The sequence below is a fragment of the Pseudomonas sp. 22085 genome (assembly GCF_052045815.1).
Lineage (GTDB): Bacteria > Pseudomonadota > Gammaproteobacteria > Pseudomonadales > Pseudomonadaceae > Aquipseudomonas > Aquipseudomonas glycinae.
On record NZ_JBQEQA010000008.1, the window covers coordinates 228,804 to 277,071 of the forward strand.

A 48,268-nucleotide genomic window follows, 5' to 3' on the forward strand; every position below is an offset into this window, starting at 1 on the left:
CCTTCCTGGAAAAACCGCCCCTGAGCCTGTGGCTGGACGCCGGCGCCCTGCGGGTTTTCGGCGTCTCGCCCTGGGCGGTGCGACTGGCGTCGGCGGTGGCCGGGTTGCTCAGCGTGATGCTGCTGTACGCCATGTTGCGCCGCTTCGAACGCCCGAAGGCCATCGCCTGGACGGCGGGGATTCTGCTGGCGACCATGGCCAGTTACTGGAGCAACGTGCGCGGGGTCGGCGAGGATGCGTTGCTCGCACTCGGCGTAACCACGGCACTGTTGGCGTTCTTTCAGGCGCAGCGAGCATCGACACCCGGCAATTCGTTGCTGTTTGTAGTCGGGATCGCCGTCGCTACGTTGAGCAAAGGCGTGCTCGGGCTGGCGATGCCGGGCGTGGTGATCTTTGCTTTTCTGCTGGCCGACAACCTGATGGACAAGCGCTTCAAACTGACGGACTGGCTGCGTCCGGGTTTGCTGACCCTTGTCGGCCTGATCCCGCTGATGATCTGGCTCGCTGTGCTGTATCAGCGCGGCGGCGTCCAGGCGGTCAGCGAAGTGTTGCTGACCAACAGCGTAGGACGTTTCAGCGGATCGTTCGTCGAAGCCGGGCACTACGAGCCGTTTTACTACTACCTCGCCAAGCTGCCGCAGGCGTTCCTGCCCTGGAACATTCTGGTGTACCTGGGCCTGTGGCATTTTCGCAAGGAACTGAAGGCCAACCGTTACCTGCTGTTTTTCAGCCTGTGGATCATCGCGCAATTCATCCTGCTGACCCTGGCCTCGAGCAAACGCACGGTGTACCTGATGTCGATGACACCCGCAGCGGCAGTGATTGCAGCGGAATATGCGGGCGTGCTGTTCGACAAGTTGAAGGATCACAAGAATGGTTTTGTCGGACGAATCGCCCGTCATCGTCAGACACTGGCGGCGGGGATACTGACGGTTGTCATCACCAGCTATTTAGGCGCCGCGCAATGGGCACTGCCGAACGCCGATAAACACATGTCGTTCCTGCCGCTGACCGAACACATCCAGTCGCTGCAGGCGAGCGGCAATCAGGTCGCGTTGTTTCAAGCCAACGAACGGGTCGGCGGCGCCAGCGTGTTCTACACCCAAAGCGTCCTGAAAGGCCTGGACACCGAAGCGCAGCTACGGGACTTTCTCAGTGCATCGCCCTCGCACATCGCCGTGATGTCGGGAGACAGCGAACCCGCCGCGCCGCTGAAAGTCCACAAGACCATGATGGTCGGGCGCCAGGCGTATTACTTCGTCGGCTATTGATGCCACCACAGCACAAACGAAAAACCCGCCGGTGATGGCGGGGTTTTCATTTCAGTGGCGAGGACTCAGAGAGAAACCTCAGGCTGCGCGCCGAACACCTTCCGCTCACGCTTGCTCAACACCGGCAATTCCAGACGAGCCCGCCCGTAGAACGCCAGCGCCGTCAGCAAACACGCCAGCCACACGAAGATCCCGGCCCAAAACGTGTGGGACATGTAGTGCCAGCCCTGTAAGACTCGCGTAGTGCCGTAGACAAAACCGAGCAGCAGCGAGCCCCACAACAACGCGCTGGAGAAACGCCACTGATAACGACGCGCCACGAAATACAGCGCCAGCATGGTGAAACCACCGGAAGCATGACCGCCCGGCCAGCAACGCCCTTCACCCGCTTCGTGGAACAGCTGGAAATTGTTGTACCACTCGATGTGCGGCATCTTTCCGCCGTACAGCGTGGTTTCGATCGGGCAGTAAACGCTGGTGTGCGCCTTGAGGAAATGGATCACCCCGGTGCAGACCGCGAACGCCACCACCACAAACAGAAAATCCCTACGGTGCGCGGCGGCAAATCGCAGCACCGGGGCGACTTTACTGCGCTCGAGAAACCCGCCCAGACGCGGATGTCTTTGCGGTTTCACCAGTGGCCAGACAAACGACAATATCGCGCCGATCAAGGCGATTTCCGCCGTCCAGTTCGGAATGATCCGCGCCCACTTGTGGGTCAGTTTTTCAAAGAAGTGAATCTTGTCGAGCGGAAAGGTATGGGTCAGTGGATCGAACAGCAGATTGCTGAAGGCGATGTCGATGTCGGTCATGTCGAACATCAGAAAAACCACGGCCGCGCAGAGCAGCGGGATGCCGAAGTTGTAAGCGTAAAAGCGTGATTTCATCGGGTGGTCACCGTGCGCCAGTCGGAGGCTTCAATGAAGCCGAGCATCTGTGGGGCCGCCGGGCTGGCGGCGGATACAAACAGCGACGCGCCGTACCCGAGGGTCGAGGCCGGCACCTTGAGGTCTTTTTCCAGCTGCGCCATGCATTCGCTGTGGGTCACCAGAATCAGGTTGCGTCCCGGGACTTTGTGCGCGAGCGCGTCCTGCAGCATCCGGCCTTTGCAACTGATCAGCCAGTCTTCGCCGGTCGCCGCCTTGTTGAACATGTAGCCGGCGGTCTGCACGGTGCGCATCATCGGGCTGTTGTAGACGTCGGCCTTGTCCAGACCCAACTGCTCGAACTGCGCGCCGACGCTCACCGCGACACTGCGCGAGCGATCCGTAATGCCATCGTGGCCGCTCAGGCAGGCCGCTTTCGAGTGGTCACAGCGCTCGACGTGGCGCACCAGCACGATGATGTCGCCTTTGTTCCAGCCCTCCTTCAGCGCCTGCGCCCCGGCCACATTGCCGTGGGCAAGGTCTGGTACCGCCGCCGGGGCGAGCAGCCATAGCGTCAGTGGAATCACCAGCGCCGACGCCGCCAAGACCACCCAGGTGTTTCGAAAACGTGCCAGACCGCTCAGATCAATCGAGCGCTTGACGCCGAACAGACTCAGTCGCAATTCCACAAAAAGCCGCCATCACTTGTCATTCGATGCGGCGAGGTTAGAGAGCACGGCGTGGGCAGCCAGTGAAACCCATGTGAAAAAAGTCTTGGAGGCGCTTGTTACAAATTCCGTAGGACAAAATCTTTTCAGCTCTCGGATTTGCGGCCGATACAGTCCTGCTTACACCCTTGCTGGCGCAAAAAAACAACAATCTTCCAGCCTGACCGACGATCAAGACGCACAACGTTTTTCTGGAGGATTTTTGATGAATAGCTGGTTCGGCAACATCAGCGTGAACCTGAAACTGGGGCTCGGATTCGGCCTGGTCCTGGCCCTGACCTGCATCCTGGCACTCACTGGCTGGACCAGCCTGGGCGGCCTGATTGACCGCAGCAACTGGATGAGCGACATCACCCAGCTCAACGCTGGCCTGACCAAACTGCGCGTGGTGCGCCTGCAATACATGCTGACCAACGGCGACGAAACCGCCGCGCAGAACGTGCAGACCACCCTCGACGGGTTCGCCGCCCAACAGCAGAAGCTGATCAGCAGCTTCAAGAGCCCGGAAAACGTCAAACTGCTCAAGGAGCAGGCGGCGACCATCGCCGAATACCAGACGTCCCTGAACAAAATGCGTAACGCGTACCGCACCGGCAACACGGCGCGCGACTCGATGGCCACCAGTGCCGCGACGGCTTACGGCCTGATCGAAGCGCTGAGCAACCGCGTTCAGCAAATGCCGCTGAGCGATGAGCGTTTCGAGCAGTTCCAGGCCGTCACCGCCGCCAAGGAAGCGTTCATCCTGGCGCGCTACGAAGTGCGTGGCTACACCGCCACCGCCAACGCCGAGACCGAGCAGAAAGCCGTCGGCCAACTGGACGTGGCCATCGCCAGCCTCAAGCCACTGAACGTGCATTTCGCCAGCTCGCAACAGGACGCCCTGCGTCAGCTGGAAACCGCACTGACCAACTACCGCAGCGCCTTGCAGGCCTTCAAGAACGCCAACACCGATGCGGTGCAGGCGCGCAAGGAAATGACCGATCAGGGCAACCTGATCGTATCCCTGAGCGAGCAGCTGTATCAGATCCAGCTCGATCGCCGTGACGCAGAAAGCGCCCAGGCCCGCACCCTGCAACTGATCAGCACCCTGCTGGCGTTGCTGGTCGGCATCATCGCGGCCTTCATCATCACCCGTCAGATCACCCGTCCGCTGCAGGAAACCATGGCCGTGGTCGACCGCATCGCCAGCGGCGACCTGAGCCACAACGTTGTGGTTACCCGCCGCGACGAACTCGGCGTGTTGCAACAAGGCATCGCGCGCATGGGCGTGACCCTGCGCGACCTGATCAGCGGCATCCGCGACGGCGTCACCCAGATCGCCAGCGCCGCCGAAGAACTGTCGGCCGTGACCGAACAGACCAGCGCCGGCGTGAACAGCCAGAAGGTCGAGACCGATCAGGTCGCCACCGCCATGCACGAAATGACTGCCACCGTGCAGGAAGTCGCGCGCAACGCCGAAGAAGCCTCGCAAGCCGCAGCCGCCGCTGACGGCGAAGCCCGTGAAGGCGACAAAGTGGTGAACGAAGCCATCGCCCAGATCGAGCGTCTGGCCAGCGAAGTGGTGCGCTCCACCGAAGCCATGAGCGTGCTGCAACAGGAAAGCGACAAGATCGGCAGCGTCATGGACGTGATCAAGGCCGTGGCCGAACAGACCAACCTGCTGGCCCTCAACGCCGCCATCGAAGCCGCCCGTGCCGGTGAGGCTGGTCGCGGTTTTGCCGTGGTCGCCGACGAAGTCCGTGGTCTGGCCCAGCGCACGCAGAAATCCACCGAGGAAATCGAAGGCCTGGTGGCCGGTCTGCAGAACGGCACGCAGCAAGTGGCCGCTGTGATGAACAACAGCCGCGCGCTGACCGACAGCAGCGTCGCCCTGACCCGCAAGGCTGGCGACTCGCTGGAAAACATCACCCGCACGGTGTCGAACATCCAGTCGATGAACCAGCAGATCGCCGCAGCCGCCGAACAGCAAAGCGCCGTGGCCGAGGAAATCAGCCGCAGCATCATCAACGTCCGCGACGTGTCGGAACAGACCGCAGCGGCGAGTGATGAGACGGCCAAGTCCAGCGTTGAACTGGCGCGGTTGGGTGGGCAGTTGCAGCAGATGGTGAGCCATTTCCGCGTGTAAACCCTGCACACGAAAGCCGATGTACAAAGAAGGGCAGCTGAAAAGCTGCCCTTCTTTTTTTGCCCGGAAATTGCGGGATTTTTTGAGCGGTGTTTATCAACCGCTGAGGTTTTCTGAACGTGATGGCAGATCAAGTTCGACGCCACCCATGGCGCCGAATCGATTGCGTATCCGAGTACCTAATCCGCCGGCTCGATCAACCTTAGCCAACGCGCTCTCCAGAATCTGCCGCGCTTCGTCTTCCATGGAATGGCCGTTTTGGGCGGCGGCGATACGCAATTGCTCTGTCATCTGCTCATCGAGTCGAATAGTGATGCTGGCCATAAGGCTTCCCCTGCATCTTTGAAATGAGTGATCGCAGACTAACAAACCAGTTCGAAGATCTCTGCATGGTCCCAAGGCCAGCCATTTACTTTATTCGCGGATTCAAATTACCTTTCAGAGCGCTCATCCGCCCCCGGCGGCCTCGATCAAGAGGATTCGGTCATGCAATCGCTCGGCTTCACCTCCGTCCCACCGCTGCTCAAGTACCTGCGCCATGCCGAACATCTGGGCCTGGCCATCGAGCCCGCGTTGGCGGCGGCCGGGTTGCAGGCGCAGCAGTTGAGCGACAACAGTCTGCGCTTGCCGGGGGAAACCCATGAGCGGTTGCTCGATTACTTTTGCGAACACTCGGGCGATCCGCTGTTCGGCCTCAACGCGGCGAATTTCGTGCTGCCCAACTCGTGGAGCGTGCTGGGTTACATCACCATGAACTGCGCGACATTGGGCGATGCCATGAGCCGCATCATGCCGTTCGAAAAACTGGTGGGCGACATGGGCGTCAGCCGCGCCGAGGTGCAAGAAAACCACGTACACCTGATCTGGAGCTGTCGCTTTGAGCGCCCGCGGATTCGCCGGCATCTGGTGGAAAACGTGCTTGGCTCCTGGCTGCAATACGCGCGCTGGATCGCCGATACCCGACTGTCGCCGGCCGCCGTGTGGCTGGAACACTCACTGCCGGCGGGCACGACGCTGGCGCAGTACGAACAGTTTTTTGAATGCCCGGTGCTGTTCGATCAGCCTTATTCCGCGCTGATCGTGCCGCTGCCGTATTTGCAGTTGCCGTTGCGCCAGGCCGATGCGCATTTGCTGCGCACCCTGGAGGAACACGCACAAAGTCTGATGGCGACGCTGGAGGATGCGTCGCTGGAGCAGCGGGTCAAAAGCATCCTGCGCCAGTTGCTCAAGGAAGGCCTGCCGCGCAAGGAACAAGTGGCCGAACATCTCGCCGTGTCGGTACGCACGCTGCAACGTCAGTTGCATCAGGCCGGCACGTCGTATCAGCAGATTCTCGATGAACTGCGCCAGGAACTGGCCGAGCATTACCTGCTCAACAGCACCCTGCCGATTCAGGACATTGCCCAGTATCTGGGCTTCAGCGAATCACGCTCCTTTCACCGCGCCTTCAAGAGCCGACGCGGGATGCCGCCCGGTGAGTTTCGGCAGACTCACCGGGTCTCGAACGACGGCTAGAGGCTGATCGCGTTGGTGAACACCAGACGATTGCCGAACGGATCGGCGATGGTCATGTCCTGGCTGCCCCACGGCATGGCCTGAATCTGTGGATGCGAGAACTTGTACTCCTTGGCCAGCAACTGCTGCTGAAATGCTTCCAGCTCATCGGTCTCGATCCGCAGGGCCGAACCCGGGGTTGCATCGCCGTGGTGTTCGGACAGATGCAGCACACACTCGCCGCGCGACACTTGCAGGTACAACGGGAAACCGGGTTCGAAACGATGCTGCCAGTCGATCTTGAAGCCGAGGAAGTCGACGTAGAACTCCACGGCTTTGGCTTCATCGAAAATCCGCAGGATCGGGGTGGTTTTGCCGAAGCTCATGGGTTGCTCCCTGACTGATTGGCCCCAGAGTGTAGCCGGGGTGGATGTCAGCAATTCGGCTTGGTGATGGCTTTCTTTAATTGCAATGTGCCATCACCGTGACGCAGTCAGCAAAATTCAACGAAAGCCTTCGCGCAGATCGCCCTGGCGCGCCAGGAACCGCCCTGCTGTTTGCCCGTTGGCCTGGCCGTCGCGATAACTCAACACACCATTGATCCACACCCCGTCGATGCCTTGCGCGGCACGTTGCGGGTCGTTGAAATCCGCCACGTCACGCACGGTCGCCGGGTCGAACAACACCAGATCCGCCCAGTGTCCTTCACGAATCTCGCCCCTTTCCTTCAAGCCGAAACGCGCCGCCGACAGACCGGTCATCTTGTGCACGGCGGTGTGCAGCGGAAACAGGCCGACATCACGACTGAAATGGCCGAGCACCCGTGGGAAAGCGCCCCACAGACGCGGATGGGGGAACGGGTCTTCCGGCAGGCCATCGGAACCGACCATCGACAGCGGATGAGCGAGGATCCGGCGCACGTCGTTCTCGTCCATCCCGTAATACACCGCGCCCGCCGGTTGCAGGCGTTTGGCGGCGTCGAGCAACGACAGATTCCATTCGGTGGCGATGTCCATCAGATCGCGACCACCCATTTCCGGATGCGGCGTCGACCAGGTGATGGTGATGCGGTGGGCGTCGGTGACCTGCTTCAGATCCAGGGTCGAAGAACTCGCCGCATACGGATAGCAATCGCAACCGACCGGGTGAGTTTTCGCCGCCACCTCCAGCGAGGCGAGCAACTGCGGACTACGGCCCCAGTTACCGGCACCGGCGCATTTGAGATGGGAAATGATTACCGGCGATTGAGCATGGCGGCCGATGCGGAAGGCCTCGTCCATTGCTTCCAGCACCGGTTCGAATTCACTGCGCAGGTGGGTGGTGTACACCGCGCCGAATGCTTTCAGTTCTTCAGTCAGTTGCATGACTTCGTCGGTGGATGCCGAGAACGCGCTCGCATACGCCAGACCTGTGGATAAACCGAGGGCGCCCGCCTCCAGGCTTTCACGCAACTGCTCGCGCATCGCGCTGATTTCAGCGTCGGTCGCGGTGCGGAACAGATCATCGAGGTGATTGCTGCGCAGCGCCGTGTGCCCGACCAGCGCCGCCACGTTCAGTGTGGTATTGGCCGCTTCGACCGCCGCCCGATAATCGCGAAAACGTGGATAGACGAACGCTGCCGCCGAGCCGAGCAGGTTCATCGGATCCGGCGGATCGCCGCGCAAGCTGACCGGCGCCGCACTGATCCCGCAGTTGCCGACAATCACCGTGGTCACGCCTTGGCTGAGCTTTGGCAGCATCTGCGGCTGACGGATCACCACGGTGTCGTCGTGGGTGTGCACGTCGATGAAACCCGGCGCCAGCACACGGCCAGCGGCGTCGATTTCCTCGCTGGCACTGACATCTTGCAAGTCGCCGATGCGCGCGATGCGGCCATCGAGGATCGCCACGTCGGCGGTGTAACCGGGGCGGTTGCTGCCGTCGATGACCAGAGCGTTGCGAATCAGGGTGTCGTACAGCATGTCAGTCTCCCAGCGGCAGGTGATCGTCGCCGCCACGGTATTCGTCGAGGGCGAGTTTGATCCGCCGCAGACGTTCTTGATTGTCTTCAGGATTGGCCAGCGCAAGCTCGGTTGCCAGCACGTCGATGGCGAGCAGCATGCCGTAGCGCGCCGCCGTCGGTTTGTAGATGAACGAGGTCTCGGCGCCTTGCAGCGGCAGGACGATATCGGCCAGTTCCGCCAGCGGCGAGTCGGCGCGAGTAATGGCGAGAATCCGTGCGCCGTAGTTGCGCGCCAACGCTACGGTCTCCAGCAACTCCGGAGTGATGCCAGTCAGCGAACAGACGATCACTACCTGCTCGGCGCTGAGGCTAGCGGCGGTGACGCGCATCATCACCGCGTCGTGGCACACCGCAATCGGGTAGCCGAGACGCACCAACCGCACCTGCAACTCATCGCTGCACAGGGTCGAGCATCCGCCGATGCCGAAGGCGTGGATCATCCGCGCCTGGCCCAACAGTTTCACCGCATCGGCGAAGCGTGATTCGTCGAACGCCGCCAGATGCTGGCGCAGAGTGGTTTCGATATCGCCGACGATCTGCCCGTAAAACGCCGACTGCTCGGGCGTGCCCGCCGGGTCGAGGAAACGGCTGCCGACGCCGCTGGCCTGGGCCAGTTGCAGGCGCAGATCGCGCAGGTCGCGGCAACCGACGGTGCGGGCGAAACGCGATAGGGTGGCGGTGCTGACTTCGGCCCGCTGCGCCAGGTCTTCGAGGCTGGCGGAGGCGGCAAATCCTACGTCGTCGAGCATCAGACGGGCGATGCGTCCTTCACCGGCGCTGAAGGAATCCTGACGGGCGCGGATCTGATAAAGGATGTCCATGACGGATAACTCCGACTACAGCAGGTAGGAAAGACCGACGGTCAGGGCGAAAGCGACAATCGAGATCAGGGTTTCCAGCACCGTCCAGGTCTTGAACGTCTGGGCCACGGTCATGTTGAAGTATTCCTTGATCAACCAGAAGCCGCCGTCGTTGACGTGGGAAAAGATAACCGAGCCCGCGCCGGTCGCCAGCACCAGCAGTTCCGGGTGGGGATAACCCAGACCGATGGCCACTGGTGCCACCACACCGGAAGCCGTGGTCATCGCCACGGTCGCCGAACCGGTGGCGATGCGCATCAGCGCGGCGAACAGCCAGCCCATGATCAGCGGCGACAGGTGAAATTCATGAGCGAGGCCGACGATCTGATCGGTGACGCCGGCGTCCACCAGAATCCGGTTCAGACCGCCACCGGCGCCCACCAGCAGGGTGATGCTGGCGGTCGGTGCCAGGCATTCGTTGGTGAATTTGAGGATCGATTCGCGGTTGAAACCCTGGGCAATACCGAGCGTCCAGAAACTCAACAGCGTCGCCAGCAACAGCGCGATCACCGAGTTGCCGATGAACAACAGGAACTGATTGAAGCCGCTGCCCGGCGTGGAAATCAGGTTGGCCCAACCGCCGATCAGCATCAGCACCACCGGCAACAGAATGGTCGCCATGGTGATGCCGAAACCCGGCAGGCTGTCGCGGGGTTCGCGTTCGAGGAATTGTTTTTCCAGCGGGTTATCCGCCGGCAACTGAATGCGCGGCACGATGAATCTGGCGTACAGGGGGCCGGCAATGATCGCCGTCGGAATGCCGATGGCAATCGCATACAGCAAGGTCTGCCCGACCGACGCCTGATAAGCCTGCACCGCCAGCATCGCCGCCGGGTGCGGCGGCACCAGCGCATGCACCACCGACAGCCCGGCGACCATCGGCAAACCGACCATCAGGATCGACACGCCCACCCGCCGCGCCACGGTAAAGGCAATCGGCACCAGCAACACGAAACCGACTTCAAAAAACAGCGGCAGCCCCACCAGAAACGCAATGCACACCATCGCCCAGTGCGCGTTCTTCTCGCCAAAGCGCTCGATCAGCGTGCGCGCCATCTGCTCGGCGCCGCCGGACTCGGCCATCATCTTGCCGAGCATCGTCCCCAGCGCCACCACCAGCGCAATGTGCCCCAGCGTCTTGCCCACCCCGGCCTCATACGCCCCCACCACGCCCGACGGCGGCATCCCTGCCACCAGCGCCAGGCCGATGGAAATCAGGGTAATGACAATGAACGGATTGAGCCGGTAACGGGCGATCAGAACGATCAGGGCGATGATGGCAACGGCGGCGTACACCAGCAGCCAATAGCCGAAGGACGGTGTCATGCGGTACTCCTCGAAAGGGTCACGTTCGAATGGGTTGTGAAACTCATAAATCATTTCGAGATCGAGTTTTCAAACCCAGTGAAAGTAATTTTCGTGGAGGGATAAGGGTTGTCGTTTTTGGATATGCCTTGTCGCGAATAATGAAAATTCACCGGTGTTATTTACATGTACCGGAAACACAAATACCTGTGGGAGCTGGCTTGCCAGCTCCCACAGGTTCAGTGGTGTTCACACTAGCAGTGCGGAACTCACACCATTTCGTTACGAATCCATTCAACCACCGACGTGCGCTTCGGCGCCCAGCCCAGCCGTTCGCGGGCGTGTTTGCCGCGGACGCGGCTGTTGGAGCCGAGGCCGTAGTTGGCCATTTCGTAGCCCCACTCGGCTTCGGCATCTTTCAGTGGCCAGTCTTGTGGCTGGCCCAGATTCAGGGCTTCGGCCATGGCGGTGGTCATGTCGATGAACGACGCCTCGCCGCTTTCGACGAAGTAGAAGGTGCCCGGAACGTTTTTGGTCAGGGCCAGCAGGTATAGCGCCACGACATCTTCGATGTGCACGTTGGACCAGATGTTCTGACCGGTGCCGACATGACGCACTACGCCGCTTTGGCGTGCCTGTTTCAGCAGACGCGGCAACTGCACGCTGTCGCGGTTGACGCCCAGGCTGTGGCCGTAGATCAGGGTGTTGCAGATGACGGCCGAGTTCACGCCGTCCTGCGCCGCGGCGAGGATCAGGTTGTCGATGGCCACGCGTGCGGCCTTGTCGACGGTCGGCTCCGGCAGATTGTCTTCGAAGTAGATGACGTCGCTGGATTTGCCGCCGGACGCATCGCCGACGATGCTCGAACCGCTGGTGTGCAGGAATACTTTGTTCGAGCCGCGCAGGGCATCGAGCAAGGCTTCGACCGCGCCGCGATGGTCGCTGCTGGCGGCGTTGATCACGGCGTCGGCGGCGCGGGCCTGTTCGGCCAGCAGCGCTTGGTCGTCGAGGGTGCCGATGACCGGGGTGATGCCCAGTGCTTTCAGCTCATTGGCCTGTTCCGCGCTGCGTACAAGACCGGTGACGGTGTGGCCGGCCTGGACCAGGCCGGTGGCGATGGAGCCGCCGATAAAACCGGCAGCGCCGGTGACGAATACGTTCATGGAGAAACTCCCTGCGTGAGTAAGTGATGCAACGAGTATCGACCGGCAAGCCCGGTGGAAAAACCCGCCCCCAACCAAATCACTGTTGCGCAGGGATCACGAATCAGCCTTTGAAATCGGCGCTGGCGTAAGCCGCCAGTTTGCTCTGGATGAAGTCCAGGAAGCACTGGATGCGCAGCGCCAATTGCGAGTTGCGGTAGTACACCGCGTTGATCGGCTGGCGATAACCGCTGTTGAATTCCGCCAGCAACACCTTGAGGCGCCCGGCACGAATGTCGTCGATGGTCATGAAATGCGAAAGGCAGGCGATGCCCTGGCCTTCCAGCGCCAGATGGCGAACCGTCTCGCCGCTGGAGGCGCTGATCGCCGGAGTGATCGGCCAACGGTCGCCGTGCACGTAACGCAGCGGCCACTGGTTGAGGCCTTCGTTCTGGGTGAAGCCGAGCAATGTGTGTTCGCTGAGATCGGCCACCTGGAGCGGTGCGCCATGTTTTTCCAGATACGCAGGGCTGGCGACGATCAAGAGCGGACTGCAACCCAGCGAGCGGGCATGCAACGTCGAATCGGCGAGGGTGCCGATGCGGATGGCGACGTCGGTGCTTTGTTCCAGCAGGTCAATGATCAGGTCATTGCTGTTGAGTTCGAGCTGGATATCCGGGTACAGCCGACGGAATTCGTCGATGTACGGCACGACGGCGTGAAGCATGAACGGCGACGCGGCGTTGATCCGCAGCCGTCCTGATGGCGTCTGCTGGCGCGAAGACAGGCGTTCTTCGAGTTGATCCATCTGGTCGAGGATCAGCTTGGCCTGTTCGAAGAAATACTTGCCCTCCTCGGTCAGGTCCATGCGCCGAGTGGTGCGGTTGATCAGCGTGGTGTCGAGCTTGGCTTCCAGCCGCGAAAGCGTGCGACTGACCGCCGACGGCGTTTGCCCGACCTGCTCGGCGGCGGCGGATATCGAACCGCATTCGATCACGCAGACGAAAATCTGCAACTCATCGGATCTGGCTTTCACGGGTGTCCTCGAATCGAAAGGCCTGCTGCGCAAGCTCAGGCCTTCGATAGTAGCCGAGCGTCAGGCCTTGAGGCCAAACACCTCGGTCAGATGCTGCTCGTAGCGCGCCACATCCGCTTCGATGTTCGGGCGTTTCATCACGTCCACACAAAGGAATGTCGGCAGGCCGGTCATGCCGAGGAACTGATTGGCCTTGTGGAACGGGAAGTAAACAGCGTCGACGCCTTTGGCTTCGAAGAAGTCGGTCGGGTCATCGAACGCCTGCTGCGGTGCGTTCCAGGTCAGCGACAGCATGTACTGCTTGCCCTGGATCAGACCGCCGCTGCCGTACTTCTGCGAAGAATCCGAACGGGTGCGACCGTCGCTGGCGTAGAGGCTGCCGTGGCCTTCGGTGAAGACTTCATCGATGTACTTTTTCACGGTCCACGGTGCGCCCATCCACCAACCCGGCATCTGATAAATGATCACGTCGGCCCAGAGGAATTTCGCGACCTCTTCGGCGACGTCGTAACCCTCGTCGATGAAGGTGGTCTTGACGTCGACACCGCCACGATCCAGCACGCTCAGCGCAGCTTCGTGCAGGGTGGTGTTGTAGCGACCGTCGGAGTGGGCGAATTTTTTACCGCCATTGAGCAACAGCACTTTTTTCATGGGAGAGCCTCGATCGGATTCCGATGCGCAGCGCAGAGCGCTGGATGGAGAAGGGGAAAAATTGAATGGCGGCAGATTAGCGATCCGCCTCGCGCGGAATAAGCACCGGTTACGCAAAATTCATTTGAGTAAAACGCACGAATCGAATGCCGATTGTTGCCGTAGGATTGGCCGCCATCTGAATCTGAGGAGTTTTTTGCGATGAGCGAACGCCAGGGTTTCATCCTGCACGCCAAGACCCGCCCGGAAAAAGCCGAGGCTTTCGAAGCGTTTTTCCGCGCCTACGTCGAACCGAGCCGCGCCGAACCCGGCTGCATCGAGTACCACATGCTGCGCGACAAGGAAGACCCGACCCTGTTCATCTTCTACGAGATCTGGGAAAGCCAGGCGCATCTGGACGTGCACTCGAACCTGCCGCACGTGCAGCAGTTTCTGGCCCAGCGCATGGAATACCTGGAGCGGGATTTCGATATCCGCCCGATTGAAATGCTCAGCGCATCATCCGCTAGCCGCTGATCAGCAGATGGGCGCCGAGCGCGCCCAGACCGATGAAGAACACCCGCCTGAACAGCACGGCGCTGATGCGCTGTCGCAGCCATTGCCCGAGCCACATGCCGAGCACTGCCGGGATCAGCGCCAGCAGTGAGGCGCTCAGTTCTCCGCCGCCGAGCGACCCGCGCCAGAGCAACCCAGCGGCCAGCGCCAGAGTCGACACGGTGAAGGACAGGCCCAGCGCCTGCACCAGTTCATCGCGGCTCAAACCCAGGGCCTGCATGTACGGGACAGCGGGAATCACGAACACACCGGTGGCCGATGTGATGACGCCGGTGATCACGCCACAGAGCGGGCCGAGCCATGGTTCATGGCGGCGACTGACACTCAGCGTCGGCAGGAACAATCCGCTCAACGCATAGAGCAACAGCGCCGCGCCGAGCCCGCGCACCACCCAATGCCCGCCCGCCATGCCGATCCACAAAGTGCCGACCGCCGTGCCGAAGAAGATCGCCAACAGCATCGGCCACAGTCGTTTCACCAGCCCCTGCAAATGCCCGCCGAACGCCAGTTGCCAGACGTTGGTAAAGGTCGCTGGAATGATCAACAACGCCGCAGCCTGCGACGGCGCCATAGCCAGACCGAGCAAACCCATGGCGACAGTGGGCAGGCCGAGGCCGATCACGCCCTTGATCATGCCAGCGACGACAAACGTCGCGATCACCAGCAATGATAGGACCAGTCCGAGGTTTTGATAAAAATCTGCGAGTGCGTTCATGGCGCTACTGTGCGCCTGCGCGGATGAACTGAAAATCTGTCATACACTGAGGCTGCCTCTACCTATACAAGAGGCTTGTTAATTTTTCGCGGCCACTGCCCTCTTCGTCGGATCGCCGCCCGGACCAAGCCCGCTCCCACAGGTCCGATGTCGGGTACGAGTTCTGCGTACAACACTGACACTGTGGGAGCGGGCTTGCCCGCGAAGAGGCCGGGACTGACACCACTAATATTGAGGCTGCCCCATGCACTTCGACCTCACCGACCTGCGCCTGTACCTGCACATCCTCGACAGCGGCAACATCACCGCCGGCGCCGCCCGCAGTCATCTGTCGCTGGCGGCGGCCAGTGCGCGGATCCGGGCGATGGAAGCTTCGCTGGGCACCGAGTTTCTTCAGCGCGGGCGCCGTGGCGTCACACCGACACCCGCCGGTAAGGCCCTGGCGCAACATGCGCGACTCCTGCTGCAACAGGCCGAGCGCATGCAGCAGGACTTGAACGAATACGCCCGGGGTGTCAAAGGCCAGGTGCGTTTGCTGTGCAACACCACAGCCATCAGCGAATACCTGCCGGAAGTGCTGGCGGATTTCCTGCGCGAACACCCCAACCTCGACATCGACTTGCAGCAACTGCCCAGCGCCCGCATCACCCACGCCTTGCGCCAGGGAGCAGCAGACCTGGGCATTGTCTCCGACGCCGTGGACACCCGCGACTTGCAGACCCGGGTCTTTCGCGCCGACCCGCTGGTGCTGCTCGTGCCGCCAGGTCATGCGCTGGCAGAGCGTCTCTCGCTGACCTTTGCCGAAACCCTGGCCCATGACTACGTGGCGCTGGGTGCCGACAGTGCCCTGGCGATTCATCTGGAAGAACAGGCGCTGCACATCGGCCAGCGCATGGCGATCCGCATCCGCGCCGATGGCTTCGATGCCCTCATGCGCATGGTTGCGCACGGCGCGGGGCTGGCGATCGTACCCAAAGTGGCGGCTGAGCGCTGGCCCCGGACGAACTCGTTTACCCGCGTGTCGCTGGACGACGCCTGGGCCAGGCGGACACTGCATCTGTGTTCACGAAATTTCGCTCATCTGCCGGCCTATAGCCAGGCCTTGCTTGATGCTCTGACGCCTTGACTCTACCGCTAGGGGCAGACTCTATCCTGTGAGCTTCTTTTCAGGAGTACACACAATGAGCAAACGAATGCTCGTGATTCTGGGACACCCCTCCACCGACAGTTTTTGCGGAGCACTGAGTGAAACCTACGTTCAGGCGGCCAAGGATGCCGGGCATGAGGTGCGGTTGATGCGCCTGGATGCACTGGATTTCGACCCGGTCCTGCACGAGGGTTACAACAAGATTCAGCCGCTGGAACCCGATCTGTTACAGGCGCAGGCCGACATCACCTGGGCCGAGCACCTGACCTTCGTCTACCCGATCTGGTGGGGCGGGATTCCGGCGTTGATGAAAGGCTTTCTGGATCGCATCTTCCTGCCCGGTTTCGCGTTCAAGTACCGCGAGGGCAAGGCCTTCCCGGACAAACTGCTCAAAGGCCGCACCGCCCATTTGCTGGTGACCATGGACACGCCGTACTGGTACTACAAGTGGTTCTACCGCATGCCGGGGCTGCACCAGGTCCGCAAGACCACGCTGGAGTTCTGCGGGGTCAAACCGATCAAGACCCTGACGTTCGGCCCCATGCTCGGCTCCAAACCGGAGCAGCGCGATGTGTGGCTGCAACAAGCGCGAGCCAGCGCCGCGTTCTGAATCTGACGCTACTGTTCAACTGACGGCGCCGCCGACGCCGTCAGCCCCTCCACGGGCTCTCCCCCGAGCCCGTCCGTCAGCCGTGCGCGTCATTTACGCACAGTTGCAACCTGCCGATGGTATTCACCCTATAATCGCCCGCCGATCAGGCCTCGAGCCTGGTCACGCTAAGCCCCGTTTTATCATCGAGATGGATCTTTATGTATATCGGCAAAGCCGCCCAGCTGTCGGGCACCACAGTCAAAAGCATTCGCCATTACGAAGAAATCGGTCTGTTGCCCGAGCCCAAGCGTGAAGGCAAATACCGTATCTACAGTCAGGAAAGCGTCGAGGTACTGACGTTCATCAAATGCGCTCAGCAACTGGGCTTCAAGCTCAAGGAGTTGCAAGTCATCCTGAACAACTACCGCGGCGAAGAATTTCCCTGGGACATGGCACAAAATGCCATCGCCCAAAAAAAAGCCGAGCTGGTGACCCAGATCGGCGATTTGCAGCAGTTGTACGATGGACTTGAAGCGTTTGAAAACAACCTCCACGAGGCTCGACAGGAGTGTCAGTTCGAGCGCATCGCCCGGCACGGGGAAAAAACCCCGGGCGCTACGCTGAACTGAAAACCCTTCTGCGGCGCATGGGCCGGTTCGCCTGTCGGATCAGGGCAGGCGGAACCGGCTCGGGCTTCAACCCGGTACTGCCTCTGCGTCGATACGTTGCGCCTGAGCGGGCTGGACAACCGGCTCAATCGCGCCGAAGAACCACGGCGAAACCAGCGTCACCAGAATGATGGTCATGACCCCGCTGGAAAACAGCGCCATGGCCACCAGCGCCCCCAGGTCGACAATCGGCTTGAAGTCAGAAAACAGCAGCGCCATGAAGCCCACGGAGAAAATCACCACGTTGATCACCGTCGAGCGACCGACGCTGTGCATCGCCTGCAGAATCGCCGCGTCGACTTCAATGCCCTGCTGCACCAGCCATTTGATGCGCGACAGCAGGTGCACCGCGTAATCGACCACGCCCACCACCAGGAAAGTCACCAGCGTCGTGCCGATGTTCAGCTCGATGTTGAACAGAAACATGAAGCCGTAGACCGTGACCGAGGTGGTCAGCAGGGTCAACATGCCGAGAATGCCCAGCCGCACCGACTTGAGCCAGTACATCATCATCAGCGTGACGACCAGCAACGCCAGGGAAAAACTCAGTACCTGGCCCTGGGTGATTTCCTGCAACACACCGGTCCAGATCAACGGCGTGCCGGCATGCGTCACCTCCAGGTTGGCCGGTTTGTTCACCAGCAGCCAGGCGTCGAGGCGATCGAGCATGCCCTGATAATCGCTGGCGACCGACGAGGTCATGGTGTACAGCGTCAAGGCCTTGGAGAAGTCGGCGTTGAGCACGTTGTTCAAGTCCGAGCCGCCACCGTTTTCGAACAGCATCACGTGCTGCTCAATCAGCGAATTGCCTGGCACTTCGAATTGTTCGACCTGCCCGTCATCATTGACTGAGCTCACCTTTTCCATGGCGTTGGGAACGCGCAGGTAATCGGGGTTCATGTCGTTAAGCACCAGGTTCATGCGCTTGACGTAAGTGGCCAGGGAGTAGCCGTAACTCACGTTCGGCTGCTGCTTGATGAAGTGGTCGAGCTTGTCGATGAACTGCACCACCTCCGTGGTCAGCACCCCACGAGGCTCCTTGCTGTCAATGGCAATCCAGCCCGGCGCCGTACCCGCGACTTTGGCGTGGTTGATGAACTGGTCCGAAATGCGGATATGGCTTTCGGGCTTGAAATAGGCAATACCCGAGTCTTCGATATCGACGCGGAAGGTGAACACGGTGGCCAGCGCCAGCAACGGCAGCATGACCATGAGAATCGGTTTGCGAAAGCGGATCATCCAGGCGCAGAACGCCACCAGATAACGCGAGATGATCGATTCCTTGTGCGCGGCCACGCTGGCTTGCGGTGGTTGATCCTTGCCCCAGATGGAGATCCAGGCCGGAATCAGCAGCAACGAAATGATCAGCGCTGCCGTCAGGCCGATGGACATGAACACGCCGAAATTGCGGATGCTGACGATGTTGTTGGTGGTGGAAATCATGAACGTGGCGATGGTCGTCACTGTGGTCAACACCACCGGCACGACCATCAGGCGCTGGGTCTCGCGGTTGGCGTCACGGTTGCTCTTGCCGGCGTTTTTCTGCTCGTAGTATTCGGCCATCACATGGATGGCGTCCGAGCAGCAGATGGTGAACAGAAACACCGGCAATACGCTGGTCAAAAGGTCGAACGGCACCCGCAGCAGCGCCATCAAGCCCAGCGTCCAGATGGTGCAGAACAGAATGTTGAACAGCGGCAACAACACGCCCAGCGGTTTGCGGAAGAAAAAAATCAACAGCAGGGTGATCAGCAGAAACACGATCGGAAACAGCACCGCCAGGTCATGGTCGATGATTTCCTGTTGGGCCGCGATGAAGATCGGCATGCCGGCAATGAAAATCTCGTCCTTGTACTCCGGATGCTCTGCCTGATACTGCGCGACGATGCCCCGCACGATCTGATAGGCGCGCAATTGCGCCTGAGCGTCATCCTGTTTGGTGCCGAGCTCGGCCACCAGCATCGCGACTTTCTTGTCCTTCGACACCACCCCGTCGACCATCAGTTCGTTGCCCATGATCTGCGACTCGACCACAGCCGGATCCATGTCATAGGCATTGAGGGTCTTGTGGATCAACAACTCGCCACCGTCGGTCAACACGATGTTTTCCAGGTCGCCCATCGACGCCATTTCGCGAATCGGGTTGATTCGCTCGGCGAGGAAGGTCAGGAACAACTGATCATGAGCATCCCAGTTCTGACTCTGGGCATGATCGCGCAGAGCCTTGGCCTGAGCGTAATCATTCTGGGAAAAACCGCCCTCCAGAATGTCCCGGGTCAATAACTGTGCGCGGCTGTCATTCGGGTAGCGGGCGACGAGTTGCGTCAGTTGCTCCTTGTCGGCGTCGTTGGCCAGGATCATCTTGCGCACCGACTGCGACATCGAAAACAGCGCATTGAGCGTCTGTTTGTTGAAGACCGTCTGCGGGTTGTTCAACGCCACCATCACCGAGTCGAAGGTGCCGGTGAACTCACCCTGCAAATCGATGATGGTCTTGCGCGCCGGATGGCTGTCCTTGAGCAGATAAGGGTTGGTGTCCGAAATCAGCGCACCCAGCGTATAAGTGAAATACGCGGTGATCGCCACCAGCAGGAAAACGATCGCCCGCGCATGGCGCTCGACGAAGTTCAGGTATCTTTCCATGATCATGTGTTCCAGGGTCGTCGGGAGCGGCGCTTAGCGGGCAGTCACGGAAAATTCCGGCAGGTCACCGGTTTTCAGCCCGCGCTTGATGGCGGTCTGGGTAAACAGTCGGTCTTCCAGCGGAACGTTGTACTGCAACTGGTTGAAGCGCATTTCCGAGCGCGTGCCGTCGATGAAGTGCTCGGTTTCACTGAGCTGGATGCTGTCGATCCCGTCGATGGTCTCGACCTTCTGGGTGCGCATCTGCTTGATCAGCACACCTTTGACGTCGAAGAAGTCCTGACGCATGACCAGGAAATTCTGCTTGTCGATCCACACCTTGAGTTTGTTGTAACCGGTCTTGGCCAGCACTTCCGGGGACACCGGTTCACGTTCGATCACGTAGCAGTCGCGGCCCTTGATCTGCTCTTCTCCCAGCAATGTCTGCGAGTAATCCTTGACCCGGATCTTGTCCAGGTCGGCATAGGAGTATTCGCTGCCCATGAACGAGCCGCGCTTGTCGGTGGTGGAGATCCGGCGGGTCTGGCGGCTGACCGGCAGGTACATCCACTGGCTGTCTTCCAGCCCCAGAGTCTCGTGCGGGTTTTCGATGTGGAACGCGACGTCGCGCACATCGGTCGGCGCCGAGAAATACATGCTGAATTTGTCGCTGTCCGGGTAGTCCTTCTGCAGGTAGGTGAATTCACGAACCCGGGTATTGCCCTTCTTGTCGTGGAGGATCAACGACACCTGGGACATGAAGCTTTTACCGTCATTGCGATCGCGCACCTGGCGAATGATTTCATCGGCATTGCTGCCGTCGGCAGCGCTGGCGCAGACGCCACTGAGGATCAACGCGGTGGCGGTCAGACTTTTCAAAAGCGGCAACATCGGAATTTCCCTTTTCGTCGGATGAGTACATGCGGACCTGCGCCACCGGCGGCAGGCAGGCGTCACGGGGTTAAAACAAATAGCCGGCGGACAGCCGCACTTGATCGCGCTTGCTGTACTCGCCGAAGGCCCTGTCGGGTTTGCCGAAGAACACGTCCACTTCCAGTCCCAGCTTGATGTAGTCCACCGGTTTGTAGGTGAAGATGCCCTGCAACAAGGCGTTGTCCTTGAGCGGCGGCGAGGCCGCAGCCACCAGCCGGCTCTTGAGCCGGTCCTGCCAGTGAGTGCCTTCGGCCGACAGCGTGAACAGCGGCTCGCGCTTGTCCTGCAGCATCCCGTCCTGCCAGTCGAGCAGCACCTGCTCCTGCCATTGCGCCGAAATCAGCCAGTCGCGCCACAGATAATCGACACCCAACAGCGACTTGACCATCGACGTGCTGTCGGCACCGAAGGCGCGGGTCGGATTGGTCACGCGCCAGTTGTCGAACCAGGCAATCTCGCTGCGCACCACGATGCTGTGACCGGCGTCGATCGCCAGACCTGCACCGCCCATGGTGTAACGGGGAAACTGGCGTTGAAGACGCGTACGACCGTCATCGGCCAGACCTTCGACGGCATACACCGGGTCCTGCTGACGTGCGCTCAACGCTACGAAACTGGTGTCCACTGCACCGATCCGGCCATTGGCGCTCAGACCATAGGCATAGCCCTTGTCACCGTCATAGCCGGGTTTGGAATCAAGCAGGAAATACTCCGGATCGGGTGCCGCGAACAGCGGCGCGGCGAACTCGCTGCCCGCCACCGGCGGCTGGTTCTTGACGAAGTCGGTGATCCACAGCGCTTCCAGTTCCCACTCGCCTACGGGCTGCGTCACACGCACCATCGGCACGGCGATGCGGCTGTCTTCAAGCAACGGGGTCAGCCCATCGCGATAGTCCAGCGGGTTGATCTGGTCCAGCACACGCAGCTCATCCGCGCGCCCCCAGACCACCTGCTGCCAGCCGACCGTCACTTCACCGTCGCCCAGCGAATGGCCGACATACAGATGCCGCCAATCAGCGTCGAAGCGATACTTTTCCCGGGCGCGTTCGCTGTACGGGTTGTTGCCGTCGTAGCGGGCGTCATACCGCACACGGCCCTTGGCCTTGTAATAGCCGCCGTCCCAGTTGTCCTCCAGGTTGGCTTTGAAATACACGGCCTTCTGTGTGACCTGATCGTCACCGTGCAGGCGCAGTGCCGTGGCCACGCCGATTTCGGCGTCGGCGTAATCGGGCTTCAGATCGTCGACTTCCAGGGCCGCGACAGCCGCCGGAGCGGCCACGCACGCCCACATCGCCCAGGCGATGCGGTTGATAGTTCCTGGCATCGCTACATTCCCAACCCGACGCCGCCATCGATCACCAGGCTCTGGGCCGTGACCCCGCCGGCTTCAGGACTGGCCAGGTAACGCACCATCGCCGCCACTTCTTCGCTCTGGATGAAGCGGCGCATCGGCAGTTTTTTCTTCGCGTTGCGCACGATCTGTTCCTGGGTCAGACCGGCGATCGCCGCTTGCGTCGCCAGTTCACCCTGGAGCATCGGTGTATCGATCCAGGCCGGCAGAATCGCGTTGACCGTGATCTGCCGCGACGCCAGGTCCAGTGCCAGAGCCTTGGTCATGCCGACGATGCCGTGCTTGGAAGCGCAGTACGCGGTGTTGCGCACCTTGCCGGCCCGCCCGAGGATCGAGGACATGTTGATGATGCGTCCCCGATCCGGCATCAGCGCCAGGCACAACGAGGTCACGTAAAACGTACCGTTGAGGTTGACCGAAATCACCTTGTGCCAGTTGTGCAGATCTTCGGGCTCGTTTTCATTGCAGATACCGGCACTGTTGACCAGCACGTCGACCTGCTTGATCCGGGTGCCGAGCTGCTTGAAAAACGCTTCCATGGCAGGCAGGTCGGCGATGTTCGCCGCGTGGGTCTCGACCCGCGCGTTGATCCGCTCCTGCTGCTCATCGACCCAGCCCTGCAATTGCGGCAAGTCCAGGTCCAGCAGGATCAGGTGATTGTCGCCATTGGCCGCGAAGTCCTCGGCCACCGCGCGACCGATGCCCTTGGCCGCACCGGTAATCAGAATGGTGCGGCTCATGGCATTTTCAACCCGCCGTTCACCGGCAGGACCTCCCCGGTCAGGTACAGGCCACGGTCGGCGAGGTACAGCACCGCCTCGGCAATTTCCTCGGGCTCGGCGTAACGCTTGATCAGCAACCGCGACTGGATCTGCTCCTCCTGACTGCCGATCAGTGCGGTGCTCATCTCGGTCTTGACGATTCCCGGTGCCACCGCATTGACCCGGATATTGCGCGGCGCCAGCTCGACCGCCAGCGCGCGGGTCATGGCTTCGACCCCGCCCTTGGCCGCGGCATAGTTGCTCTGGCCCTTGCCGGGCTTTTGCGCGGCGACCGAACTGATATTGACGATACACCCACTGCGCTGGCGCAGCATGCCCGGCAGCACCTGCTGACAGCAGAGCAAGGTGCCGACCAGGTTGGTCTGGATCACCTCCAGGATGTCGCTGGCCGGCATCGTCGCCAGCAAGCCGTCACGGGTAATGCCGGCGTTGTTGACCAGCAGATCGACGCGCTGGAAATGCGCCTCGACCCGCTCGAAGAATGACTCGATGCTGCCGCCACGACTGATGTCGCATTGCAGCGCCAGGCAGTCCACGCCCGACGCTTGCACTTCATCACGCAAGGCCATCGCCGCTACTTCATCACGCACATAACTGAACGCCACTTGATAACCGGCACCTGCCAGCGCCAGGACGATGGCCCGGCCGATGCCACGGCTGCCGCCGGTCACTACTGCTACTTTGTTCGGCATGACCGTTCCTTACAGCGAGTTATCGGTTTTGAACTGCGCGAGGCTGAACCCGTGGGTCGCGGCCAGTGCACGGATCTGCTGCACTTGCTCACGGCTGATGTCGCCGTAGGAGTAGTGCTGTTTCATGCCCGACAGCCCCATCAGTACCGACTCCGCCATGCAGGCATACAACTGACCTTGCTTGAGGTAGGCGCGAACGTTGGGAGCCAGGCCATCGCCCAGCGGCGTCTGGACAATCCCGCCGTGCATGTACAGCACGTCGGAGCGCTGACCGGCGAGGTTCTGGTCCACGTTCAGCGGAACGGCGATGTCGCAGATCACGCTGTTCTCGGCGAAGTGTTCGGCACCGAGAAAGGCCTGCGGTGCATTCGCCGCACAAAGCACGATGCGCGCTTGCTTCAAGGCATCCAGGTCGTTGCTGACGGTGATGAACGCGTTGCTTCCCATTTGCTCATCGACCATTTGCGCCACTCGCAGCCCGAGATCGGTACTGTTGCCATGGGCTTGCAGCAGGGCGTCGATACCCCGCAGTTGCTGCAGGCGACTGGCGAGACGATCGTGCTCGGCAACACCCTTGAGAATCGCCCGGGCGGCTTCGGCGTAAATCTGGTGAGCGGTTTTCTCCAGGCGTCGCAGCGAGCCGTCGCGACCACTGCCGATCAGGATCAGGTGCTCGACACGGGTCGACAACAGCGAAGCGTAGGTCGAAGCAATGTTGCCGGCAGCACCGACCACCGCAGCGGTCTGCCGGCTCAGTTCCAGACCTTGCTGTTTGCAGCCCTGCTCGATCGCTTCCAGCCCCATGCCGATGGTCAGCGCGTTGCCCGAGGTCAGCGCCATATCAGGGATTTTCAGCGCCTGACAGTTGTTGGTGACGATCGAGGTGTACATGCCCAGGCCGGCCACGCTATAGCCGTCGGCGCGGGCATCCTTGATGCGATTGCCGACTTCCTCGCGGATGGTTTCCAGATCGCCGCTGGCGATGTACGCCGCCATCGCATCGGAATCCATGCATAGCGGATAGAGAGTGAACTCCACCGCAGTGCCGAGTTTCGAGCGGATCTGCACCGGGCCGATGGGCGCCGCGCGGCGCTCGGGGGCCATGCGTTTGATGAACTCGCGCTTCTGCTCCGGGCTCAGGGTCGACAGCGATGGGTCGACATCACTGAGCATGTCCGCATCGATCAGGTGGTTGATGAACGCCACGCGTGCGACCACGCGCACGTTCTCGTCAGGCTTTGGGAGGCTTTCGGTCTCCGTGAAGCTGACATCGCGTGCCGGCACCTGGGGGATGCTGTCGGCACACACACCGGCAGCCAGCGGGAACGCGTCGCGACGACGCAGCATGTCGCAGACTTTTTGCAGCGAAGCGATCAGGCCATCGATTTCCTGGAAAGTGATGCACACCGGTGGTTCCAGGCGAATCACATTGGCGTTGCTGCCCGACGGCGCCACACGCAACGACTCGAACTGCAACAGGTAGCCGGCAATGATATAGCCCAGCGCATCGTTGTACTGCGCCGACGCCTGGACCAGCGAACTGGCGCCGGTCAGGTCATGCAGTTCGAACCCCAGCAGCAGGCCGCGTCCGCGCACATCGGCGATCACGTCCGGATAAGCCGCCTTGAGTTCCAGCAGCGAAGTCTTGAGGTACTCGCCCTTCTTGTTCACATCCTTGAGCATGGCGCTGTCGTTTTCGAACAACCGGCGCAGGGCCGACAGCGCGATGTGGCACGACGCATCGTCTTCAGCGAAGGTCGAGCTGTGGATGTAGCTGAAATCATTTTCGTAATGACTGGCGCGAATTACGGTGGCGGCGATTTTCATCAAGCCGCCCCCCAATGCCTTGGACAGGCAGTAGTAGTCGCCCTGCAGGTTGAAATGGGTGGCGCCGAGCAAGGTGCCGGTGCGGCCGAAACCCGACTGCACTTCGTCGATGACCAACGGGCATTGCTGCTCGTTGCACAGGCGACGCAAGCCCAGATAGAACTCTTTGGCAAACTCGTTGATCCCGCCCTCGCCCTGGATCGGCTCCAGCAGCACGGCAGTGATTGCGCTGAACGCTTGACGGCGCACGTGCAGGGTTTCGCCGCTCCACTCCAGGCTCAGCCAGTGATGCTGGTGGCGGGCCGGCAGGTCTTGCAGCTGCTGCGGTTGATGCGGATCGATGAATTCGACGTTGAGCCCGAAACGGGCAAATGGCTTGCGGTATTGCTTGCCGTAAGTCAGTTGAACGGTGTTCACCAGTTTGCCATGGAAGCTGCCTCGCACCGCGAGGAAGACCGGCTCGACATGCAGTTGCGCAAGGTTGTGCTGACGCACCGCCTCGGCCACCTGACGCACGGTCACGCAGGTCAGGTGCGGCGGCAACAGGCCGGCCGGCAGGTCGAGATCGTCGATTTCCAGCTCGACATAGGCCTTGTCACTGGCCACCAGATTCGCCAGTTCGAAATCACGCTCGTCGAACTGCTTCTGCAGGTTTTTCTGACGACGGTACTCGGCATGCTTGACGGCGATTTCCACCGACTCGGCGCCACTGTTGGAGAACGTGGAAATGTAGCGCTCGGTGTTGTTCAGCTCACGGTTGAACGCTTCGCTGAGTTCGCGCCCCAGCTGCCCCGCCGCGCCACGCACCGACATTTGCGCGTTGAACGGCACATCGGCGCGCAGCAGGCCGCACAGCTGATCGACGAATTGCGGATCGTTGTGACCGTACAGCGCGGCACCGTAGCCACCGAGAAAATCGGTGACGGTCACTTCGTCACCCTGCTTGTCGCGGTAAAACAGTTTGCTGCCCTGCGCCCGATGGAACTGGCACTCCAGGCCCAGGGCCTGCATCAGTTCAACGAATTTTGGCCGAACGTAATCGCGGTAATCCATGACAGTCATATCCCTTGAGTAAAAATTCAGAAGCGATGTATTGCCTTGAAGCGGTCAGTCGTCCGCCTGCAAGTCGAGTTGGTAGCAGGCGCTGAAACCGTTGTCGTCGCGGTTGATCACCAGGCAATCGTGCAGAACGGCATCCCGCGGTTCGCCCGATACAAACGGCAGATGCGTATCCACCGGCTGCGTCAGCCCGGCAATCGGCGCGATGCTTTGGGCCTGCAGCATCTGGCGGGCGAGGATCAGGTCGACCAGACTCGGCGCACCGCTGAGGATGCCGGTCAACGCCGTGCTGCTGGTGATGTGTGCGGCGCCGGTTCGGGCCAGCGTGCGGGCCAGATCGGCGTCCTTGTGCGCAGTGCCGGTGGCACTGCTGATCAGCAAATCGACCTGTTTGTCCGGAAGGCTCAGAGCGTCCAGACGCGGGTGCGCGAACAGCGCCGTCAGGCAGGTCTGCGGTTCCGGCGGCAGATCCGCGGCCCGCCGCAGCACCAGGGCAGCGGCGCCTTCGCCGGCAATGCCGCCCGAACCCTTTCGGTCAAAGGCGAGCATCTGCCGGGAACCGTCGGTACCGATCACACCTGCCTCGGCGAGCGCGGCCAGCGCCAGCGGGTCGAGCTCACTGCCGGCCCCGACCACGATGGCCACGTCGATGCGTCCACTCTGCAAGGCACTGTGCGCCTGACGCAATGCCGCCAGATTGCCGGCCACGCCCTGCATGTAAGCGTTGCACTCGCACTCCAGCTTCAAGGCCAGACTGACCACACCGAGCAAGCCGTTGCTCAGACTCTTGAGCACCAGAAACGGATCGAGCGCACGCTCCTGCAACACTTGCCGGGCGAGGCGGTTCATGTCGGCTGCGCCGTCGGTCCGGGACTCCTGAAGCAGTTCCCCATAGGAAGCCACTGACGGATGGGTATACCCGCCCTGACAGCAATAGAGGCCATAACGCAAACCGTCCTGACCGGGTTCGACGCCGGCCTCGGCCAGCGCCTGACGCACCGCGCTGACGCCCCAGATCACCGCCGGCGGGCAGTAACGCTGCAGGTTTTGCGCAACGTCCTGGCGACTGCGCTGGTGCGTGGCGTCATCGATCTGTCCGAATGCGGCGATGCGTTCACTGTGAAACAGCGGCGTTTGCAGCGGTCCGATCGCACTGCGACCTTCCCGGGCCGCCGCCCAGAAACCCTCGACGCCCCAACCCGTGGGCAACACACAACCGCTGCCAGCGATGGCAATGCGTGCAGTGGCGCTAGTCATTGTCCGTGCTCCCGATATTTGCCAAGGGCCAGCGAGGTGTTCAGGCCGCCGAAGCCAAAGGAGTTGCTGAGGGCGTAATCGACACGACGGCTGACGGCCTGACCGGCGCAATAATCCAGATCGCAGCGTTCATCGGCCTCGTGCAGGTTCACGGTGGGTGTGACCAGATCGTTCAGACAGGCCAGCGCAGTGACAATGCACTCCGGCGCCCCGGCCGCCGCGATCAGGTGGCCGAATTGCGATTTGTTGGCACTGACGGCCAGCGCCTGATAATGCTTGTGCTGAGCGAACACCTGCTTGATGGCCAGGGTCTCCGCCACATCATTGAGCGGGGTTGAAGTGCCGTGGGCATTGATCAGGTCAATCTGCTGCGGCTGCAACCCGGCATCGTCCAGCGCCGCTTGCATTGCCAGCGCGGCGCCGCGGCCTTCTGGCTGCGGTGCGGTGACCTTGTAGGCATCCAGGCTGCTGCCGTAACCGAGCACTTCGGCATACGGGGTCGCCCCCCGCGCCAGGGCATGCTCAAGACTTTCCAATACAACAAACCCGCCACCCTCGCCGGCGATCAGACCGCTGCGGTCACGATCGAACGGCCGGCACAGATCAGCGCCCCAGCGCTGCTCGCCCGAGGCTGCGCCCAGCAGGTACAAAGCGGCCATGGTGTCGAGGTTGAGCACCGAGTCGGCGCCACCGGCCACGGCAACATTCACTTCGCCGCGACGAATCATCTGGAACGCATTGCCGATCGCCTGGGATGCGCCGGCACACGCACTGCTGATATTGATCACCGGGCCCTCACAACCGAGGTCGTCGGCAATCACTCGCGCCAGCCGGTCGTTGGCCTGGCGCAGGGAACCCTCGGCGCTGACTTCTGTTGCCCGCGCCATCAGGTGTTGCCAGTCCGGTGCATTGCCGTCCGGCGCCTGGGTCAGGAGCATGTCGGCGAGCATGTGTTGCGGCGCCCCGGAGGCACACAGCACGGCAGCCTCGCGCAACTGCTCGGGGTTCAACCCGCTGTCGGCGACGGCCTGGGTGGCGGCCACCCAGCCAAAGCGACTGCGTTTTTCCAGGGGCCGCGTCCAGGCCGGGTGGTTCTGCAAATGCCCGGGTAACAACGTCATGTCCACGGGCGCCGCGTAGCGAACCGGAAATTCATTTTCCTGCAGGTCTTGCGGCTGCCACGGGCGCACGCAGTGTTCGGCGCCGAGCATTTTTTCCCAGAGGGTCTGCCATTCGAAACCGAATCCGGTTACCGCGCCCATTCCGGTGATCACAATCCGTGTCGCACTCATGCGTACTTCTCCAGGGTTTCACTGGCCAACAGCAATGCGCCCCAGTGACCGGCGCGACCATGACTGACGAGCAAGGTGTAACCAGGCACAGCGCCTGCTTCGCGGCTGTGGTGCAAAGCCATGGCGACCTCGGTCAGCAATCCGCTGGCGCCCAGTTCGCCGGTCATTGCACTGGCATTGCGCAGGTGTTGTGGCGTCGATTCAAACAGACTCATCAGTTGCCGGTCGGCGGGATTGGCCACCACATTGGCAACGTCACCCATACACAGTTTTTCCTCGCTCAGGGCGCGTTCGATCACGCGTTTGCCGACGACCAGCGTGCGCTGCGGATCGGCGCTGTAGCCTCGGGCAAACCCGGCCACACGCAAGATCTGTGTGGCGTCCTGCAGCGGTGTCGAACTGAGCAACAGTGCCGCGGCGCCTTCACCGTAAACCGGCTCGTCCGCCAGAGCAGGCTCGCGCAGGTACAGGGCCGGTGTCAGGTTCGGACTGCTGCTGACCACCAGCGCCGCATCGGCGTGTTGTTCGGCAATTTGCTGACAGGCCTCGATCAACGCATCGAGCCCGGCATTGTCCTGGGAGCAGAAGCCGCCCATCGGGCCATGGCAGTTCAGCGCCTCGGCCACATAAGCCATCACACTGCTGTTGAGCAGCGTCAACGCATGCAATGGCGGGGTGTTGGCCAACAGTTGCGACAACTGTTTTTGCGGCTGTTCGAGGATCGCTTGCACTGCATCCCAGCAAGGGCTTGGCGCGTCCACCTCCGGAATGGCGGCGGTCAGAGCAATGCGCGCAGCAGGCAGTTGCAGCGCTGCCAGCGCGTGCGCCAGACGTGCGGCGCAATGCAGCAGACGCAACCCCTGGGGCTCGACGCTGCGCTGGATCTTGCGATCGAACAGATCGCTGGCCAGGCGCGGCGCGGGCAAAGCCAGGGCCTTGCGTTGCGGGTCGAAGGCCAGCGGTTGTGGCACCGGCGGTGTACCGAGCAGGTCGGCGCATTCGCTGCCGGCCGCATTGAGCACGGCAGCCGCATTGATGTAGAGGGCTCTGTTCATGTCATGCCCTCCCCAGAACCAGCGAGCTGTTGACGCCGCCGAACCCGAAGGAGTTGGACATCACCACGTTGATCGGCTGGCGCGCAGGCTCGCTGAGGAACTTCAATGAAGGGTATTCGGCGCGCTCAGGCTCATAGTTCAAGGTCGGCAACAGCACACCGTCGCGCAACGTCATCAGCGACAACACGGCTTCAATCGCGCCGCTGCCTGCCAGGGAGTGCCCAATGGCCGACTTGTTGGCGGTGAAGGTCATGAAGTCCTGGCATTCGCCAAACAGCCGTTGCAGGGCCAGGGCCTCGCAACTGTCGTTGGCCTGGGTGGAAGTCCCGTGGGTATTGACGTGTTGCACGGCACTGCGCAGCAGCCCGGCATCTTCGATTGCAGCGTCCATGCATTCCTCGTACTTGCTGCCATCCCGGCTGCTGGAGGTCATCTTCTGGGCTTCGCAGACATTGGCGTAGCCCAACACTCGTCCCAGTGGCCTGGCCTTGCGCCGCCGGGCATGCTCGGCGGATTCGAGAATCACCAGCGCCGCGCCTTCGCTGAGCACAAAACCACTGCGATCCGGCATGAACGGGCGGCTCTGCTCGCCTGCCGGCAGGTCGGCCTGGCATAGCGCGCCAAGGCTGTTGAACATGTAATACGGCAGCTCATTGGCCATCAGTTCCACGGCACCGCAAATTGCCAGGTCCACTTCACCGCGCTCGATCGCCCGGTAAGCGCTGCCGATGGCCATGGTGCCGGCGGCACAGGCGTCGGAGTGGGTCGAGATGCAGTCGCGTATACCGAGCCAGTCCGCCAGGTGTTGGGTCTGTTGATCGACCCGACGCGCGAAAGAAGCGCTCGACGGTGCCGGATGATCCAGCAGGCGATCCAGATCGACTCGCCCCGTGTCATCCATGCAACGACTGACCCGCTGCAAATCGTGACTGTCGGCACAGTATTTATTGGCCCCCAGGAACAGGCCGCTGCGGCTGTGGGCAAAGTCGGCCGGTGTCAGACCGGCGTGCTGCAATGCCTGACGCGCGACGTACTCCGCCAGCACGCTCTGGCGCGGATGCAGCGCAGCGTTACCACCGAATCCGGCGGCAATCCGCTGCCACTGCGCGTCATCGATAAACCCGGCCGCACTGTTGCGAAACCCCAGTGCCTGGAACCGGGGATGTTCGCGGACACAGGATTGTTTCCGGCAGATGCGCTCGAACAACGTGGCAGCGTCCAGCGCCATGGGCGCCACCAGGCCGAACCCGCTCACATAGACTTCTCGTGCCCGCATGTGAGCTCCTACACCGTCTCTTTGACGTGAGTGGCCACAAACTGCTCGACCAGTTGACGGGAGACCTCGTCGCCATCGGCCGGCACCAGTCGTGCGCTGCATGCACCGCAGACCACTTGCTGACGTTCGTTGAGCACGGCTTGATGGGCGTTGCAGTCAGGGCAACTCGATGGCAGGTAATTGAACAGATTGCGGCACTGCTGCGCCCAGTTGAGAACCGTGGTGGCCGCGAACACCTGCGCCGGCTGCATGCCGGCCTTGAGCTGGTCCGGTGCGTAAGCGCTCAGGCTTTGCTCCAGCAGGGCCTTGCCGTTTTCAGTGATCCGGCCATTGGCCAGAAACTCGCTGGCATCCCCGCAGACAGCCACCGCGTGATCCAGCACGCTGGTCTTGGGCAAGGTGCAGCCATACTGACGGCCCAGCTGGAAGCTGAGGTCGACGATGTCCAGCGAATCCGCCCCCAGATCTTCGACGATGCTGCTGTGCTCATCGATTTCATCAGCGCTCATTACCAACAACTGCGCGAGAATGGCGCGGGTGCTGCCTATGACCTGTTCCAAGTCCAATGGATTGTTCATTTCTATCTCCCTATATGTCGTGGCTGACTCATATTTTCCGCATACGAGAAGTAACTTTTCCTACAGCAACTTCTCACGCGGCGGAAATCTAAACTCTGCCCTTAAGGGGAGAGTCAACGAACTATTCAAAGTTTTTTATTGATCTGAGACGGACGTGCACAAGCCCCGTAAATGCTGCACTCGATTGGTGCGAGTGATTGGTCGGAGCGACATATTTACTTAACAAAGTCTGCGTAGGCTGGAGCGCGCCGGACGCTCTCAGGGTCAAGTATTGAAAGCAACTTAGCGATGCCCCCCAACGTATCACCTGACAAATTAAATCAAGTAATTTTGTTATAAGTTCATAACCTTTGTTCCAGATCAGTACATCCCTTCAAGTAAAGTTTCAGGGTTATTGACTAACCGTTCAGTGCAATTGGCTGCTGCGTTTATGAGCAACTGAATGTCGAGCCCAGACAATTGGCAAAGTGCCCGGCGCTATAGGGTGCAGCTTCCGCTCAAAGGCCCATTCTGGAACTCACCAATGACCGCACCTATCACCGTTTTGCGCGACACCCATCCCCTGCCCGTACTCGACGCCTGCAAATGGGAAAAGCTCGAGGGCGACCCGCACACCGTCAATCTCAACGCCTACACCAGCGAAGACGGCAGCAAGATCATGGGCACGTGGATCTGCACCCCGGGCAAGTGGCGGGTGGACTACGTGAAGTGGGAGTACTGCCATTTCCAGGAAGGCTACTGCGTGATTACCCCGGACGGCATGGAGCCGATCCACCTGCGCGCCGGCGACATCTTCGTGGTCGAGCCAGGCATGAAGGGCACTTGGGAAGTGGTCGAGACCGTGCGCAAATATTTCGTGTTCGCCTGATACAAAAAAGCCGGGAAACCACCCGACGTGATTTCCCGGCAACACCTACTGCATCTGAATTGCAGACCTGTGACGAGCACAGGCCTGACGACGATTACTGCGGCTTGCGATAGCTGTTGATAATCGCCGAGAAATCCTTGCCACCCTCCCCGCGCTGGCTCATTGCCTGATACAACTGCTGCGCCACCGCGCCCAGCACCACGGGCTGATGGGCCTGACGCGCCGCTTCGGTAGCCAGCCCCAGATCCTTGAGCATCAGCTCGGCGCCGAAGCCACCGGTGTAACCGCGCGAGGCCGGCGCCGTTTCGACGATGCCCGGCCACGGGTTGTACATTTCCGAACTCCAGCAACGCCCGGTCGAGCTGTTGATGATCCCGGCAAGCACTGTGGTGTCGATCCCCAGCGCATCGCCCAGCGCCATCGCCTCGCTGACGCCGACCATCGAAATGGCGAGCAACAGGTTGTTGCAGATCTTGGCGATCTGCCCGGTGCCGACTTCACCGCAATGCACGATGTTGCGACCCATCTGCGCCAGCACCGGTTGCAGGGTGGCGAACAGTTCAGGAGTGGCGCCGACCATGAAGGTCAATGTACCTGCAGTGGCGCCGCCGGTACCACCGGACACCGGGGCATCGGCCATGGCCACGCCTTGCTTGGCGGCCGCCGCCGCCACATCGCGCGCCGTCTGCGGATCGATGGTGCTGCAATCTACCGCCGGCACGCCTTTGCCTATCCCCGCCAGCACGCCGTCTTCACCGAGCCAGACACTGCGTACATGCACCGCCGCCGGCAGCATGGTGATCACCAGTTCTGCATCTTCGGCGGCTTCGCGAGCCGAGGCGCGGATGGTACCGCCCAGTTGCTCGAGTTCCGCCAGCACGGTTTTGTTCAGGTCCACCAGATTCAGCGAATGCCCGGCCTTGATCAGGTTGCGCGCCATCGGCGCGCCCATGTTGCCCAGACCGATAAATGCGATTTTCATGGCCATTCCTCAGCGCAGGTTGATGGTGGTGTTCACGCCGTCGTTGACGCTGTCGTCATCGAACCAGCGCGCCGTGACCGTTTTGGTCTGGGTGTAGAACTGCACCACTTGCTTGCCGTAAGGGCCGAGGTCGCCGAGTTTCGAACCACGCGAACCGGTGAAGCTGAAGAACGGCACCGGCACCGGAATCGGAATGTTGATGCCGACCTGGCCGACGTCGATTTCAGTCTGGAACTTACGCGCCGCCGCACCGCTCTGGGTGAACAGGCCCGTACCGTTGCCGAACGGGTTGGCGTTGACCAGCGCGATGGCCTGATCGAGGGTGTCGACCTCCAGCACCACCAGCACCGGGCCGAAGATTTCCTGGGTGTAGATCTGCATGTCGGTGGTCACGCCGGAGAACAGGGTCGGGCCGACGAAATTGCCTTTCTCGTAACCAGGCACGCTGATGTCGCGACCGTCCAGCTCGAGTTTTGCGCCTTCCTTGATGCCGCTTTCGATCAGATCGAGAATCCGCGCCTTGGCCTTTTTCGAAATGACCGGGCCGACATCGGTGCCCGGCTCATTGCCGGCGTTGACCTTGAGTTTCTGCGCCAGCGCTTTCAGATCCGGCAGCCACTGTTTGGCCGCGCCCACCAGCACCACCACCGAGGTGGCCATGCAACGCTGACCGGCCGCACCGAAACCGGCACCGACCAGCGCATTGAGCGCCTGCTCGCGATTGGCGTCCGGCAGCACTACGGCGTGGTTCTTCGCGCCCATCATCGATTGCACGCGCTTGCCGTGTTTACCGGCCAGGTCATAAACGTGAGTGCCGACGGCGGTCGAACCGACGAACGAAACCGCCTTGATGTCCTTGTGGGTGCACAGTCCATCGACCACGTCTTTGCCACCGTGCACGACGTTCAGAACACCGGCCGGAATGCCCGCTTCAATCGCCAGTTCCACCAGCAACATGGTCGACAGCGGATCCTGTTCGGATGGTTTGAGGACGAAGGTGTTGCCGCAGGCGATGGCCATCGGGAACATCCACAGCGGAATCATTGCCGGGAAGTTGAACGGGGTGATGCCGGCGCAGACGCCGATCGGCTGGCGCAGGGTGTAGGTGTCGACGCCGCCGGCCACGTTTTCGGCGAACTCGCCCATCTGCAGACTGCCTATGGAGCAGGCGTGCTCGACCACTTCCAGGCCCCGGAAAATATCGCCCTCGGCATCGGCAATGGTCTTGCCCTGCTCGGCGCTCAGCACCACGGCGATGCGTTTGGAATGTTCGCGGATCAACGCCTGCAGCTTGAGCATGATGCGCATGCGCGCGCCGATCGGGGTCAGCTTCCAGGTCTGGAAGGCGCGCTGGGCGGCGCTGACGGCGGCGTCGACTTCAGCGGCGGTGGCGAATGGAACCTTGGCCAGAACCTGCTGGGTCGCCGGGTTGACGATGTCGTGCCACTCGGTGGTCTGCGACTCGACCCACTCGCCGTCGATCAGCAGCTTGACCTTCTGGATCGTGGTTTCGTTGGGCGTAAGCGATGCGTTCATGCTGGTCTCCAGAACTTGTTTTTATCGTAGGAGCCAAGGCGAAAGGTTCGCCTTGAGATGAGGCGTGTGTCACGAATTGGTTGTCGGACTGTTTTTGGAGTATAGATGTGCAAACTTCTAATAAGAACGCACATATAAGCCCGTCCATCATGCAAAAAAACATCACGTCTTTAGGCTCGCTGAACTGGGACGACCTCAAGTTTTTCCTCGAAGTCGCCCGTACCCGCAAGGCCAGCACCGCGGCCAAACGCCTGGCGGTGGACTACACCACCGTGTCGCGACGGATCAGTTCGCTGGAATCGGCGCTCGGCACCTTGCTGTTCGAAAAGTCCCGCACCAGCGGTTTCGTGCTGACTGCCGAAGGCCAGCGCCTGCTGAGTTATGCCGAGTCGATCGAAAGCACACTGCACATGGCTTGCGAGCAGGTATCGGGCTCCGGCGTCGCGCTGTCCGGGCATGTGCGGATGGGCTGCACCGAAGGTTTCGGCAGCTTCTTCATCACCCCGCAACTGAGCCACTTCGTCGACGCCTACCCGGCGATTTCGGTAGATATCCTGCCGCTGCCGCACTTCATCAGCCTGTCCAAACGCGAGGCCGACATCGTCATCGCCCTCGAACGCCCGGAACACGGTCCGTACGTGTGCTGCAAACTCTGCGACTACCGCTTGCAGCTCTACGCGACCCAGGAATACCTGGACAAGCACCCGCCGATCCGCCGCCCCGCCGACCTGGGCAAGCATCAATTCATCAGTTACGTGGATGACTTGGCGTTCAGCTCGGAGTTGCTGTATCTGGCGAACGTGTTGCCCGGCGCCAGCGCCAATTTGCGCAGCACCAGCGTGATCGCACAATTCGTCGCGGCACAGCAGGGACGCTCATTGGCGATTCTGCCGTGCTTTCTCGCGGCCCAGGATCCGCGCCTGTTGCCGGTGTTGCCGGAGGAAATCGATATCACCCGGCAGTTCTGGATGTACTGCCGGGAGGATCTGCGCAAGTTGAAGCGGATCACCCTGTTGTGGGATTACATCCGCGAAGTGACCGAGCGCAATCAGGGTCTGTTGATGGGCGAGACCCGAAAGATGCAGTTCGCCGATTAATCGGCGCTGACCACAATCGACACCCGGCGGTTTTCGGTACGGCCGGCGGCGGTGTCGTTGGAGGCGACCGGTTCGCGGCTGCCGAGGCCCTGCAGCTGAATGTTCTCTTGTTTCATGCCGACCGAGGTCAGCACGTTGCCGACGCTTTTCGCGCGGCGCAGTGACAGCTGCTCGTTGTAGGTCTCCTTGCCCGAAGCGTCGGTGTGGCCATCGACGCGCACGCGCTCGATGCCGACACCCAGCAACGCCTTGCCGATACGCTCGACGATTTCGGTACTTTGCTGGTTGAGGCTTTCGACATCGCTGCCAAACAATACTTTGCCCGACAGGCCAAACTCCCAGCCATCATCGGTCAGCTCGAAGCCTTGCTGCTTGAGGACCGCGACCTGGGCCGGCGTCAGGCCTTTTTGCGGGGCGGTCTGGCAACCGGTCAGGGCCAGCATGGCCGTCAGCAACAGGGTGGAAAACAGTCGAAAGGAAAGTGAGAACACGGGCATCAGCTCCTGGTTTGAACGGAATCGACCGGGTACTCCGTCCCGGCCGTGAATTGGGCGCCGCGCGACAAACGCTTGGCTTGATACATAGCGGCATCGGCCGCATCGAGCAAGGTGCCGGGCGTGACGCCATGATCGGGGTAAACCGCGATGCCGATACTGAGCGACGTCACGACACTGCTGTCGCCCGGCAGCGCAATCGGGGTGTCCATGCTGGCGAGGATCTTCTCGGCAATCCGCTCGGCGTCTTCAGTCTTGTGCAAGGGTGTGAGCAGAACGGCAAACTCATCACCGCCCAGACGCGCCACCAGATCTTCTTCACGCAACTGCGCCCGCACACGATTCGCCACCGCTACCAGCACGGCATCGCCAGCGGCATGGCCGAAACTGTCGTTGATGTCCTTGAATCGGTCGCTGTCGAGAAACAGCACCGCCACTTGCTCATTCAACTTGTGGGCATTGCGCAGAGCACGAATCAGACGGCCTTCGAAAAAGGCCCGGTTCGGCAGTCCGGTGAGACTGTCATGGCTGGCCTGATGAGCGAGGGTTTCGTTCTCGCTTTGCAAATGGGTTTGCCAGGATTCGAGTTCATCGAGCAGGGCATTGAAGTCGGTGCCGAGGTTGTCCAGCTCGGCAATTTTCGCCCGTGGTACCCGTCGATCCAGTGCCCGCTCGCTGCGTGCCGCATGCGCCACCGCCGCCAGGCTGTGCAACGGACCTATTATCCTGCGCAACTGGCGTTGCGCCAGGTACAGCGCGACCCAGGCACTGATCGCCGTGCAGAGAATGATCCCCGCCAGACCGCTCAACAGAAAGCGCATCAGGCTGCCACCGTGGCCGATCAGCAAGATGCGCCCGATCTCGCGATCCTGATGCTGGATCGGCAGATTGATGGGTTTTTCCAGAATGACCCGCGCGACCTGCATCTCCAGTTCGGAAAACAGGCCATTCTCCGGACGCTGCCAGCGCGCGAGCAACTGGCCCTGAGCATTCAACACCTGGGCATCGGCCACTTCTTCGGTTGAGGCGATCAACGCCAGTGATTCGGTCGCGGCAGCCTTGTCATTGAACACCACGGCGGCTTCCACGGTGTAACTGATCGAGCGGGCAATCAAGTGCAGGTTGTGATCGGCATAGACCCGCAGCGCCAGCACCCCGAGCAGCGTCAGCGACACACTGGCCATTGCCACGGCGACCAGCGCCACAATCAGGTTGCCACGGCCGATGACCGAGCCCAGGGTCGGGCGCCCTGTGGATTTGTCGCGTCTCATGGCACCGCCGGCTTGCGCCGCGACAACTGCAGCACGCTGGGGTGAATGCGCACACCGCTGCGGGCGACGGAGTCCAGATTGACCTCGAACGACACTTGTTCATCGCCGACCCGCAGGCAGAACAGGCTGCCCACCGTGCATTGATCACCGCCTTCGCTGATGCTCAGCACCGGATGGCCGATCAGGGACGCGAACAGCCGGCTGCGCTCGTCTGTGGTGAGTTTGCCGATATAGACCGCGTCGCACTCGCTGACGATGGCTGGATTGTCGGCCAACAGTCGGCGCACGATGACCGGACGGCCCGTGGCCTGCGTCGTGCCCTTGACCAGGTCATCGGTGTATTCGGTCGGGCCGACGATGCACAGGCGTAACTGCGCCGGCTCTACCGGCCAGCGCGCGTAACTGAGGATACCGAGCACAACCTGGGTGACGGATTTGGCCCGCTGTTCGGCCATCCCTGCAGGAGCTGGAGTCTGGGCAGCGGCCACACCCGTGAGCAAACAGAGTACAACGGCAAGCAATGCCTGCTTGCAGCCAACTACGCGCTCTATCGCCCAGACAGCCACCTTCATGCAGGGATTCTCTTGGATCGTTACGAAATGATGCCGCAACGATAGCACAGCGTTGGAAAGCCAGCGATACAGCGACCTCTGACCGGTTGGTCAGTTAACGGTGGCAATCGAACACGCCTTCATTCTCGAGGCAGCGACCCCTCCTCCAGCTCCAGCATCAGTCCGCTCAAGCGCTTCACCTTGCGTTGTACTGCCTCTTCAAATACGCCACTGCGGGGTTCGATCAAAGTGAACCAGTCCTTGGCCCGGGTAATTCCGGTGTAGATCAGTTCCTTGGTCAACACGGGGTTCAGGGCGTCCGGCAGGATCAGCGCGGTATGGGCAAACTCCGAGCCCTGTGACTTGTGCACGGTCATGGCGTACACGGTTTCGACATCGTTGAGTCGGCTCGGCAGCACGAAGCGCACCCCGCCGCGGCCGTCGTTACGCGGGAACGCCACCCGCAACACCGACCTGTCGGCATCCGGGCCCTCGAGCTCGGGCAATCTCAGGGCGATACCGATGTCACCGTTCATCAGCCCGAGGCCATAGTCATTTCGGGTCATCAGCACCGGCCGACCTTCGTACCACTGCTGGTCGCTCTCGATCAGCCGCGCCTTGAGCAATGCATCGGTGATGCGCTGATTCAAGCCCTCTACGCCCCACGGCCCTTTGCGTACTGCGCACAACAACTGGAAGGTATCGAAGGCCCGCAAGACGTCACGCGCCCAGTCGACCCAGTCCGAATGCTCGAGCGGGGTTCCGCTCGCCGGACGTCGATCGCGCAAGACGCTCAGATAATGTCGATAACCGTGTGGGCCTTCGCCGTGTCCATCCAGCACCAGGTGCTCAAGTTTCCGGTCGTGCTCGTTCTGAAGCGGCAACGAAAACACATCGCCATGAGTGTTGCCGTCCAGCAACTGGCGAGCTTCATCAGGGAGCTGCCGATTCACTCGTCGCGCCAGTTGACCGATGCCGCTGCCCTCGCCGAAACGCCGCGAGTGACGCAACATCACCACCTGCTGGGCCAGCGGGTGCGACCCATCAGTGCCTTCGCGCAAGCCACTATCCCGCAGGGATTCGCCGCTCACCGCTTCCAGCCACTGGCGAGTCTGCGGGCTGTACCAACCCTCCTCGGCATCACGGCACAAATCTCCCAGTACCGCGCCGGCCTCCACCGAGGCCAATTGATCCTTGTCGCCCAGCAGCACCAACCTGGCATGAGGCGGCAGCGCATCAAGCAAGTTGGTCATCATTTCCAGGTCGATCATGGAGGCTTCATCGACCACCAGTACGTCCAGGGGCAAGCGGTTACCGGCATGGTGGCGAAAGTGTCGGGTACCGGGACGGCTGCCGAGCAGGCGATGCACCGTGGTCACCTCGGTCGGGATTTTTTCCCGGACGCTGTCAGCGACCCTCAGCGATTGCACCTGCTGACTGATGGACTCGGTCAGCCGCGCCGCCGCTTTACCGGTAGGCGCCGCGAGCCGAATGCGCAATGGCTGATGCGCCTCGACCGCAGGTGCCTGAAGCAACGCCAGCAGACGTACCACCGTTGTCGTTTTGCCAGTGCCCGGGCCGCCCGTGATGATGCTGAAGGCACTTCGGGTGGCCAGGGCGCAGGCCAGTTTCTGCCAGTCGATGACATCCGCACGCATCGCCGGATCGAACAGCTCGTCCAGCCGCCGAGCAAGATCGGACGGTGTTGCTTCCTGCTCTGCGAGCCGCTGACGCAATGCGCTGTCGATACGCCGCTCGTAGGCCCAATAGCGTCGCAAGTACAAACGCTTGCCGGATAACACCAGCGGACGCTCCCGAGCCGACGCACCTTCGTCGGCGGCCAGTGCAACCAGCGAACTGTCGGCCAGCACCTTGCACCAATGTACTCCGTCGAGGGTTTCAAGCAGTTGCGATGGCAGCAGCAACACGCCGGGTTGTGCATCCCCCTCCGGCGGCAGGGACAAAGCGAAATCCGGCGCCTTGAGGGTTTCGAACAGATCCAGGCACACATGACCATGGCCGAGCTGGTGACTGGTCAATGCGGCGGCTAGCAACACCAGCGGATCGACATCGGGTGCCAACTCATGAAGAAAGGCCACGAATGCCTTGTCCAGTGCCCGCAACCAGCCACGCTCGACCCATTGGGTCAGCAACAGCAACAGATCATCGGCACGGGTCAGAGGTGTCAGCTGAGCAAGGCTGTCGGCGGTCAGCGGCGTTGGCAGCAGGTCGGCGAATGTCCGGTTCATAGCAGTTCTCCCTGTTCCCACGCGGGCTCGGCCTTGGGTTGCGGTTTGCCCTGGAACATGAGATCCAGACGTTCGATCAGCTCCCTTGGTGGCCTCGCGAAGTAAACGCCGCCTCCAGGGGACCGTGTCCCGCGCAGGAACAGATACAACGCGCCACCGATATGCCGGTCGTAGTCGTAATCGGCAAGCCGCGCCTTGAGCTGACGATGCAGTGCCAACAGGTACAGCACGTATTGCAGGTCGTAACGGTTCTCGAGGATCGATTGCTCCATGGCCCGTTCGGTGTACGCCGCGTCATCGACACCCAGCCAGTTGGATTTGTAATCGGCCACGTAATAACGACCCTCGTGTTCGAACGTCAGGTCGATAAAGCCTTTGAACATGCCGTTGAGTTGCACCGCTTCGGCGCCAACCCGAGCGACGCCGTTGTGGGTGAACTGACGCACCTGTTCGTCAAGCTTGAGGACGTCGACTTTGTGGCTGGCGAACCAGAACTCCATCTCGACCCGATACTGCTTCAATTGCTCGAGAACGACCGGCGGTTGATCATGCCCTGCAGGCAGCGGCAGTTTGAGCAAGTGTTGCAACCAGTCGCCGAGGGTGGTGATCCAGCCTTCCCAGCCCCGACGGTTGCAGCGTCGGGCAATCGCATCATTCAACGACTCGCGGGTGACCGCGAAACCCTCCTCACCTGCCCACTCCAGCAAACCGTGAAGAAACGTTCCAGGGTTTGGTCCGCGAGGAAAGCGGTGAATGTCTGCCCCGCCAGTGATGATCTCGCGCTGTGCCTCGGGATCGAGGCGTTCGTCGTCGAACAGTTTTTGCGCTTGCGGACTGTCAGGAGCTTCGTCATTGCCGACGCTCAGCACGTCACTGATGCGCAAGGCGCTGTACGATGCGATCCACCAGTTTTCGCTGGCCCTGCGGCTCGGTAAAAGGGTGGCACGTAGCATGGCTTCGTTACGCGGAGGCTGATACTCCTCGCTGGTGGCCTCCGGCATTTCAACAACGCTCAGCGCCGAACAATCCTGTTGCAGATCGTCCAGCCAGCGGGCCAATCCGCTGGACTCATTCAACGTTGCGCCACCGCCCAACAGATAGCCCAGCGCAGAAAGATGCAGCACCGAGCTGCTGTGGTTGCCGCGCTTGAGATCCGTGACTCCGAGCCAGCACGCGTGTTGTGCGCGGGTCAGCGCGACGTAGAGCAAACGCAGATCCTCCGCCAGGCGCTCGTTGTCCGCCAGGGCGATCAATTCGGCTTCGGGTTTCAGACTGATGCGGGCCTTGCCGGACTCATCGTGGTAATGCAGCGGCAATCGACTGCCATCCACGGGTTTGGCCGAGCAGATGAAAGGCAGGAACACCAACGGGTATTCAAGTCCCTTGGACTTGTGAATGGTCACGACCTTGACCAGTTGTTCGTCGCTTTCAAGACGCAGGATCTGCTCTTCGCCTGCCTGCCCGGAGAGCGCCAGATGCTCGGCCAGATGACGGATCAGTGCCTGCTCGCCATCGAGTTCCGACGCGGCCTGTTGCAACAACTCCGACAGGTGCAACAGGTTGGTCAGCACCCGCTCGCCATCACTGCGGGCAATGAGCATCTGCGGCAGTTGAAAGTCGTGCAGCAGGCGCCGCAACATCGGCAGCACCCCTTGCTTGCGCCAGAGCTCACGATAACCGCGGAACTGCATGACCCGGGTTTCCCAGACCCGTTCGTCCTGATTCAGACGCTCCAGCTCAGCCAGTGGCAGATTCAGTGTGATGCACGCCAGCGCCGCTTTCAGTGAGCGTTCGACATCCGGCTCGGCACACGCCTTGAGCCACGACAGCAGGTCATGGGCTTCCTGAGCGGCAAAGACCGAGTCCTTGTCCGACAGATAAACGCTGCGGACTCCGCGCGCTGCAAGCTCACCGCGTACCGCCTGTGCCTCTTTACCATCGCGCACCAGGATCGCAATGTCCGCTGGCCGCAGCCCACGCCAATCCTTGCCCTCCTGCGCAAACCCGGCGCGACCGGTCTGTCCGCCATTGAGCAGGGAGGTGATCTGACTGGCACAGGCGGCCGCCAACTGCTGGCGGTAAACCGCCCCGGACAGTGGTTTGTCGGTGGATAAATGCCAGATGTTCAGCGCCGGCACATCCAGCCCGGAGACCTGCAAATGTTCTTTGCGCCCCTGAGCTTCCACAGGCTGGAACGGCACCGGGTTATCACCGTTTTTCTCTCGGAACAGAAATGCTCCGCGCCCTTGCTCACGGAATTCTGCACGCTCGAACACATGGTTGACCGCACAGACCATCCCGTGACTGGAACGGAAGTTGGTGCCCAGGGTATGCAGGCGTCCGGTTGTGGCCTGCCGGGCTCGCAGATAGGTGTAGATGTCCGCGCCACGGAAGGCATAGATCGCCTGCTTTGGATCCCCGATCAGAAACAACCCGGTCTCGGGGTTATCTTCTTCAATGCGATAGATGCTTTCGAAGATCCGGTACTGCACCGGATCCGTGTCCTGGAACTCATCGATCAGGGCGACCGGGAATTGCTCGCGGATGAGCGTGGCGAGCCGTTCCCCACCGTCGGATTGCAGGGCCGCATCAAGACGCAACAGCATGTCGTCGAAACCCATTTCGGCTCGACGGCGCTTCTCGTCTTCAAAGCGAGCACCGACCCATTTGGCAGCATGCTGCAGCACGGCCGCATCGGGCGTCGGCAAATTGTCGAGGCTCGACTTGAGCACAGACATGGCATCCAGGCCCGGGTGACTCGGCGGCTCGCCTTTCCAGGCTTCAGCCATGCCGTCCGGCGTGAGCCGGGCGAACCCGGTGCCGATATCCAGTTGTTCGAACGACTCGTCCTCGGCCCAGGCCTTGAGCTTTTCGAACCAGGGTTCGAAATAGCGGGCCTGCATCTTGCGCCCGTCCACGGTTTTGTTGGCGACGCCCTGATGGCAGATGGCGAGCAACTCATCGGCCCACTGCCGCCATGGTCGCTTCAAGTCCACCAACGCCGCACGACGTTCCTGCAGGCACTCTTCGATCAGTTCGGATGGCGTCTTGTCTGAATCCCCCTCGCGCTCGGTGCCAAACAGCCCACGCACACGCGGCAACAAGGCCGCCGGACCTCCCCAGTGACTGCGAACCCAGCTCAATGCATCGCCCTGCATCGGATAGCAGAACAGCCGCCAATAATCGCGCAGCACTTCGCCGAGCAAGTCGCTGTGATCGGTTTCAAGGGTCTGGGTAAACAGACTGCCGCTGTCGAACGCATGCTCGCGCAGCATTCGCTGACACCAACTGTGGATTGTCGAGACCGCAGCTTCATCCATCCATTGCGCGGCGATGTCCAGGCGGTTGGCACAACCGGGCCATTGTTGCGGATCGAACTGTGCACGCAGTTCATTGATCAACGCATCAGGGGGAGGCGTCTCGTCGCGGAAGAAACGGGCGGCTTCGGCCAAACGCGTACGGATGCGTTCGCGCAGCTCTTTGGTGGCCGCGTCGGTGAAGGTCACCACGAGAATTTGCGGGGGCAACAGCTCACGACCGAAACCACTCGCCTCGCCTCCGTGGCCAAGGATCAACCGCAAATACAACGCCGAAATGGTAAACGTCTTGCCAGTGCCTGCACTGGCTTCAATCAGTTGGCTGCCCTTTAACGGGAATGCCAGGGCGAGTGGCGGCTGGTTACTCATGCGCCTGCCTCCTCGTGGGTCCATGAGCGCCACGGTGCCTCAAGCAAAGGGCGATACAGTGCATCACACCAACCGGAGAAGGTTTCATCCGCCTGCAGTGCATCGAAGTCGGCGAATTGTCGGGACAGAGCCGGGCTTTCGCGACGCTCGCCTTCGCTGGTCTGACCATCACCCTCATAGGCTTTACGGGCAGCCGCTTCAGCCTTGACCGGATCGGTCTGGGCCAGCCATGCAAAAGCCGTTTTTACCGCGACCGGAAGTGGCTGGCGCATGCCCGTCTGCCAGGCGAGCAGCAGATCCTCGAGAATTCGGCCCGCCCGGGCCTGTTCCAGAGGTTCAAGCAGGAGCGTGTCATCACTGGCCACCAGCGCTGTCGTGAGGGAAAGACCACTGGCGCACGCGACAAGATGGCTGACCCAGGGCTTGGTCAGGCGATGCCATTTGCGGCTCTTGATCGAGCCTATGCTGTTGGGGATTGTTGTGACCGACAGTACGCCGCCATCGGCGCGCCGGTGCAAACCTCCCAACCATCCTTCAAGGCGCAGTTCCTGCCATTCGAAATTGATCGGTAGGGCGTTGGTCAGGGGTGTTGGCCATAACGCCAACAGCTGTTGATTTCGTTGCAACAAGTCTGGCAAAGGCTCGATCAGCTCTCGTTGAAGGCATTCACCGAACCCGGCCATGGGCAAAAGTCCGCTGTTCTGCAGGCGTCGGGCTTGAGACTCGAGTGCCTGATCAACATTATCCGGGTGTCTCAAGGCTGCTCCGAGCAAGCTGTCGCTGAGCACGTATCGCTGCAACGCATCCAGTACAAAGGGTTCCTCGTCAGCCTGAGGTACCTGCGCCGCTTCGAAGTAAACCTTGAGTCGCTGAGTGAAAAAGTGTCGGACCGGATTGCGCAGGAAGTCCTGTAGCAGTTCCAGACTCAACGGTTCCTCCTGGACATGAGGGGCAAGCATTGTTGCGGCGTCGTTCTGTTCGTGATGTTGATGCAGCACCTGCCATTCGCTGGCGTAGCTGAACAGCTTGTCTTCCTCATGGAAGTAGCGCGAACTGAATGGCTGCAACGGATGCTCCTGAGTCATCGCAATCAGGAGATCTTCGTTGTCGTCGACCGATCGCCATCCATTGGCGAGATGATCGCGCAACTGGCCGATCAACACAGAGGCGGGCCGCTCACTGTTGTCGCGAATGCTGCGGCCGACCCAGCTGATGTAGAGCTGATGACGGGCGGACAAAAGCGCTTCAAGCAGAAGATAGCGATCATCCTCCCGACGGGAGCGATCTCCCGGCCGGTAGTCGCTGCCCATGAGGTCGAAGTCCAGCGGCGGTTGAGCACGTGGATAATCGCCATCGTTCATGCCCAGCAGGCAAACCAGCCTGAACGGGATCGCGCGCATCGGCATCAGCGTGCAAAAGTTCACGGCTCCCGCCAGGAAACGCTGCGACAGGCGACCCTGATCCAGTCCCGCCAACCAGGCCTCACGGACTACGGTCAGTGGCAACTCGTCCAACAGACCGACGGCTTCGCAGGTTTCCAGCCAGGTTTCCCGTAGCTCTTCGAGTTGAGCGAGCAAGTAGTCGTCATGCTCATTTTCGGGTTTGAAAAACAGCAGCATCAGGGCCTGAAGCCGATCCCCCCACTCCCATGGTTGCGCGGGCTTCATCAGTTGCTGATGCGAAAGTTCCAGTGCATCCAGCAACGCTACCAACGGGCCGATCAGCGCGGCATCGAGACCACCGATTTCGTCGTACGGCTCGATATCCCCACAGGCCCCGGAACTGCCGACGGCATAACCGAGCAGCATCCGGCGCAAGCCAAAGCGCCAACTGTTTTGCTCCAGTTCGTCGGGCAATCCCAGCTCGGCCCGTTGCCCGGCATCGATTCCCCAACGCACGCCAGCACCTTCAATCCAGCGATGCAGGGTCGGCAAGTCTCGCTCCTGCACACCAAATCTGGCGCGTAACGCAGGAACGTCGAGCAGGTCGAGGATCTCACTGACGGGAAAACGACTGTCAGGCAGCTTGAGCAGATGCTCGACAGCGATCAGCAATGGATCCCGGCCGCGCTGGCCCTGATCGGCCATGGTGAAGGGAATGAAGCGTGGGTCATGACGATCAAGCTGCCCAAATACGGCGCGAATATGCGGCGCATAACTATCGATGTCAGGCACCATCACGATCACGTCGCGCGGGCGTAATTGAGGGTTGGCACTGAAACGGGCCAGCAACTGGTCGTGGAGAATCTCAACCTCGCGCTGGGCGCTATGGGCGATATGAAAGCGGATCGAATCGTCTTGAGTGAGATCGACTGCCGGCCAGAGCGCACGAGTCTCGCTGAGCGGCCGCAGTTCCAGAATGTCGTCCTGTAACTGATTGAGCATGTTCTTCGGCTGGTTTTCGCTGAACAGATCGATACGTCCATTGCGAAATGCTGCGCGATAGCTGTCCGGCTCGTCGTAACTGTCGAGAAGGTTGATGTAATCACGACCTTGCTTACCCCATGCAGCGAGGAGCGGGTGAGCATGTTGGTGGAGTGATTCCGAGTCCAGCACCACAGGCATGCCGTTTTTGCGGGCTTGTCGCTTGTACTGATGACGTAGTAGATCCTTGTCGGCAACGATATCGGCCCAGTGATAACGACAGGGGTTATGGACGCACAACAAAACCTGGCTGAAACGGGAAAGCCCGGCCAACGCTTCAAGTACTTGTGCGGGCAACGAGGAAATTCCAAAAACGATTACTCGCTGGGGAAGTCCGTTCGGTGCGCTTTCAAGACTGTTGATGCGTTCCATGAATCGCTGGTGCACGCCTGCCCGGCTTTGGGCCATGCCTTGCTCGCCCACGTCGTCCAGCAGAGCGCGCCACAATTCTGCCTGCCAGCAACTGGTCGGTGAGAGCGGCTTCGCTTCACCTCTTACATTGCGGAGTTGATGATGCCCCTCTGCCCAGTCCTCAAGCCAATCAGCGCGGTAAACCTGGTATTGGTCGAAGAGGTCTGCCAGACGCTCGGATAACTGGTAGCGTTTGCGTAGATCGGTGTCATGGGTGAGGAAGCGTTGTAGCGGTTCGAAATGCGGACGGTTGATTACCTGTGGCAACAGGCGCATCAGGCGCCATGTCAACGGTGCCTTGTCGAGCAACGACTTTGCCGGAATTTCCTCTCGACCCAGCACCATCCGGTAAAGCTGCCACATGAAACTGCCCGGCAGTTGCACATCAATAGCAGCGGCGATACCACAGCCGCCTGAATCGTCTGCTTCAGGATCTTCAGCCAGAGCCAGCTTGAGCCATTGAGCGATACCGTTACTCTGCACGAGCGCAATTTCATTCTCCAAGGGTGCCAGCGGATAGCGCCGCATGATGCTGATCACAAGGCTGCGCAGTTCATCCAGGCTGTTGCTCTGAACGACCATGAATGCAGCGTTGAGGGACTGGGTGTCCGGCATGAAGGCTTCCTTGGAAAAGTACAAAAGCTAGGGCTGAACCTTAGCATTGTCGGCCGGCGAGGACAGCCGCAAGACGGCTGAGAATGCTGTGAGAACTTTCCTGCGGGCAAAACAAAACCCCAACTGCTTTCGCAATTGGGGTTTCGGAATTTAATCTTGACGATGACCTACTCTCACATGGGGAAACCCCACACTACCATCGGC

General features: G+C 61.0%; 38 protein-coding genes and 2 pseudogenes (1 of these 40 running past the window's edge). 10 read left to right on the plus strand and 30 right to left on the minus strand.

Annotation, left to right across the window (positions count from 1 at the left end):
* Positions 1-1,271 carry the 3' portion of an ArnT family glycosyltransferase gene (locus ACTJK7_RS12555; RefSeq protein ID WP_440780418.1) on the plus strand. 163 nt of this gene lie to the left of the window's left edge, so 1,271 of the gene's 1,434 nt are visible here — the last part of the coding sequence; its start codon lies off the left edge, out of view; the stop codon is at positions 1,269-1,271.
* A gap of 65 nt (positions 1,272-1,336) precedes the next feature.
* Here ACTJK7_RS12555 and ACTJK7_RS12560 read toward each other — a convergent pair whose 3' ends face one another.
* Together ACTJK7_RS12560 and ACTJK7_RS12565 are read right to left on the minus strand one after the other, a co-directional pair.
* The gene (locus ACTJK7_RS12560; protein ID WP_440780419.1) at positions 1,337-2,158 is read right to left on the minus strand and encodes a phosphatase PAP2 family protein; all 822 of its coding nucleotides are present in this window, start codon (positions 2,156-2,158) and stop codon (positions 1,337-1,339) included.
* On the minus strand, positions 2,155-2,826 hold the full coding sequence (locus tag ACTJK7_RS12565) for a histidine phosphatase family protein (protein WP_440780421.1): 672 nt from the start codon (positions 2,824-2,826) through the stop codon (positions 2,155-2,157). Before ACTJK7_RS12565 ends, ACTJK7_RS12560 begins: the two co-directional genes overlap by 4 nt.
* 244 nt (positions 2,827-3,070) lie before the next feature.
* Between ACTJK7_RS12565 and ACTJK7_RS12570 the strand changes: the two are divergent.
* A pseudogene (locus ACTJK7_RS12570) lies at positions 3,071-4,084 on the plus strand (methyl-accepting chemotaxis protein); the annotation flags it as partial.
* A 309-nt stretch (positions 4,085-4,393) separates the two neighbouring features.
* Positions 4,394-4,990, plus strand: a pseudogene (locus ACTJK7_RS12575) (methyl-accepting chemotaxis protein); the annotation flags it as partial.
* Positions 4,991-5,086: 96 nt separating this feature from the next.
* On the opposite strand, the gene ACTJK7_RS12580 reads toward ACTJK7_RS12575, so the two are convergent.
* Complete coding sequence (locus ACTJK7_RS12580; RefSeq protein WP_440780422.1) at positions 5,087-5,314, minus strand: FitA-like ribbon-helix-helix domain-containing protein; 228 nt, start codon at positions 5,312-5,314, stop codon at positions 5,087-5,089.
* A 162-nt stretch (positions 5,315-5,476) separates the two neighbouring features.
* On the opposite strand from ACTJK7_RS12580, the gene gliR reads away from it, so the two are divergent.
* The gene (gene gliR, locus ACTJK7_RS12585) at positions 5,477-6,505 is read left to right on the plus strand and encodes an AraC family transcriptional regulator GliR (protein ID WP_440780423.1); all 1,029 of its coding nucleotides are present in this window, start codon (positions 5,477-5,479) and stop codon (positions 6,503-6,505) included.
* On the opposite strand, the gene ACTJK7_RS12590 is transcribed toward gliR, so the two are convergent.
* The 7 genes from ACTJK7_RS12590 to ACTJK7_RS12620 form a co-directional block, all read right to left on the minus strand.
* Positions 6,502-6,870 carry a glyoxalase superfamily protein gene (locus ACTJK7_RS12590; protein WP_011332360.1) on the minus strand — a complete coding sequence of 123 codons (369 nt, stop codon included), beginning with the start codon at positions 6,868-6,870 and terminating at the stop codon, positions 6,502-6,504. The two genes, gliR and ACTJK7_RS12590, sit on opposite strands and share 4 nt — an antisense overlap.
* A gap of 117 nt (positions 6,871-6,987) precedes the next feature.
* Positions 6,988-8,445 carry a D-aminoacylase gene (locus ACTJK7_RS12595; protein WP_440780424.1) on the minus strand — a complete coding sequence of 486 codons (1,458 nt, stop codon included), beginning with the start codon at positions 8,443-8,445 and terminating at the stop codon, positions 6,988-6,990.
* A 1-nt stretch (position 8,446) separates the two neighbouring features.
* Entirely contained in the window at positions 8,447-9,307 is an 861-nt protein-coding gene (locus ACTJK7_RS12600; RefSeq protein ID WP_039769047.1) for a MurR/RpiR family transcriptional regulator, read from the minus strand.
* A gap of 15 nt (positions 9,308-9,322) precedes the next feature.
* Positions 9,323-10,672, minus strand: coding sequence for a GntP family permease (locus ACTJK7_RS12605; protein ID WP_064384140.1), 1,350 nt, complete (start codon positions 10,670-10,672; stop codon positions 9,323-9,325).
* Positions 10,673-10,920: 248 nt separating this feature from the next.
* Positions 10,921-11,814 (minus strand): NAD-dependent epimerase/dehydratase family protein, encoded by an 894-nt coding sequence (locus ACTJK7_RS12610; protein ID WP_440780426.1) that lies wholly within the window; start codon positions 11,812-11,814, stop codon positions 10,921-10,923.
* 103 nt (positions 11,815-11,917) lie between these two features.
* Positions 11,918-12,829: a LysR family transcriptional regulator gene (locus tag ACTJK7_RS12615; RefSeq protein WP_039772910.1), complete on the minus strand. Its 912-nt coding sequence runs from the start codon at positions 12,827-12,829 to the stop codon at positions 11,918-11,920.
* A gap of 60 nt (positions 12,830-12,889) precedes the next feature.
* Positions 12,890-13,480: an NAD(P)H-dependent oxidoreductase gene (locus tag ACTJK7_RS12620; protein WP_085685545.1), complete on the minus strand. Its 591-nt coding sequence runs from the start codon at positions 13,478-13,480 to the stop codon at positions 12,890-12,892.
* A 201-nt stretch (positions 13,481-13,681) separates the two neighbouring features.
* On the opposite strand from ACTJK7_RS12620, the gene ACTJK7_RS12625 reads away from it, so the two are divergent.
* Positions 13,682-13,996, plus strand: a complete 315-nt coding sequence (locus tag ACTJK7_RS12625; RefSeq protein WP_440780427.1) for a putative quinol monooxygenase — start codon at positions 13,682-13,684, stop codon at positions 13,994-13,996.
* Here ACTJK7_RS12625 and ACTJK7_RS12630 read toward each other — a convergent pair.
* Positions 13,986-14,750: a sulfite exporter TauE/SafE family protein gene (locus ACTJK7_RS12630; protein WP_440780428.1), complete on the minus strand. Its 765-nt coding sequence runs from the start codon at positions 14,748-14,750 to the stop codon at positions 13,986-13,988. The genes ACTJK7_RS12625 and ACTJK7_RS12630 overlap by 11 nt on opposite strands.
* 244 nt (positions 14,751-14,994) lie before the next feature.
* Here ACTJK7_RS12630 and ACTJK7_RS12635 point away from each other — a divergent pair, with 244 nt between their 5' ends.
* From ACTJK7_RS12635 to ACTJK7_RS12645, 3 genes are all read left to right on the plus strand, one after another.
* On the plus strand, positions 14,995-15,876 hold the full coding sequence (locus tag ACTJK7_RS12635; protein WP_323151656.1) for a LysR family transcriptional regulator: 882 nt from the start codon (positions 14,995-14,997) through the stop codon (positions 15,874-15,876).
* A 55-nt stretch (positions 15,877-15,931) separates the two neighbouring features.
* Positions 15,932-16,507 (plus strand): NAD(P)H-dependent oxidoreductase, encoded by a 576-nt coding sequence (locus ACTJK7_RS12640; RefSeq protein ID WP_064382618.1) that lies wholly within the window; start codon positions 15,932-15,934, stop codon positions 16,505-16,507.
* A 200-nt stretch (positions 16,508-16,707) separates the two neighbouring features.
* The gene (locus ACTJK7_RS12645; protein WP_064382619.1) at positions 16,708-17,118 is read left to right on the plus strand and encodes a MerR family transcriptional regulator; all 411 of its coding nucleotides are present in this window, start codon (positions 16,708-16,710) and stop codon (positions 17,116-17,118) included.
* A 66-nt stretch (positions 17,119-17,184) separates the two neighbouring features.
* Here the strand turns inward: ACTJK7_RS12645 and ACTJK7_RS12650 are convergent, their stop codons facing one another.
* The 11 genes from ACTJK7_RS12650 to ACTJK7_RS12700 all read right to left on the minus strand — a co-directional run bounded on the left by ACTJK7_RS12650 (position 17,185) and on the right by ACTJK7_RS12700 (position 31,881).
* Positions 17,185-19,800, minus strand: a complete 2,616-nt coding sequence (locus ACTJK7_RS12650; protein ID WP_440780429.1) for an efflux RND transporter permease subunit — start codon at positions 19,798-19,800, stop codon at positions 17,185-17,187.
* Positions 19,801-19,833: 33 nt separating this feature from the next.
* Positions 19,834-20,670, minus strand: coding sequence for an outer membrane lipoprotein-sorting protein (locus tag ACTJK7_RS12655; RefSeq protein WP_064382621.1), 837 nt, complete (start codon positions 20,668-20,670; stop codon positions 19,834-19,836).
* A 70-nt stretch (positions 20,671-20,740) separates the two neighbouring features.
* Positions 20,741-22,036, minus strand: coding sequence for a DUF1302 family protein (locus ACTJK7_RS12660; RefSeq protein ID WP_108559490.1), 1,296 nt, complete (start codon positions 22,034-22,036; stop codon positions 20,741-20,743).
* A 2-nt stretch (positions 22,037-22,038) separates the two neighbouring features.
* Entirely contained in the window at positions 22,039-22,803 is a 765-nt protein-coding gene (locus ACTJK7_RS12665; RefSeq protein WP_108559488.1) for an SDR family NAD(P)-dependent oxidoreductase, read from the minus strand.
* On the minus strand, positions 22,800-23,537 hold the full coding sequence (locus tag ACTJK7_RS12670) for a 3-oxoacyl-ACP reductase family protein (protein ID WP_064382624.1): 738 nt from the start codon (positions 23,535-23,537) through the stop codon (positions 22,800-22,802). The genes ACTJK7_RS12665 and ACTJK7_RS12670 overlap by 4 nt, the downstream gene beginning before the upstream one ends.
* A gap of 9 nt (positions 23,538-23,546) precedes the next feature.
* On the minus strand, positions 23,547-26,417 hold the full coding sequence (locus tag ACTJK7_RS12675) for an aminotransferase class III-fold pyridoxal phosphate-dependent enzyme (RefSeq protein WP_440780430.1): 2,871 nt from the start codon (positions 26,415-26,417) through the stop codon (positions 23,547-23,549).
* Between the two features lie 54 nt (positions 26,418-26,471).
* On the minus strand, positions 26,472-27,680 hold the full coding sequence (locus ACTJK7_RS12680) for a beta-ketoacyl synthase N-terminal-like domain-containing protein (protein WP_108559484.1): 1,209 nt from the start codon (positions 27,678-27,680) through the stop codon (positions 26,472-26,474).
* Positions 27,677-28,972, minus strand: a complete 1,296-nt coding sequence (locus tag ACTJK7_RS12685) for a beta-ketoacyl-[acyl-carrier-protein] synthase family protein (RefSeq protein ID WP_108559482.1) — start codon at positions 28,970-28,972, stop codon at positions 27,677-27,679. The genes ACTJK7_RS12680 and ACTJK7_RS12685 overlap by 4 nt, the downstream gene beginning before the upstream one ends.
* Positions 28,969-30,027 (minus strand): beta-ketoacyl synthase N-terminal-like domain-containing protein, encoded by a 1,059-nt coding sequence (locus ACTJK7_RS12690; protein WP_108559480.1) that lies wholly within the window; start codon positions 30,025-30,027, stop codon positions 28,969-28,971. The genes ACTJK7_RS12685 and ACTJK7_RS12690 overlap by 4 nt, the downstream gene beginning before the upstream one ends.
* A gap of 1 nt (position 30,028) precedes the next feature.
* Positions 30,029-31,303 carry a beta-ketoacyl-[acyl-carrier-protein] synthase family protein gene (locus ACTJK7_RS12695; RefSeq protein ID WP_323151659.1) on the minus strand — a complete coding sequence of 425 codons (1,275 nt, stop codon included), beginning with the start codon at positions 31,301-31,303 and terminating at the stop codon, positions 30,029-30,031.
* A gap of 8 nt (positions 31,304-31,311) precedes the next feature.
* Complete coding sequence (locus ACTJK7_RS12700) at positions 31,312-31,881, minus strand: acyl carrier protein (protein WP_064382630.1); 570 nt, start codon at positions 31,879-31,881, stop codon at positions 31,312-31,314.
* A gap of 523 nt (positions 31,882-32,404) precedes the next feature.
* On the opposite strand from ACTJK7_RS12700, the gene ACTJK7_RS12705 reads away from it, so the two are divergent.
* Positions 32,405-32,749, plus strand: coding sequence for a cupin domain-containing protein (locus tag ACTJK7_RS12705; RefSeq protein WP_039592382.1), 345 nt, complete (start codon positions 32,405-32,407; stop codon positions 32,747-32,749).
* A 94-nt stretch (positions 32,750-32,843) separates the two neighbouring features.
* On the opposite strand, the gene mmsB is transcribed toward ACTJK7_RS12705, so the two are convergent.
* Together mmsB and ACTJK7_RS12715 are read right to left on the minus strand one after the other, a co-directional pair.
* On the minus strand, positions 32,844-33,731 hold the full coding sequence (mmsB, locus tag ACTJK7_RS12710; RefSeq protein WP_039772935.1) for a 3-hydroxyisobutyrate dehydrogenase: 888 nt from the start codon (positions 33,729-33,731) through the stop codon (positions 32,844-32,846).
* 9 nt (positions 33,732-33,740) lie between these two features.
* Positions 33,741-35,267 carry a CoA-acylating methylmalonate-semialdehyde dehydrogenase gene (locus ACTJK7_RS12715; protein WP_011332335.1) on the minus strand — a complete coding sequence of 509 codons (1,527 nt, stop codon included), beginning with the start codon at positions 35,265-35,267 and terminating at the stop codon, positions 33,741-33,743.
* Between the two features lie 149 nt (positions 35,268-35,416).
* Here ACTJK7_RS12715 and ACTJK7_RS12720 point away from each other — a divergent pair, with 149 nt between their 5' ends.
* Complete coding sequence (locus ACTJK7_RS12720; protein ID WP_440780432.1) at positions 35,417-36,364, plus strand: LysR family transcriptional regulator; 948 nt, start codon at positions 35,417-35,419, stop codon at positions 36,362-36,364.
* Here the strand turns inward: ACTJK7_RS12720 and ACTJK7_RS12725 are convergent.
* From ACTJK7_RS12725 to recC, 6 genes are all read right to left on the minus strand, one after another.
* Complete coding sequence (locus ACTJK7_RS12725) at positions 36,361-36,861, minus strand: OmpA family protein (RefSeq protein WP_176243896.1); 501 nt, start codon at positions 36,859-36,861, stop codon at positions 36,361-36,363. The genes ACTJK7_RS12720 and ACTJK7_RS12725 overlap by 4 nt on opposite strands.
* Positions 36,861-38,129, minus strand: coding sequence for a diguanylate cyclase domain-containing protein (locus tag ACTJK7_RS12730; RefSeq protein ID WP_108559474.1), 1,269 nt, complete (start codon positions 38,127-38,129; stop codon positions 36,861-36,863). The genes ACTJK7_RS12725 and ACTJK7_RS12730 overlap by 1 nt, the downstream gene beginning before the upstream one ends.
* On the minus strand, positions 38,126-38,701 hold the full coding sequence (locus ACTJK7_RS12735; RefSeq protein WP_108559472.1) for a YfiR family protein: 576 nt from the start codon (positions 38,699-38,701) through the stop codon (positions 38,126-38,128). Before ACTJK7_RS12735 ends, ACTJK7_RS12730 begins: the two co-directional genes overlap by 4 nt.
* A 119-nt stretch (positions 38,702-38,820) precedes the next feature.
* A complete protein-coding gene (gene recD / locus ACTJK7_RS12740) occupies positions 38,821-40,929 on the minus strand; it encodes an exodeoxyribonuclease V subunit alpha (protein WP_440780433.1) in 2,109 nt (702 codons plus the stop codon).
* The gene (gene recB / locus ACTJK7_RS12745) at positions 40,926-44,615 is read right to left on the minus strand and encodes an exodeoxyribonuclease V subunit beta (RefSeq protein WP_440780434.1); all 3,690 of its coding nucleotides are present in this window, start codon (positions 44,613-44,615) and stop codon (positions 40,926-40,928) included. The genes recD and recB overlap by 4 nt, the downstream gene beginning before the upstream one ends.
* Positions 44,612-48,064 carry an exodeoxyribonuclease V subunit gamma gene (recC, locus tag ACTJK7_RS12750; RefSeq protein ID WP_323151662.1) on the minus strand — a complete coding sequence of 1,151 codons (3,453 nt, stop codon included), beginning with the start codon at positions 48,062-48,064 and terminating at the stop codon, positions 44,612-44,614. The genes recB and recC overlap by 4 nt, the downstream gene beginning before the upstream one ends.
* Positions 48,065-48,268: the final 204 nt, after the last annotated feature.

What these genes read in the sequence shown, in the direction of transcription:
- ACTJK7_RS12560 (WP_440780419.1), bottom strand. Translation starts at nt 2,158, where the DNA reads ATGAAATCACGCTTTTACGCTTACAACTTCGGCATCCCGCTGCTCTGC.
- ACTJK7_RS12580 (WP_440780422.1), bottom strand. Translation starts at nt 5,314, where the DNA reads ATGGCCAGCATCACTATTCGACTCGATGAGCAGATGACAGAGCAATTG.
- gliR (WP_440780423.1), top strand. Translation starts at nt 5,477, where the DNA reads ATGCAATCGCTCGGCTTCACCTCCGTCCCACCGCTGCTCAAGTACCTG.
- ACTJK7_RS12590 (WP_011332360.1), bottom strand. Translation starts at nt 6,870, where the DNA reads ATGAGCTTCGGCAAAACCACCCCGATCCTGCGGATTTTCGATGAAGCC.
- ACTJK7_RS12595 (WP_440780424.1), bottom strand. Translation starts at nt 8,445, where the DNA reads ATGCTGTACGACACCCTGATTCGCAACGCTCTGGTCATCGACGGCAGC.
- ACTJK7_RS12600 (WP_039769047.1), bottom strand. Translation starts at nt 9,307, where the DNA reads ATGGACATCCTTTATCAGATCCGCGCCCGTCAGGATTCCTTCAGCGCC.
- ACTJK7_RS12605 (WP_064384140.1), bottom strand. Translation starts at nt 10,672, where the DNA reads ATGACACCGTCCTTCGGCTATTGGCTGCTGGTGTACGCCGCCGTTGCC.
- ACTJK7_RS12610 (WP_440780426.1), bottom strand. Translation starts at nt 11,814, where the DNA reads ATGAACGTATTCGTCACCGGCGCTGCCGGTTTTATCGGCGGCTCCATC.
- ACTJK7_RS12620 (WP_085685545.1), bottom strand. Translation starts at nt 13,480, where the DNA reads ATGAAAAAAGTGCTGTTGCTCAATGGCGGTAAAAAATTCGCCCACTCC.
- ACTJK7_RS12625 (WP_440780427.1), top strand. Translation starts at nt 13,682, where the DNA reads ATGAGCGAACGCCAGGGTTTCATCCTGCACGCCAAGACCCGCCCGGAA.
- ACTJK7_RS12630 (WP_440780428.1), bottom strand. Translation starts at nt 14,750, where the DNA reads ATGAACGCACTCGCAGATTTTTATCAAAACCTCGGACTGGTCCTATCA.
- ACTJK7_RS12635 (WP_323151656.1), top strand. Translation starts at nt 14,995, where the DNA reads ATGCACTTCGACCTCACCGACCTGCGCCTGTACCTGCACATCCTCGAC.
- ACTJK7_RS12640 (WP_064382618.1), top strand. Translation starts at nt 15,932, where the DNA reads ATGAGCAAACGAATGCTCGTGATTCTGGGACACCCCTCCACCGACAGT.
- ACTJK7_RS12645 (WP_064382619.1), top strand. Translation starts at nt 16,708, where the DNA reads ATGTATATCGGCAAAGCCGCCCAGCTGTCGGGCACCACAGTCAAAAGC.
- ACTJK7_RS12650 (WP_440780429.1), bottom strand. Translation starts at nt 19,800, where the DNA reads ATGGAAAGATACCTGAACTTCGTCGAGCGCCATGCGCGGGCGATCGTT.
- ACTJK7_RS12655 (WP_064382621.1), bottom strand. Translation starts at nt 20,670, where the DNA reads ATGTTGCCGCTTTTGAAAAGTCTGACCGCCACCGCGTTGATCCTCAGT.
- ACTJK7_RS12660 (WP_108559490.1), bottom strand. Translation starts at nt 22,036, where the DNA reads ATGCCAGGAACTATCAACCGCATCGCCTGGGCGATGTGGGCGTGCGTG.
- ACTJK7_RS12665 (WP_108559488.1), bottom strand. Translation starts at nt 22,803, where the DNA reads ATGAGCCGCACCATTCTGATTACCGGTGCGGCCAAGGGCATCGGTCGC.
- ACTJK7_RS12670 (WP_064382624.1), bottom strand. Translation starts at nt 23,537, where the DNA reads ATGCCGAACAAAGTAGCAGTAGTGACCGGCGGCAGCCGTGGCATCGGC.
- ACTJK7_RS12675 (WP_440780430.1), bottom strand. Translation starts at nt 26,417, where the DNA reads ATGGATTACCGCGATTACGTTCGGCCAAAATTCGTTGAACTGATGCAG.
- ACTJK7_RS12680 (WP_108559484.1), bottom strand. Translation starts at nt 27,680, where the DNA reads ATGACTAGCGCCACTGCACGCATTGCCATCGCTGGCAGCGGTTGTGTG.
- ACTJK7_RS12685 (WP_108559482.1), bottom strand. Translation starts at nt 28,972, where the DNA reads ATGAGTGCGACACGGATTGTGATCACCGGAATGGGCGCGGTAACCGGA.
- ACTJK7_RS12690 (WP_108559480.1), bottom strand. Translation starts at nt 30,027, where the DNA reads ATGAACAGAGCCCTCTACATCAATGCGGCTGCCGTGCTCAATGCGGCC.
- ACTJK7_RS12695 (WP_323151659.1), bottom strand. Translation starts at nt 31,303, where the DNA reads ATGCGGGCACGAGAAGTCTATGTGAGCGGGTTCGGCCTGGTGGCGCCC.
- ACTJK7_RS12700 (WP_064382630.1), bottom strand. Translation starts at nt 31,881, where the DNA reads ATGAACAATCCATTGGACTTGGAACAGGTCATAGGCAGCACCCGCGCC.
- ACTJK7_RS12705 (WP_039592382.1), top strand. Translation starts at nt 32,405, where the DNA reads ATGACCGCACCTATCACCGTTTTGCGCGACACCCATCCCCTGCCCGTA.
- mmsB (WP_039772935.1), bottom strand. Translation starts at nt 33,731, where the DNA reads ATGAAAATCGCATTTATCGGTCTGGGCAACATGGGCGCGCCGATGGCG.
- ACTJK7_RS12715 (WP_011332335.1), bottom strand. Translation starts at nt 35,267, where the DNA reads ATGAACGCATCGCTTACGCCCAACGAAACCACGATCCAGAAGGTCAAG.
- ACTJK7_RS12720 (WP_440780432.1), top strand. Translation starts at nt 35,417, where the DNA reads ATGCAAAAAAACATCACGTCTTTAGGCTCGCTGAACTGGGACGACCTC.
- ACTJK7_RS12725 (WP_176243896.1), bottom strand. Translation starts at nt 36,861, where the DNA reads ATGCCCGTGTTCTCACTTTCCTTTCGACTGTTTTCCACCCTGTTGCTG.
- ACTJK7_RS12730 (WP_108559474.1), bottom strand. Translation starts at nt 38,129, where the DNA reads ATGAGACGCGACAAATCCACAGGGCGCCCGACCCTGGGCTCGGTCATC.
- ACTJK7_RS12735 (WP_108559472.1), bottom strand. Translation starts at nt 38,701, where the DNA reads ATGAAGGTGGCTGTCTGGGCGATAGAGCGCGTAGTTGGCTGCAAGCAG.
- recD (WP_440780433.1), bottom strand. Translation starts at nt 40,929, where the DNA reads ATGAACCGGACATTCGCCGACCTGCTGCCAACGCCGCTGACCGCCGAC.
- recB (WP_440780434.1), bottom strand. Translation starts at nt 44,615, where the DNA reads ATGAGTAACCAGCCGCCACTCGCCCTGGCATTCCCGTTAAAGGGCAGC.
- recC (WP_323151662.1), bottom strand. Translation starts at nt 48,064, where the DNA reads ATGCCGGACACCCAGTCCCTCAACGCTGCATTCATGGTCGTTCAGAGC.